The following is a 57,671-nucleotide window of genomic DNA, read 5'->3' on the forward strand; positions in this document are numbered from 1 at the left end:
GACGGGGTGAGGGAACCCAGCGACAGGGGCGGGAGATCGGAAATCCCCGTGGCGACCGCATCGGGGGTCGCCTGCGCCTCCCGAGCGGCCGTGCCCGCGAGCTGATCGGCCTGCTCGTTGAAGTAGTTGCCGACATGCCCGCGTACCCAGCGGAAGCGCACGGGCCCGGGTCGAGTGGCGATGGCGCGATCGATATGCCGCACGAGCTCGACATTCTTCACCGCGCCGCCGGTGGAGGTGCGCCAGCCGTTCAGGCGCCACCCCGCATTCCATTCCGATGCGCACTTGATCGCGTAGAGCGAGTCGCTCTCGATGAACAGCGGCTCCGATCCCGGATGCGCGAGGATCGCCTCGAACACCGCGCGTAGCTCGGCCACCTGGTTGGTGCCCGACGCCGCACCCCCGCTGGCCGAGTTTCCCTGATGGTTGACCCAGGCCCAGCCGATGGCGCCACCGGGATTGCGAAGGCAGGATCCGTCGGTGCTCACGATGATCATGGTCGGTACCCTACGCAATCCGGCCGACAAGATCCGTCCCGTGGAATTCCTCTATTGCTCTTCGCAATTGCGATTCACTACGCCGCACGAGCCATTGCAGGGCAGCGTGCACCATCGTGGCGCACAGGCGGCCCGGCAGGCGCCGGGCGGAGCGGTAGTCGACCTCGGAGGTCAGCACCGCCCGGCCGTAACCGAGCGGATCGAAACTCAGGGTCAGGGTGCCCAGCGCAGGCGTCACCTTCCCCGGGCGACGCCTGCGCAGCGTGTATCCGATGACCGCGTTGGGCCGGTACTGCGTGATCTCACATTCGACCGTGGGACGCCAGACCCCGAGGCCCAGAATCGCGGCGTACACGGCGCCCGCACCGTGCCCGTCCGTGCCGACCGGCTCGAATGCTGTGATGCCGGCCATCCACTCCGGGACGAACGCGGGGTTATCGGTGTAGATGAACGCGGTCTCCACCGGTGCACCGACGTCGCTCGCGTACTTGATGTGGCCCATAAGGTCTGACTTCCTGTTCCACGGCTGCCGATAAAAGTACTACAGCAATCCTCTTTATTGCAGCCGTATCCGCAAAACGGAACGTCGGCCCAGGTCGGAGCCGGATCGAGACCGATCGGGAGCGGGTGTCAGTCCTCGAGAAGTTGGCTGACGATGTGCTCGGCGATCGGGAGCGCGGAGGTCGCGGCAGGGGACGGTGCGTTGAGCACGTGCACCGAGCGCTCGGTGCGCTCGATCAGGAAATCGTGGACCAGGGTGCCGTCGGGTAGCACGGCCTGTGCCCGGATGCCGCACTCGCGGGGGCGCAGGTCCGCCAGGGTCAGCTCCGGACAGTATCTGCGGCACTGCGCCAGATAGCCGCGCGTGAACAGCGAATCGCGCAGCTCGCGCAGCCCCGTACGCACATTGGCCGCCGCGACTCGATGAAATCCCCGGTAGCCCAGTATCTCTCGGGCATCGCGCAGGTCCAGGCTGCCCTTGCGGTAGCCCTCGCGGGACAGCCCGAGCACCGCGTTCGGGCCGACCGTCAGCCCGCCCGCGATGGTCGGGCTCAGATGCACACCGAGGAAGGGCAATTCCGGATCCGGGATCGGATAGATGAGCGTGTGCACCAAATCGGTACGCGTGTCGGGCAATTCGTAGTACTCACCGCGAAAGGGCACGATACGCAAGGCGATCGACAGTCCGGCCAGGCGGGCCAGCCGATCGGCCTGCAATCCGCCGCAGACCACCAGCCGCCGGGCTCGCCATGTGCGGTCCGCGGCGGAAACCGTGACGGCGTCCGAGCTTTCGTCGATCGCGGTGATCTCCGTGCCGAGCACGATCTCGCCGCCACCGGCCCGCACCCGCTCGGCCAGCACCTCGGTGACCCGGGTGTAGTCGATGATGCCGGTACTCGGGACGAACAGCGCGCCCGTACCGCGCACGTGTGGCTCGCGCCGCCTCAGCTCGGCCGCGTCGATCAGCTCCACCTCGACGTCGTTGGTCACCGAACGTTCGTACAGATCGAGCATGCGGGCGTGTTCGGCGGAGTCGGTAGCCACCAACAGCTTTCCGCACACTCGATACGGAATGTCGTGTGCCGCCGCGAATTCCTTGGTCCACTGTGCGCCCCGGCGGCACAGCGTGGCTTTGAGACTGCCCGGGGCGTAATAGATTCCGGAGTGGATCACGCCGCTGTTGTGCCCGGTCTGGTGAGCGGCCAGCCGTTCGGCCTTGTCCACCAGCAACAGGCGGGCACCCGGCCGCTGTTCGAGGATCCGGTACGCGGTCGCCACTCCGACGATGCCGCCGCCGATCACGCAGTAGTCGTACACCTACGCAGTCTCACATCCCGGCGCCGAGATATCCGCCCGGAAACGCGCCGGGGCGCAATCCGCCCGGGCGCGTCCGATGCCTAGTTGCCCGGTGCGCCGGGTGTGGCGGGGGCACCGGGGGCGGGCGCCTGCGCACCGGGCGCGGGCGCGCTGTCCTGCAGGTCGTTGGTCATCGGCGACTGGAAGTTGCCGACCAGCCACTTGCCGTCCTTCTTCTGCAACGACGCCACCACGCCGATGGTCAGATGCTGCGGCTGCGGCGTCGCGGCCTTCGACTGGTTCTGGGTGATCAGCATGACCACCGACGCGTTGTCGTTGTTCGGATCTCCGGACTCCCACGCGCAGTGGATCTCGCTGACCGTCGAACGGGCCTGGGCCTGCTGGGTGATCTGCTTCAGCGCGCTGGACGCACCCTCGAACTGGGTCAGCCAGTCGCCGGTGGAGCGCTGCTTCACCCGGTTGACGTAGTCGTCGAAATTCGCCGCGTCGTAAGTGCCCACCTGATGGCCGAAGTCGCAGGCGGCGGCCACCGCGCTGTCCCGGGCGGACAGATCGTTGCCCCGGTCGTGGTCCTGCTTCCAGAACACGGCCACCGCGGCGACCGCGGCCACCACCACGACGCCCGCGGCGAACGCGCCGATGATCGGCGTCCAGTTGCGCGACGCGGGACCCAGCGCGGGGGGGCGAGCCGACTCGGCGTAGGCGGGCGTCGCCTCCGCCGCGGGCATCTTCACGGTCTTCTCCTCGGTGGCCTCACCCTTCGAGCTGGGCTCGGCCTTCGAGGCGGTGTCCTGCTTCGGAGCGTCCTTGGAGGTGTCCGTGCCGGCCTCGGCCGTCACGTCCGCGTCCGCCGATGTCCGATCGGCCTTCGTGGTGGGGTCGTCAGCGGAATCGGCATTCGTGGAGTCGGTGGCAGCGTCGTCATCGGACATGAGTGAATATGTCACTTTCCCGGTGCGCGGCCGCGCACCGTATCGCCGGATCGGACCAGGCTACCTGCCCGGACCAGACGGATTCGTAGGCGAGTATGCCCGCACGACGGATTGCCGCCGAACCGGATGCACTCACTTCACCGGGGGCAGGGTCCGAGCGTTCGGATCGGCTCCTGTGGGCATCTGCGCCCCGTTGTTGGGGATGTTGGGCCGCGGTGCGTTCGCCGAACCGCGAATCTGCTGGTCCGGCGGGGGGTTGGTGCAGTAGTTGTACCTCGACACGGTACCGTCGCTCACCCGCCACGGCGCGAGGGCCGGGTGGTTGTACTGGCAGTACGGCCGCGGCCAGATGTCGAGGATGGTGTGGAACTCGCCGTCGTGGGCCGGGACGCCGATCGCGGAACTGCCGGTCACCAGCGCCGGGAACAGCGCACGCAGCGCCGGCGCGCGCAACTCCGCGGCCCGGGAGATCGCCTCGAAGTTGGTGGCGAGGCGGGTGATCGGGTCCGCGGTCTTGTCCAGCACCGCGCCCAGTTCCTGCATCTGCCCGGGCGCCTTGTCCAGAATCCTGGTCAACTCGTCGTTGGCATTGTTGAACTGGTTGAACAGCGTGGCCGAATTCCGTGTCAGTGTGCCCAGGTCGGGCTGCGCGTCGGAGGTCGTGGACGCGATCGTGCGCAGATTCACCAGCAGATTGGTGGTCTGCGGCAGCAGGTTGTCCAGGCCAGCGGTGGCCAGGCTCAGCGCGTCGATCATATTGCGCAGCTGATCCGGACCGCCGCTGAGCGCGATGTCCAGCTCGTTCAGGATGGTGCTGTACCGGCTCGGGTCGATCTGGGAGAAGAAGCCGGTCGAATTGTCCAGCACCGCCCACACCGGCGTCGGGGTCGTCACCTTCTTCGGATCGAAGGTGATCACCGAGCCGTTGCCCAGATACGGCGACTGATCGGTGTTGGGGCGAAAGTCGATGTACTGCTCGCCCGCACCGGACAGGGCCTGCACGGCGACCTGCGTGTCACGCGGAATGTGGTACTGCGAGTCGATCGACAGGTCGGCCCGGATCGCGTCGCCCTGATCGGCCAGGGTGATGTTGTCGACCTTGCCGACCCGGTATCCGCGCAGGGTGACGTCGTTTCCGGGCTGCAACCCGCCGGACTGGTCCAGATCCACGGTGACCGCGTACGTGCTTTGCAGCGGATTCAACCGCATGACGCTCACCGCCAGATAGGACGCGCCCACTACCAGCGCGACCAGCAGCGCCACGTTGGACACCAGCAGCTTGTGCCGCTTCACCCAATTCACCGGTGGCCCCCTTGCAGCCTGCCCTGCACGATTTGCAACACCTGGATCAGGCTGCCCGCGAAGTCGTTCGCATCCCGCAGATCGAAGAATTTGCTGTGTGGCGGGTCGGTGATCAAACCGACGTCGAGCTGGGTCAGAGTCGCACCGACCGCGAGGGCGTCACCCTTGAACGAGGCGTCCGCGCCGGGCCGCACCTCGTGCAGGGCATCGAGCAACGGCCCGAAGGAATGCTGTGTCTGCGACAACGCCGTCATCAACTTGTGCACGTTGTCCAACAGGCTGGACAGCTTGTCGGAGGTGGTGTTGGCGTAGTCGCCCAGCGCGTTGCTCGTCGTGGAAATCTTGGCCAGCAGATCGCCGAGGTTCCTGTTGTTCTCGGCGATGGTGCCGATCATCCCCGGCAGGGTGTTGGCCACCTGGCCGAGCTCGTCGTGATGGGCCTGCAGGGTATCGGCGAGAGTGTCGAAGCCGCCCAGCACGTTGTCGATGCGAGCGCTGTCGGCATGCAGGGTCGTTGTCACGCTGGTCATCTGCTCCAGCAGGCCGGCCAACTGCTGCGGCCGACCGCCCACCACCGAATCCAGCTCCGAGGTCAGCTTGCCCAGCGCCGCCACACCACCGCCGTTGAACAGCATCGAGACCGACAGCAGCAACTCCTCGACGGTGGCGCCCGCGGAAGTACTCTTGATGCCGATCGTGTCACCGTCCTTCAGGGGCGGTTCGTCGGCCGAATTCTGGGGACGGGAAACCGCGACGAACACGTCGCCCAGGGGGGTGGCCTGGCGAAGTTCGGCGGTGGTGTTGTCGGGCAGGTCGATATCCTTGCGGATCGTCATGTCGACGATGGCCTGGAAGTTCTTGGTCGTGATGTGCGAGACCGTGCCGATATCCGAGCCGCCGATCTTGACCTTGGCCTGATCGGGCAGGTTGAGCGCGTTGGCGAAGATCGCGTGCACCGTGTAGGTCTGCCCCTGGGTACCGGGCTTGGGCAGCGGCAGACTCTCCACGGTCAGCCCGCATCCCGACGCGACGGTCAGCACGCCGGTCGCGACGACCGCGGCGAATATGCTGCGGGGCAGCCGGTTACGGATCATTTCGTCAGTCCCAACATGGCCGCTGTCAATCCGAAGTCAGGTCCCAGATCCTGCACCTTGCCGGTTCGACAGCCGTCTTCGCGCATTTGGATCTTCTCGCAGAACGCACTGATCATCTCGCCGGTCAGCGCGGAGCCGATCAGCGCGTGCAGGCGCACGAAGCCGCGGCCCCGATCCATCGAGTTGTCGACGTTCTGCAGCAGCAGCGGCGCCACGTCGACGACCTCGGTGAGCCCGGCGGCGTTGGCGCGCAGCTGATTCGACACGTTGGTCAGCCCGATCAGGCTGGAGGACAACTGATCCTGATACTGACCGAAGACGCCGGAGGTGTTGGACAGGAAGGCGTTCAGCTGGTCGAGGGTGGCCTGCAGGCCCGGGGCCTGCTGGGCCAGCAGCGCCGACATCTGGGTGATCTTGTTGCTGAAACCGCGGACCTGCTGGTCGTTGTCGGCGAGCATGGTGGTCAGCTCGTTCAGCTTGATGATGATCTCCGAGATGGCGTCCTTGTTGTTCACCCCGACCTGCAACGCGCCGGACAGGGCGTTGAGCGTGTCGCGGATCTTGTCACCCTGGCCGTTGACCATCGTGTACAGCAGGCTGCCGTCCAGGGGCCCCTTCGTACTGCCCGGCGCGGGCTTCAGCGCCTGCGTGAACTGATCGATGGTCTTGATCAGCGTGTCCAGTTCGACCGGGGTGCGGGTGGAATCGACGGTGAGGTACGAGTCGTCGGGCAGGGTCGGGCCGCCGGTGTAGACCGGACTCAGCTCGATATGCCGATCGGTCACGATGGACGGCGAGATCAGCGCCGCGATCACGTTCTTGGGCAGCTTCACGTCGCCGTCGATGGTCATGTGGACCTCGGCGTACTCGTCGTGCGGGACGATCTTGTCCACCTTGCCGACCTGCAAGCCGAGTACCGTGACCGGGTTGCCGACGAACATGCCCGCGATGTTGCGGAATTCGGCGGTGATGTGGGTGTCGTCACCGACAGCGTCCCGCACCGACGAGCAACTGCCCAACGCGACGGCGACGACACCGATCACGAAGATCTTCGCCGCGCGGCCGATCGACCGTCCGGACAATCTCATCCCTGGCACCCCTCGAGAACTCGGGCGAAGCACAACCAGTTGTCCGGGAACAGCCACGGCAGGGCGACCTCGCCGTACGGGCCGTTGCCGAACGCGTTGTCCAACTGCCGCACCGCCACCGGCATGATCGACAACAGCCGGTCGAGGTTGTCCTTGTTCTTCTGCAGGCCCGCGGCCATGGTGTTCAGCTGGGTGATGGTCGGGCCGAGCTGGTTGTTGTTCTGCGCACCGATCTGCTGCAGTTGCTTGGTCAGCGTGGCCACGTCGTTCAGCAGCTGACGCAGCAGGGCCTGGCGCTCCATCACCCGGTTGGCGATGGCCTCGCCCTGGGTGATCACCAGCAGCAGGCTGTTGCGGTTGTCGCCGAGGATCTTGGTGACCCGGTCCAGGTTCTTCAGCAGCCCGTCGACCTGGTCCTTGCGATCGTTGATGGTCTTGGCCAGGGCGCCGACGCTGTTCAGGGCATCCGCGGTCAGCTGCGGGGAACCGTCCAGCTGGTTGCCGATGACCTGGAAGGACTGGACCAGCTGCTGGGTGTCGAGCGCCTCGAACTTCGGTGTGCCGATCTGGATCACGTCGTTCAGGTCGTACGGCACGGTGGTGTTGCTCTTGTGAATGCGACCGTCCGGCAGGCCCTTCCCGTCGCCCGGGTCCAGGCTCACGTAGCGCGCGCCCAGCAGCGTGGCCATCTTGATCGCCGCTCGCGCGTCGGTCCCGAGTTTCAGATCGCTGTTGAGCTGGAGGGTGATCAGCACGTGGTCACCCTCCAGCGACTCGCCCGACACCTGGCCCACCGACACACCGGCCACGTCGACCTTGTCGCCGACCCGCACACCGGCGGTCTGCGCGAATTCGGCCTTGATGGCCTGCTTTCCGACGCCGAGCCGGTTGAAGGTGGAGGAGACCACCAGCAGGACCACGATCAGCGCGACGCCGATCATGCCCAGCCAGAAGAAGCGGTTGGAACCGAACCTTTTCTTGATCGAAGTCATCATGGGCGGCACACCGCCGACTGGGAGTGTCCGCCGATCTGCGAGACCAGGCCGCGCGGCAGCAGGATTCCGTACAGCGAGATGTCCAGGCTGCACATATAGGCGCTGGCGTACGCGCCGTCCTGGGTGAACTTCGCCGCGTCGGTCAGGATGCTCGGCAGATCCACCGCGGCCTGATCGAGTTTGGCGCCGTTGCCGATCAGCATGGTCAGCGCGTCCGAGGTGGCGTTCTGCGCGGCCGCTATCTTCGGCTGCACGCCGCCGATCATGGTCACCATCGATTCGGTCGCGTTGGCGATGTCGACCGTCGAGTTCTGCAGCGACTGCCCCTGTTGGTACAGGCCGCTGATCAGTGAGCGGGTCTGGGTCACCAGTGTCTCCAGTTCGTCGCCCCGTTTTGCCAGGCCCTGCATCACGCCGGACAGATTCACGATCACATCGGACAGGATCGCGTCGCGGCGCTGGAAGTCGCCGGCCAGGGCCGCGGCCTGGGTGATGAAGGCGCTCAACGAAACCCCGTCACCCTGCAATGCCTGGATGAAGGTGTTCGACAGCTGGTTCACCTGCGCGGGCTGCAACACCTGGAACAGCGGCTGAAATCCGTTGAGCAGTCCGGAGATGTCGAACGAGGGCTCGGTGTGGGCCAGGGGAATCGAACCGCCGTTGTGCAGCGGCAGCGGATCACCCTGGGTGCCCGGCGCCAGTGACACGTACCGCTGACCGATCAGATTCTGGTACCGCACCAGGGCCTTGGTGGTGCCGAACAGGGTCTGGTCGCGCTCCACGATGAAGGTCACGACCGCGTCGTGGTGCGAGTCCAGGTCGATCTTCTGTACCTTGCCGACCCGCACACCCGCCATCCGGACGTCGTCACCGGTCCGCAGCCCCAGCACATCGCTGAACGTGGCCGAGTAGGTGTTGGTGGAACCAGCCACGCTGCGCGCCAGCGTATTCCAGATCACCACCGTCACCAGCACCGACACGATCGCGAAGACGCCGAAGCCGATCAGGGGTTTGCGAATGCTCATCGACCCGCACCGCCGTTGGTCACTTGCAAAGTTCCACCCCTCAGAATCGAGCTCAGCAGCAGGTATTCGGCAACGGTCGGGCGACGTCCCAACAGGGCGGTGATGGCGGCGTCACCCGTGTAATCCGCGGGTCCGGCGAAGGCGACCGGCCCGCCCGGTTTGGGTGCGGGCGTCTGCGCGGCCGGCGCGCTCGGCGCGGCGGGCGGCAGCAGCCCCGGAATTCCCTGCGGGAAAAGACTTTCCAGGGGGGTTCCGGCGAACGGAGCGGCCGCGTTCGGTGCGTTGCGCTGCGTGGGCAGCGGGCCCGTGGCGCCGGTCAGCGAAGGCAGTCCCAGGATCGCTGGCATCGGGGGCAGTCCCCGCGCCGAATCGAGCGCGCGCGGCTTCAACGACGGGGTCGCCGGTCCGGGATCCGAAACCAGCGGCGCGGTAGCGCAACTCGGACCGGCCATGGCGCCGTAGCGCGGGCAGTCGCTGCGGTCGTAGGGCTTGTACGGGGTGAAGGTCACGCCCAGATTCCAAACCATCTGCTTCTGCGTACCCCAGTGGAATGTGGTGTTCAGCTGGCGAATCGAGGTGTTCAGGTTCGCGATGGCCGCGGGAATGGCCTGCGGCTGTCCGGCCAGGTTGCCGAACAGATCACCCATGCCGACGGTGAGTTGCTCACCCGCGTTGCCGTTGGCGGCGAACAGTGAATTCACCTTGTCCACCGTGCTCTCGGTGCCGGTGATCAGCCCGGCCACCGCGGCGCGTTTGTCGGAGATGGTCTGCGCGGTCTTCACCGAATCCGCCAGGGTCTGCATCAGTGCCGGTGCGGACTGGTTCAGCGCGTGGAAGGAGTCGGAGAAGTCGTTGAGCGTCTGGTCGACGTTCGGCACCGACGCGCGGACCTGGGTCAGCCAGTTGTTCAGCCGCTCCACGGTCGAGCCGGGCACCCGCCCGCCGGCGTTCAGGGCGTAGGACAGCGTGCTCAGCACCCGGCCCAGCTGCACCGGATCGATCTTGTCGAGAATGGTGCGGACCGTGGTGAGTGTGTCCTGCAGCGCGATGGTGCCCTGGCTGTGGTCCTCGGGGATCTGCGAACCCTGGTGCAGCGCCGCCTGATCCGGGCCGTTGTACACCAACTCGACCGAGGTGACGGCGAACAGGTTGCTCGGCACTACTCGCGCGGTGACGTTGGCCGGGATGCCGCCGACGTATTCCGGCTTCATCTCGATGTGCACCTGCTGCAGCGCGCCTTTGTTCGCGACATCGACGTTCTTGACCGAGCCGACCAGAACCCCGCGGAACTTCACGTCGGCATCCGACGGGAGACCGTCGCCGGTGGTGCTCAGATCGGCGGTGACATCAGTCTTCGGATGCATGATGTAGCCCTTGTAGCGGGCCATCAGGAAGGTCAGCACGAGTGCGAATACCACGATGCCCGCCACGCCCGCGACGAGCAGCTGCCGCATGGTCGGACCGCGGCCGCTCGGATCAATGATCATCTGCCGCGCCCTATCCCGAGATCCTGATGCCGGGGTTGACGCCCCAGACGGCGAGAGTGATGAACAGGTCGGCGAATACGACCGCGATGATGCAGTACTTGATCGCCCGGCCCGCCGCCACGCCGACGCCCTCCGGACCGCCGGAGGCGAAGAATCCGTAGTAACACTGGATGAAGGTGGTGATCGCGACGAACACGATCGCCTTCAGCAGCGACCACAGCACGTCGTGCGGGATCAGGAATTCGTAGAAGTAGTGCTGGAAGGTGCCGCTGGCGGTGCCGCCGTAGAACCCGACCGTGATCGCGCAGGAGAGGTAGGCGAACGGCAGCGCCAGGCAGTACAGCGGGACGATCGCGATCATCGCGGCGATCATCCGGGTGCTGACCAGATAGGGCAGCGGGCGGATGGCCTGTGACTCCAGGGCGTCGATCTCCTCGGCGATGCGCATCGAGCCCAGCTGCGCGGTGAACCGGCAGCCGGCCTGCGCCGCGAACGCCAGCGTGGCCAGCATCGGCCCGAGTTCACGAGTGGTCGCGAACGCCGAGATGGCGCCGGTGATCGGGCTCAGGCCCAGCAGATTCAGCGACGTGTAGCCCTGGATGCCGACGGTCATGCCGCCGAAGGCGCTCAGGATGAGCACCACGCCGATCGTGCCGCCGCCGACGATCAGGCTGCCGTTGCCCCAGGTGACGTCCGAGAGGAGCCGCCACACTTCCTTGGGATAGTGCTTGAACGCCAACGGCATCGAGCCGATCGACCGCAGGAAGAAGAACACCTGGTGGCCGATGCGCGCCAGCCAGTCCCGGGGTGCGCCCGCGGACGCCCGGATCCGCTCGAGGGGCCGCAGTAGCGGCGGTACATAGGTTGACGACACAGCTCAGACCATCTGTGGGGGGAACAGTATGTTGTAGACCTGCGTGATGATCAGGTTGACGCCGAACAGCATGACAGTGGACAGCACCACCGCGGTGTTCACCGAGTTCGCCACCCCGCCCGGGCCGCCCCGGGTGTTGAGTCCGGTATCGCAGGCGATGATCGCCGCCAGCAGCCCGAAGATGAGCGACTTGACCAGCGCGACAAGCAGGTCCGTCGTGACCGCGAAGGACGCGAACGTGCCGATGTACGAGCCCGGCGTGCCGCTCTGGGCGAAGATGTTGAAGACGTAGCCGGTCAGGAAACCGACGAAAACCACGAAGCCACACAGCAGAACGGAGACTAACATAGCTGCGCCCAAACGGGGGGCGACAAGACGCCGCATCGGGTCGACGCCCATGACCCGCATCGCGTCGATCTCCTCGCGAATGGTTCGCGAGCCGAGATCGGCGCAGATGGCCGAGCCTACCGCGCCGGCGATCATCAGCGAGGTGACCAGCGGCGCGCCCTGCTGAATGATGCCCAGCCCATTGGCCGCACCGATGAACGACGTCGCGCCGACCTGTCCGGCCACCGAGCCGACCTGAATCGACACGATGACGCCGATGGGGATCGCGACCAACAGTGTGGGCGCGGCGGCGACGCTGGCCATGAACGCGCACTGCCGGATGAATTCGGCGAATGGGAAGCGCCCCCGGACGATGCTGACGAATAGCTCTGCGACCGCTGCGGCGCCCATGGTTATCTGACGGCCGAAGGTCTCGAGCGACCGCTTCGGATGGTCCTGCCAGTAGCCCCTGCTCCAGTCGAGCGCACCACTCATTCGTGACGCTGGGCGGACAGCCTGCGGCCCGCCCGGGCTGTCGGTGGTGAACTGCACTAGCGAACCCTCCTCGGCGTCGGCAAGGAGCGCCGACGACTGTTTTGCTTGACGCACCTTACTACGGAGTTAGGAAAAACACATCACCATCGGTGACCCCGGTCATAGACCGAGGTCACCCCCGTCAAAAGGCTGTGATATCGAACAAATCCGTTGGTAAATGCCACAAATCACGGCGCTGTTACCTGGTACCGACTTCGCAATCCTGAACAAATGTCCAACTTTTCGCGCGTCTCGGAAGATAAACCGGAATCCATTTATCCAAATTATTGATCGGGTCGAATCACGGGTGAGCCTATCGCCCGATCGACCCGCACGCGTGCCGAGAACCGCCCGTGTCGAGAGGCGACGCGCCGGGTCGCGGCACGGCCCGGCATCCGGCTACATCCCCGATCATCGGCATCGGATCGGCAAACTCCGCAGCCGCGCACGAGGAGTCGGCACGCGAATACTGACAGGATGTAGTAGGACAAGGGTTGATATCGTGCGGGCTTCCGACGTCTCTGGAGGGACATGTTCACCACACTCGCCAAGGCGGCGCGTTCCGCCTTCGCCGTGGCCATCGGCGCGGCGTTGATCGGGATGGGCGCGGGAGTCGCGCAGGCAGCCGCCGGGCCACCGGTCATCGGCGGCGGTTCCGGAATCATCATCGACAATCAATTCGAGTGCACGGTCACCACCATCGGGCACGACCGAGCCGGTCGGCTGGTCGGCCTGACCGCCGGACACTGTGGCGAGGCGGGTGCGCAGGTCTGGTCCGAGCAGAACCGGGGCGCCGGAGTGATCGGTCACTTCGTCTACTCCAACCACGATCTGGACTACGCGGTCATCGAATTCGATCCGGGCAAGATCGTCCCGGTGAACCGGGTGGGCAATCTGGCGATCACCCGGGTCGGCGCGCCGGCCCAGTTCCCGGCCATCGTCTGCAAGGAGGGCCGCACCACCGGCAACACCTGCGGCGTCGCCTACGGCGATATCTTCCAGACCGATGAGACGTGGTCGCAGATGTGCGTCGTGGAGGGCGATTCCGGCGCACCGGTGGTCATGGGCACGACGCTGGTCGGCATGGTGAACGCCTATCTCGCCGTGGCCTGCTTCGGTCCCGAGGTCGGCACCAACATGAATGCGATCATGCACGATCTCAACGTGCGCGGCGGCGCGGGCTCGGGCTACCACCCGATCTGATCGCCGTAGGGAAACCGATGCCGCGGGGCGGTGATTCGAGCAGTCGGTCTCGAATCACCGCCCCGCCGCGTTTCCCGGCGACCGCGGCTGCACGGCCGGGCCGGTGACCGCCCCGCAGTTCGGCAGGCAGTCCACATCCGTCGGCCGATGCGTACCGCGATCGCGCGAACCGCCCAGCAGTACGGCCGCCAGCGCCGCACCGACCAGCAGCAGGCCGACACAGATCCACATGGCCACGGCGAAGCCGTGATCGATGACGGCCGCGTCCCTGATCGAACCCGATATTCCGGCCAGTCCGGGCAGCGCGGCGACCGCGAGCAACTGCGCGGTGCGGGCGACCGCGTTGTTGACCCCGGACGCGATGCCGGCCTCGGTACTGGGCACCGCGCCGAGCACCGCCCCGGTCAGCGGGGCGACCAGTGCCGACAGACCCAGCCCGAACACCAGCACGCCGGGCAGCACATCGCGCAGATAGCCGCCCACGGTCCCCGAGCCGGGGCCGATCCGCAGCAGCAACATCAGCCCGGCCGCACCCAGCAGCGGACCGATCGTCATCGGCAGCCGCGGCCCGTGCCGCTGCGCCCAGCGCCCGGCCCTCGCCGAGAGCGCCAGCATGAGCACGGTCATCGGCAACGTCGCCACGCCGGACAGCAGCGGTGAGAAGTGCGCGACCTGCTGCAGCTGCAGCACCAGCAGGAAGAAGACCCCACCCAGGGCGGCATAGACCGCGAGGGTCACCAGGTTGGCCGCGGTGAAGACCCGGGAGGCGAACAGCGCGGGCGGTACCAGCGGATGGTCGCTGCGCATCTCGACCGCCACGAACACACCGAGCAGCACCAGACCCACGACCACCGCCACCCACAGCGATTCGATCAGCCCGAAGGTCAGCGCGCCCAGCGCCAACGCCACCACCAGCGCACCGGGCACATCCAGGCGCGCGGGCGCTCGCGGATCCCGGCTCTCCGGCACGTGCCGCAGCGAGACGGCCACCACCACCGCGGCGAGCGGGATATTGATCAGGAAGATCGAGCGCCAGGTGGCCACCTCGATCAGCCAGCCGCCCAGGAACGGCCCTGCGGCCCCGGCGATTCCGCCGAAGCCGGACCACAGGCCGATCGCCGACCCCTGATCGCGCTCGTCGATGGACGAGGAGATCAGCGCCAGGCTGCCGGGTGTGAGCAGCGCACCGGCCACGCCCTGCACGATGCGGGCGGCCACCAGCATCTCGATGTTCACCGCCGCACCGCAGACCACCGAGGAGATGGCGAAACAGATTGTGCCCCAGATGAATATCCGGCGGCGGCCGAGCCGGTCGCCGAGCGACCCGCCGAGCAGGATGAACGAGGCCAGGGTCAGGGTGTACCCGCTCACCGTCCACTGCAGTCCGGACACCCCGGTGTGCAGGGCGGCGCCGATGCGGGGCAGCGCGATGTTGACGACCGTGGCGTCCAGCCCGACCACCGAGGACCCCAGGACGGTGGCCACCACGATCCACCGCCCGGTCGCCGAACGCAGCCTCGGCAACTCCGTTGTACCCATTGACCTCACGCTACGGTCCGCCGGACCGTCCCGGTGGGAAACTGCCGCGCCGCGGTCGGGGATTCGGGAGACGCCGCCGGGACACTGGCAGGCAGACTTGCCGTTACGCTGATCCACAGGCAACGTCGCGGCGACAGCAGACCCGGCCGCGACGACGTCCAGTGGAACCGACCGCCATACGGCGACAGGGAGGTCCGGAGATGGCCGCGGCAACATGAACGTGTCGGCGGGTGCGCACGGGAAGCCCTTGCGGGCGCCGCGCCCGGCGCTGGCGCACGCCCTGGCCGCGAGTGTCGACTTCCAACGGTATTTCCACTGGCGACGCGCTCGCGACGGTGATCCGTTCCTGGTGGGGTTCCCCGGATTCGGCGGCGGGCTGTTCACCGGGAGCCCGGCCGGGGCGCGCGAGTTGCTGCGCGCGCCGCTCGAACTCATGGTGCCACCGCTGCCGAATCCGATCGAGCCGCTGGTGGGCCCGGCCTCGCTGATCCTCGCGCGCGATCAGCGCCATCGTCGCGATCGCGCGCTGCTGGCTCCTGCGTTTCACCGGGCGCGAATGACGCAGTACGCCGAGGCGATCCGCGATTCGGTGCGCGAGGAGATGGACGGACGGGGAGCGGGTCCGCCGTGGCGGCCGGGAGCCCGAATCGATGCGCGGACGGCAGCCCGGGCGATCACCCTCCGCGTCATCCTGGGTGCGGTTCTCGGTATCGAAAGCCCCTCCCGCCGCGCCGAATACATCGCCGCCGTGATGCGGTTCCTGAGCACCTTCTCCGAGCCGTTGATGCTGGTTCCGAGTCTGCGGCGCAGCGCATTCGGACATTCGCCGTGGGATCGGTTCCTGGCCGCCCGGGACCACCTCGACACGCTGTTGCGCGCGGAGATCGAAACCAGGCGCGCGGCATGCACATCCGGGACGGATATCCTCGCGATGCTGCTGGCCGCCCGCTACGACGACGGCGCCGCACTCACCGACGACGAGTTGCTCGACCAACTGCGCACCCTGGTGGTCGCCGGGCACGAGACGACCGCGACCGTTCTGGTCTGGGCGCTGTACCGGCTGCACCGGCACCCGCACGCACTGCACCGGCTACGCGCCGAGCTGGATCCCGACGCCGAACCGCTCGCCGCGCTAGAGCTGCCGTATCTGGACGCGGTCTGTTCCGAGACGCTGCGGCTGCACCCCCCGGTGCCGATCGTGCTGCGCCGCCTCACCGGGCCGTTCACGCTGTGCGGCGTCGAACTCGGTGCGGGGGACACGATGGGAATCGCGGTGCCGCTGCTGCATTCGGATCCCGCGGTCTGGCCGGATGCGGCGAGCTTCAGGCCCGAACGCTTCCTCGAGCGCCACTACGGCCCGTTCGAATTCGCTCCGTACGGTGGCGGACACCGGCGTTGCCTGGGGGCCGCGCTGGCGGACTACGAACTGCATATCGCGCTGGCCACCATACTGTCCCGGTCCGAGCTGGCGCTGACGCCGCGCTACGCGCGCGGACCGAGGCCGCTGTCGGTGCCGCACAACATCGCTACTGGGCCGCGCGCCGGAATTACCTTCAACGTTCTGTCCCGCCCCGGTCAAAACCGTGATTTGCCTCACAGCAGCTTCTGACCATGATTTGTTTCTCTTGTCCGATTGCTGCGCATGCGCTCGCTCCGTACCGCCGGGAACGGCGGATACCCCCGGATTCATGCCGCCACCCGGCATGGGTGACGCAAGACACCATCACGGACCCGAGTCCATAACTCGCATTGGGCGATTGGCTGCCGGCGGCGAGAGATGTAGTAATGGAAACCGGGCTGGGGGCGATACAGATTTCGTTGTGATCGCGAGCAAGATCTTCCGCGCATACGCGCGTGTGATGAAGGATTGAGAGGACGAACGGCCTTGCGCAACACCACCTGTCGGAAACCCGTGCGAGACAAGGCATCCCGGGCAATGCGAATCGGGGCCCTATCGCTCGCGGTGGTCGCCGCAGGTGGGCTGGCCACCGCGACCGCCTCGGCCGCGCCACTGTGGCCCGGCGGCCCCGACGTCGGCACCTCCCCGATCGTGCAGGCTCCGCAGCCCGCGCCCGGCGCCGCACCTGTGCAGAGCCCGCCGCCGCTGCCGAAGGCCAACTTCGCCGCGCCGGTACTCAGCCCCGGTGACGGCGATGTCGTCGGCGTCGCGGAGCCGGTCTTCATCAACTTCAAGGAGCCGGTGAGCGACCACGCCACCGCCGAGAAGGCCGTTCGGATCACCTCCACGAGCCCGGTGAAGGGTCACTTCTACTGGTACGGCGACAAACAGCTGCGCTGGCGCCCGGAGAGCTTCTGGCCCGCGCACGACAAGATCACCGTCGAGGCGGGCGGTACCAAGGTCGCCTACTCGATCGGCGACGCGTTCGTCACCACCGCCGACGACGCCAACCACCTGATCACCATCACCAAGAACGGCCAGGTCATCAAGACCATGCCGACATCGATGGGCAAGTCCGCCCACCCGACGCCCAACGGCACCTACTACGTCGGCGAGAAGAATCGCAAGATGATCATGGATTCGGCCACCTTCGGTGTGCCGGATACCTCCCCGGAGGGCTACAAGCTCGAAGTCGAATATGCCAGTCGGCTGGCGAACAACGGCATTTTCCTGCATGCCGCGCCATGGTCCGTGACCCAGCAGGGCAACTCGGATGTCAGCCACGGCTGCCTGAACGTCAGCACCGCCGACGCCGAATGGTTCTTCGACAACTCCCAGAAGGGTGATCCGGTCATCGTGAAGAACACCGACGGCGGCACCGCCAGCCACAGCGACGGCATGGGCGACTGGATGTAACCCCCACCCTCGCCTGCCGATCCCCGTCATACCGGCATGCTTTTGGCTGGAATCCATCGAAATCAGCTCGATACCAGTGGATCCCGCCAGAAGCGCGCCGGGATGACGCGCAGGCTCTTGTTGTCGTGATCTCCGACTGAAGTTCATCCGCGATTCGCTCCTGCGATCAGTCGGCTGCCCTTACGATTCGGCGCATGTCCGGTGTGCCCGAGGAGGGGACGGTTACGACCGATCCACCGCGCGAACAGTTCAGCGGGTGGGCGGCGACGGTTAACCGATCATTGGCCCGAAACCGCGACACTGCCGCGGTGCGACCGCGACCCGAACGTGTACTGCCACACAGCCGCGCTCGCGGCCTGCGCGGGCGGCCCTGGAGCGACTACGGGCTGTTCCTCGTGCTCGTCCTGCCCAATCTGGTGTTGCTCGGCCTGTTCGTCTACCGGCCGCTGATCGACGATATCCGGCTGTCGTTCACCGACTGGAATCTGGCCGATCCGATCGCACACTTCATCGGACTGTCCAACTACCGAGAATGGCTGGGCCGCAGCGATTCCTGGCAGATCGTCGGCAATACGGTGATCTTCACCGTGGCCGCGGTCGCGGGCAGTATGATCCTCGGCCTGGCGCTGGCGCTGCTGCTGGACCGGAAGCTGTTCGGGCGCAATGTGGTCCGCTCGGTGATCTTCGCGCCGTTCGTCATCTCCGGCGCCGCGATCGGCGTGGCCTTCCAGTTCATCTTCGACCCCAGCTTCGGCCTGGTGCAGGATCTGCTACATCGACTCGGCGTGGCCGATGCGCCGGACTTCTACCAGAATTCGCACTGGGCGCTGTTCATGGTGACCATCACCTATATCTGGAAGAACCTGGGCTACAGCTTCGTCATCTATCTGGCCGCGCTGCAAGGGGTTCGGCCGGAACTGAGCGAGGCGGCCCAGATCGACGGCGCGGGAACCTGGAGCAGGTTCTGGCACGTGGTGCTCCCGCAGTTGCGGCCGACCACCTTCTTCCTGTCGATCACGGTGATGCTCAACTCCCTGCAGGTGTTCGACATCATCAACGTGATGACCCGCGGCGGCCCCCTGGGCACCGGCACCACCACCATGGTCTACCAGGTCTATCTGGAATCCTTCCGCAACTTCCGGGCCGGCTACGGCGCGACGGTCGCGACGATCATGTTCGTGGTGCTGCTGATCATCACGCTCGTGCAGGTCCGCGTCATGGATCGGGAGGACCGGTGAGCTACCAGCGCCGCAAGTTCGCGGCCACCCTGCTCGGCTACGCCGCGATGGTGTGCGTGCTGATCATCGTCGGGGTGCCGCTGTTCTGGATCGTGATCACCTCGTTCAAAGCGCGCCCGGACATCTACACCCAACCGGCGACGTACTGGCCGCACACCTGGCATCCGGGGAACTACCGCGAGGCCACCACGACACTGCCGTTCTGGCGGTTCCTGCGCAACTCGCTGATCGTCACGGCGATCGTGGCCGGTGTGAAGTTCGTGCTGGGCATCATCAGCGCGTACGGCCTGGTGTTCCTTCGGTTCCCGGGCAAGAACCTGGTGTTCCTGGTGATCATCGCGGCGCTGATGGTGCCCAACCAGATCACCGTGATCTCCAATTACGCCATCATCGCCGAACTCGGCTGGCGAAATACCTTCCAAGGCATCATCATCCCACTGTGCGGAGTGGCCTTCGGAACCTTCCTGATGCGCAACCACTTCCTGTCGCTGCCCGCCGAGGTGATCGAGGCGGCGCGCATCGACGGCGCCGGCTGGTGGCGGCTGCTCACCCGGATCGTACTGCCGATGTCGGGGCCGACGATGGTGGCATTCGCCGTCGTCACGCTGGTCAACGAGTGGAACGAGTACCTCTGGCCGTTCCTGATGGCGGACGACTCGCGGGTGGCGACGCTGCCCGTCGGCCTGACGCTGTTGCAGAACACCGAGAATCCCAGCGTCACCAACTGGGGTCCGGTCATGGCGGGCACCCTGCTCACCATGGTGCCGATCCTGGTGGTGTTCCTCATCCTGCAGCGCCACATGATCAAGGGCCTGACCTCCGGTGCCATCAAAGGCTGACCCCGACAAGAAAAGCACGGTGATTGCGGTGACGAACAATGCTGTGTCGCGGCGCCGGTTCCTGGGCGCGGCCACCGCCGCGACGGGTCTGGCCGCCGCGGCCTGTGCCGGCATGGGCGGCAACGGTATTCAGGGCGGCGACCCGAACACGATCACCTTCTGGTCCAATCATCCCGGCACCTCCAAACCGCAGGAACTGGAGATGATCAAGCGTTTCGAGGAGGCGCATCCCGGGCTGCGGGTGCAGTTGATCGATGCGGGCAAGGGCTACGAGGAAGTGGCCGAGAAGTTCAACGCGGCGCTGGTAGGCGGTCAACTGCCCGATATCGTCATCCTGTCCGATGTCTGGTGGTTCAATTTCGCGATCAACCAGGCGATCACGCCACTGGACCCCTACTTCGTCGCGGCCGGGGTGCGGCTGGACGACTACGTCGACACCTTCGCCGGCGACTACGAGTTCCAGGGCAAGCACTACGCGCTGCCGTACTGCCGGTCCACCCAGATCTTCGTCTACAACCAGGACGTCTGGTCCAAGGCCGGTCTGCCGCAACGCGGTCCGCAGAGCTGGCAGGAGTTCGCCGAGTGGGGCCCGAAGATTCAGAGCGTGCTCGGCCCGCGCAAATGGGCGCACGGCTGGTACAACGCCGCGAACTATCTGGCCTGGACATTCGAGGGACCGATCTGGACCTTCGGCGGCGGATACTCCGACGACTGGACCCTGAAATTCACCGAGCCGGCCACGATCGCCGCGGGAAACGCCCTGCGCGAGATGACCAACGGGAATAAGTATGCCAGCATCCGCCCCCAAGCGGCCACCGACTTCGGTACCGGCGTGGTCGCCTCGGCGGTCCTGTCCACCGGTGATCTCGCGGGTGTCGACGCCAACGCCAAGGGCAAACTCTCCTACGCCACGGACTTCCTGCCGCATCCGCACGGCCCCGGCTGCACCACCGGCGGCGCGGGCCTGGCCATCCCGGCCCGCATCTCGGACGCCCGGAAAATCAACGCGCTCAAATTCATCGAGTTCGTCACCAACACCACCAATACCGTCTACTTCACCCAGGCCACCGGCTACATCCCGGTTCGCAAGTCGGCCCAGCAGAACCCGTCGGAAATGGCGTTCCTGGCCAGGAACCCCAACTACCAAACGGCCATCAACCAACTCCCACTGACCAAATCCCAGGACTACGGCCGAGTCTTCCTCCCCGGCGCCGACCAGATCATCGGCACCGGCCTGGAACAGATCGGCCTGCAGAACAAGAACCCCGCCACCGTCTTCGCCGACGTCCAGAACCAACTCCACAGCATCTACACCCGCCAGATCAAACCGAAACTGCCGAAGTAGAGCAATCTGCGGCCTGGTGTCGCATTGACGTAATGATTAAATCATCTTAACCTGAAGGGGTGCTATTTCCGACTCCACCACTGACGGCAGACGATGCCCGCGTCCTGACAGACGTCGATCGGATGCGCGATGAGCTGCGCCATCAGCTTCAGGCGCAGCCGGGGAAGTGGGCCGGTGGTCTACGCAAATTTCTGACGGCGGATGCCGTGGCAGCTTCCAACTCGATCGAGGGCTTCAAGGTCTCGACGATCGACGTGGAGGATCTGATGGCCGGCGAGCGCGACGTCGACGTATCCGATGAGAACCGCGCCGAGACCCTCGCCTACGAGCAGATGATGACCTATATCCAGACATTGCACGATGTGGACGACTTCGCCTACAGCGCAGGGCAACTCAATGCGATGCACTGGATGTTGCAGGGACACAGGCATTCCCCGCGCAAGCCCGCAGGACAGTGGCGGCGCGGGCCTGTGTACGTGACCGATCCTCGCGATCCGAGCATTGCCGCCTACACCGCGCCCGAAGTCGGCCGAGTACCAGGTTTGATGACCGAACTCACCGAGTGGCTCAACACCCCCGACGACACCCATCCACTGATCCGTGCCGCGATGGCGCATCTGCACCTGGTGTCGATCCATCCGTGGGCTGATGGCAACGGCCGGATGTCACGCTCACTGCAAACGCTGCTGATCGCCCGGGAAGGTGTACTCGCACCGGAATTCTCGTCCATCGAGGCATGGCTGGGACGCCCCGGCAATACATGGGAGTACTACCAGGTGCTCGGTAGGCGCGGCAACATCTATCGACCGAGCCAGGACGTTTCGGAATGGATTCGGTTCAGTCTGGTTGCCTACCACCAACAGGCACAGACCGTGCACGCTCGGTGGGCTAGATCCGGGAAGGTATGGACACTGCTGGACGAATTCGCCGCGACCAGCGCACTCGACGAACGGGTCGTCGCAGCCCTGCACGACGTGGCAATGTCGGGCCGGGTGCGACGCACCCGCTATGAACAGTCGGAGGGGCTGAGTTTGCAGCAGGCACAACGCGATCTGCGCGACCTGGTCACCGTCGGTGTACTCGAATCGGTCGGCCGCACTCGCGCGCGGTATTACGTCGCCGGACCCCGCTTCCCCGACGCCGCGCTCGAAGTCGCACGCACGCCCAATCCGCTCACCGATCCCTACTCGCACTAAGTGCCGACAGCGTGCGGGCCTCAGCCGTCTTCGGCCAAGACCCGCGATCCACCGATCTACCAGATGCGTACGCGCTCAGCTGGTTCCAGGTACAGGTCATCGCCCGGATTCACGTCGAACGCTTCATGGAAGGTGTCCAAGTTACGCACGACGCCGTTGCAGCGGAACTCCGGCGGGGAGTGCGGGTCGACGGCCAGGCGGCGGATGGCTTCCTCCTGGCGAGCCTTGGTGCGCCACACCTGGGCCCAGCCGTAGAAGACGCGCTGCAGGCCGGAAAGGCCGTCGATGACCGGGGGCTCGGCGTCGCCGAGGGCGATCTTGTACGCCACCAGGGCGATCGACAGGCCGCCTAGGTCGCCGATGTTCTCGCCGATCGTGAACTCGCCGTTGACCTTGTGGTTGTCGGCCAGGCCCTTGGGGGAGAAGGCGCTGTACTGGTCGATCAACGCCTTGGTGCGCTTGCCGAATTCGGTGCGGTCCTCGTCGGTCCACCAGTCGATCATGTTGCCGTCGCCGTCGTACTTGGCGCCCTGATCGTCGAAGCCGTGGCCGATCTCGTGGCCGATCACCGCGCCGATACCGCCGTAGTTGGCGGCGTCGTCGGCGTTCATATCGAAGAACGGCGGCTGCAGGATCGCGGCGGGGAAGACGATCTCGTTCATGCCCGGGTTGTAGTAGGCGTTGACCGTCTGCGGGGTCATGAACCACTCGTCGCGATCGACCGGGCCGCCCAGCTTGTTCAGATCGCGGTCGTGGTCGGCGGCATAACCGTTGCGGTAGTTGCCGACCAGATCCGTCGGATCGACCGGCACCTGCGAATAGTCGCGCCAGCGGTCCGGGTAGCCGATCTTCGGGGTGAACTTATCCAGCTTGGCCAGCGCCGCCTCACGCGTCGCGGGGCTCATCCACTCCAGCTCGGAGATGTTACGGCGGTAGGCCTCGGTCAGATTGGCCACCAGCACCTGCATGCGCTGCTTGGCCTCCGGCGGGAAGTGCTGCTGCACATACAGTTTGCCGACCGCCTCGCCGAGCAGATCCTGTACCAGCGCCACGCCGCGCTTCCAGCGCTCCCGGTTCTCCTGGGCGCCGGTCAGCGTGCGGCCGTTGAAATCGAAGCTCTCCTCGACGATCTCGTCGGTGAGGTACGGGGCGCGCGCCCGCACGATGCGCCAGCTGGCCCACGCCTGCCAGTCCGCCAGGGGCTCGGCGGCCCACAGCCGGGCGAAGGTGCGCAGGTAATCCGGCTGGCGCACGACCACCTCGGCGAACAGCTCCGTGCCCGGCCGGTCCACGCCCTCGGACAGGGCCTCGGTCCATGCGGCCCAGTCGAATTCGGGACTCTCGGCGGTGAGCTCGGCGAATGTGGTAAGGTTGTAGCTCAATTCGGCGTCGCGGCGGCGCACCACATCCCAATGCGCCGCGGCCAGCTTGGTTTCCAGCTCGAAGACGCGCTGCGCGTCGAGGTCGAGGCCGGCCAGGGCGAACATGCGCCCGATGTGCGCGACGTATTTGGTCCGAATCTCGGCGTAATCGTCACTGCGGTAGTAGGACTCGTCGGGCAGGCCGATACCCGCCTGGCTCGCCTGCACCACGTAGCGCTCGGAATTCTTGTCGTCGGTGTCGACGTAGTAGAAGAATCCGCCGCCCACACCGGTGCGCTGCAACCGGCCCAGCAGCGCCGCGAACTCACCGCGATCGGTGACACCCGCCACCGCGGCCAGTTCGCCGGCGATCGGGGTCAGACCCGCGGCGCGCACGGCGGCCTCGTCCATGAAGCTGTTGTACAGATCGCCGATCTTGCGCTCCTCGGACCCCGGGGCGGCATCGGATGCGGCGGCGGCCTTGATGATCTCCTGCACGTCCAGCTCGGCCCGGTCGTACAACGTCCGGAAGGCGCCGTCGACCGCACGGTCGGCCGGAATCTCGTACGCGTCCAGCCAATGGCCGTTGACGTGCGCGAACAGGTCGTCCTGCACCCGCACGGCGTCGTCACGGTAGGTCAGATCTATGCCGGAGGAACTCGTCACGTCTGCAGTCACGACGTCCAGTATGCCGATCCACGCCGATCCGCGCCGTGGCCGAATCCGATAGTGGCCTCCTTCACGCCGGGGCGGGCGCCCGGTCGAACTCCCCGTCCCGCGCCCCGGCCAGGAACGCGGCCCATTCACCGGGGGTGTACGTCAACTCCACCGCACCGTGCCGGACCTTCATCCGGCCACCGCCCGCCGGCTCGGCGCCGAGTTGGCCGTCCGCACCGGCCCCGGCGAGCACGGCGGCCAGGAACCGCATCCATTCCCGGGCGTCGACGGTGATGACGGGCTCCTCGGCCGGGCGGTGCGCCGGATCGCGTCGGAATTTGCTGTCCCGGATGTGCACCGCAGCGCCGTCGAACCGAACCTCGACGCACTGATTCCCGTTGTTGGTACGGGTCGAGGTGAACCAGCCGGTGGCCGCGGGCCGATACCTGGCGATGCTGGGCATGAGCAGAATTTTACACGCGCGAATACTTGCGAATCAGCGCCAATGAGTCAGTGCGACTGAGGGATTGGTCGAGTGCGCGGACATAGGCGAACGCCAGGTCACGGACCTGATCCGGGTTGTCGACCGCACCGCCGAATACCGCGCTCTCGACCCATCCGAAGGTCGGCAGCGTCTGACCCGCGAAGTCCAGCAGATGAAAACTCGCCCCACCCAGGATCGCCCCGGCGCTGGCGTCGAACGGGATCACCCGCATCTCGATCGTGTCCAGCTCCTCCAGCAGATCCGCCAGGTACTCCAGTTGCCCGCGTAGCACCTTGGGGCCGCCGATCTGCTGCAACAGCGTCGCCTCGCCGACCACCGCGGTCAGATCCGCCCGCTCCGGGCCGCGCAGGCGCTGCTGGCGCCGCATCCGCACCGCGACCAGCTGCTCCACCTGCACCGGCCGGATCATCACATCCGCGCTGATCAGCGCCCGCGCGTAGTCCTGTGTCTGCAGCAGACCCGGAATCACCAGGCTGTCGTAGCTGCGGATGCTGTCCGCGCCGTATTCCATACCGTAGTAACGCTGCAGCTCCGGCCCGGTCAGCGCCGAATTCTTGGCCCACCAGCCGCGTTCCTTGCTGGTCTGCAACAGCGCGAGCAACTCCTCGTGCTCCTCCTCGGAAACATCCAGCAACTCCAGCACCGGGCCGATGGTATTCACGGTGAGCACCCGCCGGCCCTTCTCGACGTGCGACCAGTTCGCGGGGGTGAAGCCGACCCGCCGGGCGAAGGTGGCCGAATCGAATCCGCGCTGTTCTCGCAGCTCACGCAGGCGCAGAACCAATTCCCACCGGGCCACCGTGGGGGACACAGGTGCCATGGTCGCCGATGGTACGCCGGGAGAATCCCTATCGTGTGACTATTGTCATTTTGATTGCCTAGGATTACCGTCGAGTAAACGGTGTGACTGCACTCACAAAATGAGAGGCTCACCATGGATACCCCGGGATCGTTCGCCACCGCACAGGAAGCGCTGGAACGCTGTCGCAGGTATCGCAAGGAGAACGGTCTCTACGGCGTGGTCGACCAAGCTCTGGGCCGGATCATGGTGGAGATCGGCGTGGTCGGGGCGATCACCGTACCCGCGCCACTGGGTGCGCTGACGCGCGAACGGCTGCGCGCCACCGAACGGCCGGAAACGCCCGGGCAATCCCGTTGCGGCCCGATCATCGGACATCCCCGCTCACACCGCTGGACCTTCCTGACCGAGCACGCCGACGTCTCCACCCCGGATACGGCGGTCCTGACGGCCCTGATCGGGCAATACTCCGCGCTGGCACAGCCGGGCACCTGGATCGTGCTGCCCTCCCCGGCCGACGAGCGCACCGGCTACCGGGTGTGGATCGACTCACCCGACGGACACTTCCGACCCGATCTGGCCGAGGTCATCGAGGCGATCCGCAGTTGCGGCTCACCGGTGCGGTGAGCGGATCTCAGGGCGTCGTGGGAGGCACGTTCTGCAGACTCGACTTCAGGTCGTCGGAGCACTTCTGCAGCTTCGCCTGATCGTTGTTCGCCTGCTGCACACATGTCTTGTAGTCGGTGCCGCCGTGGTTCATGACCCAGTTGCCCGCCACGACGCCGATCGCGATCGCACCGATCAGGCCCAGCAGCGCGAGCACCGTGCCGGTGATCGCCATCCCGCCACCCGCGGCGGTGCCCCGGCGGGCCTTGACGATGGCGATGAGGCCGAAGATCAGACCGAGGACTCCGAACACGACGCCGCCGAACACCGTCCAGCAGCTGAGCAGGGCCAGCAGGCCCAGCACCAGGGCGGTGACGGCCAGACCCCGGCCGCCCCGCGGCCGATATTCCCCCGGCGGGGTCGGATAGCCGCCCGGAGGCGGCGGATAACCGCCCGGCTGCGGATAGTTCCCGGACGACGGATAGTTGCCGTATTGCCCGGCCGGATCCTCACCCGGCCGCGGCGACGGATAGGGCGGGGGATACTCCGTCATGGCAGTCCTCTCGTTCACCCTACGATATGCCGGGTTCGTATCGAGTGCCGATGTTATTGCCGGGCCGTCCTACCGCCGCTGCTTCGCGTCGGCGTGTTGGCCGGCGGCGTGTCCGGAATGGCGCGGACTATTGCCCGCCCAGCCGCGCGTGCATCTCCCACACGATGATCTCCGAGGGCACATGCGCGGTGATCCGCTGGCCGCCACTGCGGGTCAGGCGTACCGCGTCCCCGGCGTAGAGCATGCCGAGGCCCTCCATCTCCACTTCGCCCTCGGCCACGAACAGGTGCAGGTACGGCGCCTCGGGAAGCTCGACCACGGCCGGGCGACCGGGCAGCCCCACATTCGCCACATGCATGGCCGAGTGGCTGCTGTTGATGGCGATCGCCGTGCGGTCCCGATAGCGCGGCAGGCCGGAGGCCACCGTCACCAGAGCACCGGCGGCGAGTTCGTCATCGATGTCGAGTTGCTGGTAGCCGGGTTCCAGGCCGGGCTCATCGGGCACCACCCACATCTGCACGAAATGCACCGGATCGCTGTGCTCGGCCGTGCCGCCCTGTGCGGCGGGCAGCTGCCACGAATCGTTCTTCTCCGAGTGCATGATTCCGGTGCCGGCGCTCATCCGCTGCGCGAGTCCGGGATAGATGATGCCGTTGTGCCCCAGCGAATCCTGGTGTACCAGAGAGCCACTGAGCACCCAGGTGACGATTTCCATATCCCGATGCGGATGCGTCTCGAAACCCTCACCGGGACGGACGATGTCCTCGTTGTTCACCAATAACAGTCCGTGATGGGTGTTTTCGGGGTCGTAATGCTCGCCGAACGAGAACGAATGCTTGGAATCCAGCCACGCCACACGGGTTTTCATGCGGTCGCCACCGCGATGAACGTCGATGTGAGGGGTCGTGAGTGTGGACACCGCGGTCCTCCTCTCGGGCCGAGCACCGATCACTGTTCAGGCCGGGGGACGACACGAGCCGTGGTACGAGCCCCAGACCTCGAATTCCTCTTAAATCCTAGCTTGCCACACCATCGCCCATGTCGCCGTATCAGGCGCAGCAACCATTCGGCATCCGCGGCACGGAATCGGCCCCGGTACGGTTCACGAAAAGGGCGAGAACGCGTATCCGTTACACCCTCGCGCCGAGCGAGCCGGGTCACCGACGCCCGAGCGATGCGGAGGACGATCATTCACAGCCGAGGTGACGACATGACCGCGCGCGAGGACATGCCCGCGCGCGGATGGGCCGCACGGCGAGCTGCGCTGCGCGGGTTGCGGCGCTCGGGCCCTGAACTTCCGCGGCTGGCGCTGGTCCGCTTCGCGGGGCAGTTCGGGGACGGGATGTTCCAGGCGGCCCTGTCCGGAGCCATCCTGTTCAACCCCGAGCGGCAGACCGATCCGCTCGCGATCGCCGCCGGATTCACCGTATTGCTGCTGCCGTATTCGGTGATCGGCCCCTATGCCGGTGCGCTGCTGGACCGTTGGGACCGCCGTTCGGTGCTGCTGACAGCGAATGTTCTGCGTGCCTTGCTGATCGGTGCGACGGCCGTCGCGCTGGGCACGGGCGTGCGGGAGACACCGCTGCTACTCCTCGCGCTGTCGGTGGTCGGGGTCAGCCGGTTCGTGCTGTCGGGGGTGTCCGCGGCGCTGCCGCGCGTCCTGGACCGGCGCTGGCTGGTCCCGACGAATTCGGTACTGGCGACCGTCGCATCGGGGTGCGCCGGGGCCGGCGCCGCCGCCGCGGTGGGGATCATCGGCGTCATCGGCGCCGGGAATCTGTCCGGCGCGGTCGCGGTGGGCGCCAGTGCGGGCGGATCCATCGTCGGTGCGGTGTGCGCGGCCCGGTTCCGTCCCCGGGCGCTGGGGCCGGATGCGGGGGAGTCGGGTAGCACGGTGAGCTCGGTCCGGGCCATTCTGACCGGACTGCGGACGGGCGCCGGTGCGGTGTGGGAATCGGTGGAATGCACCACCGCGATGATCGGGATCGGCGTGCATCGCATCGTGTTCGGCGCGGACACCCTGCTCATGGTGCTGGTTCTGCGCAGCGCGGCGGGCGGCGCGGGCTCGCTCGGCGGCGGCCTGGTCGGATTCGGTGTCGCGATCGCCGCCACCGCCATCGGGATGCTGGTCGCGGCGGTGGTCGCACCGCTGACGATCCCTCGCCTGGGCCGCTCGCGCACCGTCGTCGCGGGCCTGTGCACGGCCCTGGTGGTGCAGTTGACGCTGGTCACGCCGATCACCCTGGCGACCGGCACGGGCCGTGGCGCGGCCGGCCACCTGTTGCTGGCCGGGGCGTTCCTGCTGGGCCTGGCCGGGCAGATGATCAAGCTCACCGGCGACGCCGCGATGCAGATCGATATCGACGACACGCGGCGCGGCCAGGTGTTCGCGCTACAGGACACCGTCTTCAACATCGCCTTCGTGCTCGCACTCGGCGTGGCGGCGCTGCTCATCCCGGCCGACGGGCGCTCGTTCGGCGTGGTGCTGGCGGGCGCCGGATGCTATGCGCTGGGGATCGTCGCTGTCACGGTCAGGTCGCTATCGGCCAGATCTGATGGTTCCAGGTGCCCAGTCCGCTGGGATCGGTGAAGTAGTGGTCCAAGACGCCGTCACCGTCCAGATCCAGCGCGGCGATATCGGCGACGCCGTCGCCGTCCGAATCCCACAGCGCGTCGTCGGCACGCCCCGAGCCGTCGAAATCCAGGCGCACCGCATCGCACACTCCTGTGCCGGACAGGTCCAGATCCGCGGGAGAGGACCAGGTGTGTGTGATGCCGTCACCGGTGCCGAACACGTAATCGATGTCGGTCATACCGATTTCGACGCAGCGGTTTGCTCGCGGGTTCCCGGGGAACCCCGCCGATTTCCCGCCACGCCGACGTTCAACCCTCCTACCACCGATAGGTCGGCTAGATTGAACGGGCTGTGCCCGGCCCATCCACCCGAACGTGCGATGTATCACCGTGGCTCGGCGTATTCCGGAGCGGAACTTCAGAGAGGCCGAGAGCTTGCTGGCGAAGTATCGGGGCGAGGCGCAAGTCGGTGAAATCCGCGTCCAGGCCGGGAAGTAGCGGTTCGAACGTGTCCTCTCGCCTCGAAAAGGCCTGTGCGCCCGCATTCTTCGGTGTAGTGCTGATCGGTGTGCTGCTCGTGCCGTCTCCGGTGCGGGCCGAGCCGCTGCCCTGGGCGCCGCCACCGGTGAACGCCTGCGGTGAAACCGGTTTCGATCCGCGAGCCCGCGAGCCCGATCCGAACGCGCCGCCACCGCCGCTGCTGCCGCCGACCATCAACATTCCGGTTCCGGTACCGCAGATCACCCCGGTGCCGGTGCCCGGACCGCCACCGAACAAGACTCGCATCGATCCCCGGGCGCTGCCGAAGGATCCGTGCCGGAACCCGTGCCCGGATATCCGCAACGACCGGACCATATCGGTACTGCCCGATCCGAAGGACTCCGAAATTCCCTCGACGCCGGCCCAGCCCGGTAACTCCGGACCGGCGGGTGGTTCAGCAAGCGGATCGGGCAACGGCTCCAGCGGCGGATCCGGGCGGTTGAACATTCCGAACGTCCAGATCACGCCCGATATCGAGCCGATACCGATTCCGATCCCCGGCGGGCCGCCCCTGCCGCCGGAAACGCCGCCGCCCCCGGTGGTGCATCCGGCCCAGCCCGGACCGGTCGACGCGGCGCCGTCGCCGCGCACCGTCACCTCGGTGGACCTGGTCAACCAGGTCACCGGCCACGGCTCGGTCAACCGCACCGATATGCGCTGGTCACTCGACGGCACCGATCTGGGGATCATGTGGCAGACCAAGCCCGGTCAGGTCGCGGTCCTGTTCGGCGACACCTTCGGCAAGGGCTGGAACGGCAGCGGTGCGGGCGGGGTGAACCAGGACTGGCGCAGTAACGTGCTCGCGTACAGCTCCCAGCACGACCTGTCCAAGGGCCTGACGATCGACACTATGGTCCAGAACAGCCGCTGCCACGCCACCGAACTGCTGAACAGCCGCAAGATCAAGAACTTCGAGACGACCGTCATCCCGACCTCCGGCTTCGCCCTCGGCTCGCGGCAGTACATCAGCTATATGTCGGTGCGCCGCTGGGGCGAGATCCCGGGGACGTGGTGGACCAACGACGGCGGCCTGGCCTACTCCGACGACGACGGCAGGACCTGGGTCGAGGATCAGTACGCCAAGTGGGACAACATGTTCGGCCTCGACCGCTTCCAGGTCACCACGATGGTGCCGCACGGCGACTACGTGTATATGTTCGGCACACCCAACGGACGCATCGGGGTCATCGGACTGGCCCGGGTGCCCACCACCCAGCTGCTGAACAAATCCGCCTATCAGTACTGGGTCCACGGCACCTGGGCCCCGGCGCGGGAGAACGACGCCACCCCGCTGTTCCCCGGACTCGCGGGCGAACTGTCGGCCCGCTACGACGATTCCACCCAGCAGTGGCAGATGGTGTACCTGGACTCCGTCCGGGGAGCCATCGTGCTGCGCACGGCCCACGCACCGCAGGGCGCCTGGACCGATGAGGTGCCGCTGGTGAATACGAGCGACTATCCCACGGCCTACGGCGGCTTCATCCACCCGTGGTCGACGGGCAAAGATCTGTACTTCACGATCTCGGCCTGGAACAGCTACAACGTGTACCTCATGCATGCGACGCTGAACGACCCGCAGAAGCAGGGACCCAAGAAGTAGGGGTCGCCGATCTGGGAGAGCCGAAGATCATCGCGGCAAGTACGCTCGACTCAGTCATGGTCACCAATTTCGATCCCAGATCCTGGCGACCCGGGTCACGTGCCCTCGGCCTCGGCAGGCGTCTGCTGGATCTGGACCAGTGGAGCAGCTTCACCACCGCGTGGCTCGACCCGGTGGCGGATCTCGGCTCGGGCACCGTCACCGCGCTGGTGCCCGATGTGCTGATGACGCTGCTGAGCGGGGGAATCCTGAGCCGATTCGGCGGCCAGGAGGTCACCGCCGCCATACTCGGCCACGAGATGAGGGGCGCCCTGCGGACGCTGACCGCCCGTCGCCGCGGCGCGAACTTCGAGGTCGAGGCGGTGCTCGAGGAACTGCACTGGGACCGGTATCCCATCGATGAGCTGACCGTCGTCGCGCACGGTGTGCGGCTGATTCCGGGCGTCCCGACCAAGGTGCGCGCCAGCATGATCGATATCACCGGCACCGTGAGTACGGCGGCGCTGCTCGACTGGCTCAACACCTGGGAGTTCGATTGGGAGCTGGGGGCGGACCCGAGCGGCCTGCTCGTCGGCCGGCATCGACGGCAGCGCACGCGCGCCCTGATCGATGCGTCGGTCATCGACGACCTGCTCACGATCGTCGTGCATCGGGTGAGCCGGTGTGGCGTCCGGATTCCGCGCAGGTGGGCCCGCGTGGCGCCGATACCGCTGACCGACCTGCCGAAGGACATCCGCGTGCGCAGTACCCGGCGCGAGGGCGATCGCGTGCGATTCCAGCTCGAAATCCCCGAACTCACCGCATCGTTCGATCTGGCTCAGATCCGCTCGGCGATCGTCGCGGGAACGACGCTGGTCATCTTCTAGAGACGGATCCCGCCGGGAAGTACGCGCGGTTTCCCGTGAAACCCGGGATCACGGTTTCCCGTGAAACTATTGCCCGCCCGCGTTCCACCACTCGCGCAGGGCCTGCTCGGCCTCCTCGCGCGTCATGGGCCCGCGATCCAGGCGTAGTTCCTTCAGGTAGCGCCAGGCCCGGCCCACCTGCGGCCCCGGTTCCAGACCCAGCAGCTCCATGATGGCGTTGCCGTCCAGGTCCGGGCGCACCCGCTCCAGGTCCTCCTGCTGCTGTAGGCGCTCGATACGCGTCTCGAGGTCGTCGTAGGTGGCGCGCAGCGCGGCGGCGCGGCGTTTATTGCGGGTGGTGCAGTCGGCGCGCACCAGCTTGTGCAGGCGCGGCAGCAGCTCACCCCCGTCGGTGACGTAACGACGCACCGCGGAATCGGTCCACTGTCCCTTGCCGTACCCGTGGAAGCGCAGGTGCAGATACACCAGCCGGGCCACATCCTCGGTGAACTGCTTCGGATACTTCAGCGCCCGCATGCGCTTGCGCACCATTTTCGCGCCGACCACCTCGTGATGATGGAAGCTCACCCCGCCGCCGGACTCGTTGCGCTTGGTCGGCGGCTTGCCGATATCGTGCAGTAGCGCCGCCCAGCGCAGGATCAGATCGGGATCGCCGTGCTCCTGATCGATGGCCTGACGCAGCACCGTCAGCGAATGCTGGTAGACGTCCTTGTGCTGGTGGTGCTCGTCGATCTCCAGCTTCATCGCCGGCACCTCGGGCAGCACCCGCTCGGCCAGCCCCGTCTCGCACATGATGTCGATGCCCTCGGTCGGATATGCACCGCCGATCATCTTGTCCAGTTCGGTGCGCACCCGTTCGGCGGTGATCCGGTCGATCTCCGGAGCCATCGCGACGATTGCCTCTCCCACCCGCGGCGCGAGCTCGAACCCCAGCTGCGAGACGAACCGGGCGGCACGCAGCATGCGCAGCGGATCGTCGTTGAACGAATCCTCCGGCGCGGCAGGAGTGTCCAGCACACCCGCCAGCAGCGCGGACATTCCGTCCAGCGGATCCACGAACTCGAGCGACCCGTCCGCCCCGACCCGCACCGCCATCGCGTTCACGGTGAAGTCGCGCCGGACCAGATCGGCCTCGAGCGTATCGCCGAACGTCACGACGGGATTGCGCGAAACCCGGTCGTAGTTGTCACTGCGGAACGTGGTGATCTCCAGCTGCCACCCCGCCTTCGACGCGCTCACCGTCCCGAACGCCAGACCTCCGGTGTCCCAGAGATTGTCGGCCCACCCGCGCAGAATGCTCTGCACGGTCTCGGGCCTGGCATCGGTGGTGAAGTCCAGATCGGTCCCCAACCGCCCGAGCACCGCATCGCGCACACTGCCACCCACCAGGTACAACTCATGCCCGTGCGCCGCGAACATCTCACCCAGCGGAGTCAGCACATTCGACAACCGCCCCAGCGTGATCGCCGCCGCCGCGAGCAATCTCGTACGCCGATCCTCCGGGGGCAGGGAGACCGGCACTGCTATGTCCTCGGACTTCGGCGAAACCACAGACACGCAGCTTACGCGTCAACCACCGCGGCCAACCCAGGCACACAGCCTCCGAGTCGACCTGACCGACTGTGTCGCGACCACGTGAACACTGCACGGCCACGCCGGAGTGAAGCGGAGACCATACCCACAGCGCCGCTAGACTATGGCGGTGTCTCCGGCCGATCGCGCGAACAGTCGACGCCGCCAGCCCCGGCGCCGCGGTTCGGCCGGTAATGCGGCCAAACCTAGGATGCGCACTGTCCGGGAAACCTCGGCGGGCGGGTTGGTCGTGGACGGGCTGGACGGACCGCGCGAGCAGCGGTCCGCGGCTCTGATCGGCCGCACAGATCGGCGCGGGCGCCTGCTGTGGTCGCTGCCGAAGGGGCATATCGAGGAGGGCGAGACCGCCGAGCAGACCGCCGTGCGCGAGGTGGCCGAGGAGACCGGTATCAACGGCGTGGTTGTCGCCGAACTCGGCAGCATCGACTATTGGTTCGTCACCGAGGGGCGCCGGGTACACAAGACCGTGCATCATTATCTGATGCGCTCGGTGGGCGGTGAGTTGTCCGACGCCGACGTCGAGGTCACCCAGGTTGCCTGGGTGCCGCTCACCGACCTGGAGTCTCGGCTCGCATATGCCGACGAGCGCCGACTGGCGGAGGTCGCCACCCGCCTGATCGACCGGATGGAGAACGGCAAACAATGACGTATGCGGGTCGCCAGACCGCGGCCACGGCACTCATCGTCCTGCTCCTGGCCCTGCTGGGCCTGCCGCTGAGTGGCACGGCCGCGGCGGATCCCGGCGGATCGGCCACGACGACACCGAAGTTCCTCAAGCTCACCCTCGATTCGGTGACCCCGAATTCGGTCACCACCAACAGCGATTCGGTTCTGACCATCTCCGGCACGGTGACCAACATCGGCGACCGGGAGGTATCCGATATCGCGGTGCGCACCCAGCGCACGGCCGCGATCGGCGATGCCCGGGGGCTGCGCTCGTCGCTGCGACTGGACCAGGTCGACTACACCGTTACCACGCCGTTCCAGGACGTCGCCGACACTCTGGGACCGGGACAGCGCCAACAGTTCACGCTGCACGTCGGTGTGCGCGCGGGCAGTAAGGGCACCGCTGGCAGCGCGCCGGTCACCTCGTCCCTGGACATCACCGAGCCCGGCGTCTATCCGTTGCTGCTGAACGTCAACGGCACCCCCGCCTACGGCGGCCAGGCCCGCCTGGACGACGCCCGCTTCCTGCTCCCGGTGCTCGGCCTGCCCTCCCTGCCGAACGACGCGGACCAGAAATCCGGCGGTGTGCAACCGATTCCGGCGCCCACCGACGCCCCGGTGGCGACCACCATGCTGTGGCCCCTGGCCGACCGGCCGCGACTGGTCGCCGGAATTCCCGGCTCGGTCGCCGGCAAGGCGTTGCTGACCGACGACGAGCTGGCCGGCGAGCTGGCCGCGGGCGGGCGGCTGGACCAGTTACTGGGCGCGGTGGAACAGGCCGTCCGCCCCGATTCCGCCCGGACCGGGCCCAATGTCGCAGGCGCGCTGTGCCTGGCCATCGATCCGGATCTGCTGCTCACCGTGTCGGATATGACCAATGGCTACCGCGTTCTGGCCAGCCCGTCCGATCCGGACGGCCCGACCCGCGACGGCACCGGGGCAGCCGCCGCGAAGGCCTGGCTGGATCGGCTGCGCGCACTGGCCCCCGCGATGTGCACCGTGGCCCTGCCGTTCGCACAGGTCGATCTGCCCGCCTTGGCCGCGACCCACGATGCCGCGCTGGCCGAGCGCGCGATCTCCTCGCCCGCCGACATCGTCGATCGGATCCTGTCGGTCAAATCGCTGCGCGGGGTGAGCCTGCCCGATACCGGCACCATCGACGCGAACGCCGCGACGATGCTCACCGGACACGACTTCACCACCGCGGTCCTGGCCGACAACGCGGTCGACGTCGGCGATTCCGCGACGGCGCGCAATGCCGTGGCGGTGTCGGCCACTACCTCCGGCGCCCCGGCCATGACGCGCCTGCACGGACGGACAGCCTCGACCACGGGCACCGCGAGCACCGCATCGGCGCCCGACCCCGGACTGAAGGTCGCCACCTTCGATGTCTGGTCGGCCACCGCACTGGCCGCGGTCGGCTCCAATCCACCGACGCCCACCTTCACCCCGGAACGGGTGCGCTATGAGGTGGCCAAGGATTCCCGGGCGGCGCGACTGCAGGACGCCCTCGGCGCGATGTCCTGGGCGGCGCTCAATCCGCGACCGGGCCAGGCGCGTTCGCTGCTGCTGATGCCGCCGCAGCAGTGGAGCGCCAATCGGGACGAAGCCAGCGCCCTGCTCGAGCAGCTGGACGCGATGCTCCGCAACGGCCTGGCCACGCCGCGGTCGTTTCAGGATCTGCTGGCCCTGCAGCCGGATCCACGCCCGTTCGAGCTGAACTATCTGTCCAACGCGGCCGATACCGCCGTGCCGAGAGGGTTCATCGCGCCCGTGCAGCAGCTGTCCGCGCGGATCGCCAACCTGTCCGGCGCGCTGGTCGAGGTTCCGCAGCAGGAGCCGACGCCGCAGACCTTCCTGTCCCCGCTGCGCGATGATCTGGTGCGGGTGCTGTCCTCGTCGGACCGGTCCAGTCCGGTCGAACAGGCCGACATCGCCGCACAACGCCGGCTCGACCAGAGCACGGTGGACCTGAACGCGATGTATCACTCGGTGACGGTTCTCCCGCCCGGCGGGGTGTACACGCTGGCCTCGGAGCAGAGCCCCCTGCTGCTGGTGGCGCGCAACGACCTGCCCGTAGCGGTGCGGATCCGGCTGCGGATCGGTGCGCCCGAGGGCGCCGACATCACCGATATCGGCGAACAGACGCTGCCCGCGGAGGGCACGCGATCCTTCCAAATCCCGACGAAGGTCAGCGATACCCGTAATCTGACAATTCCGATCTCCATTACCACACCCGATGGGATACCGCTCGGCGACGCCGTATCGGTCAAGGTTCGGTCCAACGCCTACGGTTCTGCGTTGGCGATAATTACCGCATGTGCCGGAGCACTGCTGTTCCTGTTGGCCGGTCGTCGCCTGTGGCGCCGCTTCCGGGGACAGCCGGATCCGGCCGATGAGGGTTTGGACCCCGGCAAACGGCGCAGGCTGAACAGATACCTGCGGGCGCGCACGCGGGTGCTGCAGCGACAGGAGACACCATGAGCCAGCACGGTGAGCGGGCGAGTTCGGCCGAGTGCGGCACGTCGGTCCGGGGTGACCTGCCGCGTATCGCCGGTGGCTCCCGCGCCATCGCCTCGGCGCCTGTCCGGCCGGCGCGGTGCGCCCGATGACCGGGTACGAGGACCCACGCCGCGCCGAACCCGCCGAGGACGATCCGGCCCGGCGGCGGCATCCGGCCGCGCCGTGGGAGCGTGCGGCGGATCGTGAGCAGAACCACCCGGGTCCGCCGATGCGGGTGCCGCTGACCGGACCGATTCCCCACGTTCCTCCCGCCGACCAGCAGTATCCGAGTCCGCCGAGCGCCGCGGCGCCACAGCTGCCGAGCAGACCGGTCCCGCCGCCGAACGGAGCGCCTCGCCAGCCCCCGCCGAACCCGGCGGATCGACGCATGCCGCCCGGCGGCCCAGCCCGGCCGGACCAGATGCCGCCCGGCGCGGACCGGCGCCGAATGCCGCCCAACGGCCCGGACCGGCGCCTGCCGCCGGAGCAGCGGCCGCCGAGCGGAGCGGTGCGCCGAGTGCCGCCCAACGGCGCCGACCGGCGCCCGCCACCGGACCAGATGCCGCCCGGCGCGCCCCCGCGCCGCAGGCCACCGGACCAGGCGCCCCCGAGCGGAGCCATGCGCCGAGCGGCCCCGGACAATATGCCGCCGAGCGGTGCGATGCGGCAGCAGGCGCCGCCGTCCGGTGACATGCGCCGGGTGCCGCCGGGTCCGCCGAGCGGGCCGATGCGGCGGGTGCCGCCGGACGGTCGGCAGCCCAGGCAGCCGAGACCCGACGACGACAAACCCCGCGGCCGCAGGCCCGGGCCGGACGCGCCCCATCCCGGCCGACGGTCCTATCCGGCAGATCCGCCCAGCGGTCAGCAGCGGCGGGTGCCCCGCCCGTCGGCACAGTCCGAGGCCCGGCCGAGGCCGCAGCGCATACCCGCCGGGACCGCCCGCGCCGAGCGGCCCGCGCCCGCGCAGACCGGTCAGCAGACCGCGGTCAGGCCCGAGAATTCCAATTCGCGGCTGCTGAGCGCCACCGGTTCGATCGCGATCGCGACGCTGATGAGCCGGATCACCGGTTTCGCCAAGCAGGCACTGGTACTGATGGCGCTGGGCCCCGCGGTCGCCAGTGCGTTCACCGTCTCCAGCCAGATCCCGACGATGATCGAGCAGTTGGTGCTGGGCGCCGTGCTCACCGCCTTCGTGGTCCCGACACTGGTCCGCGCGCAGAAAGAGGACCACGACCAGGGCGAGGCGTTCATCCGGCGGCTGTTCACCGTGGCGGTCGTGGTGCTGTGCGGTGTCGCGCTGATATGTACCGCCGCCGCCCCGGCCCTGACCAAGTACCTGTTCCTGACCCACGACGGCAAGGTCAGCGTCGGACTGACCACCGCACTGGCCTATCTGCTGATTCCCGCAGTGCTGTTCTACGGCATGTCCTCACTGCTGATGGCGGTGCTCAACACCCACGAGATCTTCAAGCCGGGCGCATGGGCGCCGGTGCTGAACAACCTCACGATGCTCGTCGTGCTCGGCCTGTACCTGGTATTGCCGGGCGGAATCACCCTCGACCCGTTCCGGATGGGCCAGCCGAAGGTGCTGCTGCTGGGCTGCGGCATCACCTTCGGTGTCTTCGTCCAGGTGGTGAGCATGATCCCGGCCATCCGGCGGGCCGGGATCAGCCTGCGCCCGCTGTGGGGCTTCGACGACCGGCTCAAGCAGTTCGGCGGCATGGCCAGTGCGGTCGTGCTGTACGTGCTGATCAGCCAGGCCGGATTCATCTTCGCCACCCGGGTGTCCTCGCACTGGGATGTGGCCGGTCCGGCCATCGTCAACCAGGCTTGGAACCTGCTGCAGCTGCCCTACGGCGTGCTGGGCGTCACCGTGCTCACCGCGATCATGCCGCGGCTGAGCCGCAATGCCGCCAACGACGACACGCCCGCCGTGGTCGACGACCTCGGTACCGCCACCCGGTTGACCATGATCGCCCTGGTCCCGGTGGTGCTGTTCCTGACCGTCGCGGGCCCGCAGGTCGGCGACGTGCTGTTCGGTTACGGCCACTTCGGCCACGACAACGCGCACCGGCTGGGTGAGGCGGTCAGCTGGTCGGCCTTCGCCCTTATTCCGTATGCGCTGGTGCTGATCCACCTGCGCGTGTTCTACGCCCGGGAACAGGCATGGACGCCGACCTGGATCATCCTGGGCATCACGGCGGTCAAGATCCTGGTGTGCGCGATCGCCCCGATGATCGTCCCCCCGGATCAGATCGTGATGGCGCTGAGCATGGCCACCGGGCTCGGCTTCCTCACCGGTGCGATCGTCGGCGGCTGGCTGCTGCATCGCAGCCTGGGCGATCTGCGCATGTCGAACGTCGGCCGGACGGTGACCAGGGTGGTCCTGGCCTCGGTCGCGGGTGCGGCGGTCACGCTGATCGTGGACCAGCTACTCGGCCTGCCGCGCCTGCACCACGGCCTCGGCGCGCTGCTGCGGGTCTGCATCGACGGTATCGTGATGTTCGGCGTCGCGTTCGGCCTGATGCGCCTGATCGGCATTCCGGAGATCGTCGCCATCACTGTCGCGATCTCCCGCAGGCTGGGTCTCACCCCGCCGGCGCCGGATCTGGACCTCGGAGGCGGGATCGATGGCAGTCAGGACACCATGCTGTTGCCGCGGCCCGAACCGGCCTCGCCGTACTACTACCGGTACGACCCGTATACCGATGCGCAGACCATGGTTCTGCCGGTTATCCGCCCTGGCGCGGTTGACCGTACCGGCCGGGGTGAGTTCCCGTACCCTGTTCCGCAGAGAAACGCAAATGCCGACCCCGGTGACGTCGCCTACAACGCGGAGCCGGCTGCCGGCAGGGTCGGCGACGGGCCGGATGCGCCGCCGGCGTATCGGACTTCGGCACATCAGGGTGAAGGAGGAACGAGGGTGAGCGACGACGCGGCGGGCGGCGTCCCTGCCGCTGATACTGCCGGTACCGAGGCAGGAACGGTGCGCATCGACGAACCCGAGATCAGGGATGTGCCACCGGCCGAGGCCGAGCAGCACACCGAGGGACCCGAATACGGCGAGGATCCGCCTCCGCGCGATCCCACCTACGACACCGGCATGCTGCCGGTCGGATCCCCGGAGATGCCGCCGATGCGGGTCGAATCGCCGTCCCGGCGTACCCCGCGCGGTCCCAAGCTGATTCCGGGCGCGTCGGTGGCGGGCGGCCGCTACCGGCTGCTGGCCGACTGCGGCGGCTCGCGCGGGCTGCGGTTCTGGCAGGCCCTGGATGTGAAGCTGGATCGCGAGGTCGCGCTGACCTTCGTGGACGCCGATCAGGCGTCCGCGGACAACTCCGGTCACGACGGTCCGCAGGCGATCCTGTCGCGCACCCTGCGCCTGGGGCGCATCAACTCCCCGGGTCTGGCTCGCGTGCTGGACGTGGTCCGCGGCAGCTCCGGCGGCATCGTGGTGGCCGAGTGGACTCCGGGACGCTCGCTACGCGAGATGGCCGACACCATGCCCTCGCCGATCGGCGCCGCCCGCGCGGTGCGGGCGCTGGCCGCCGCGGCCGAGCTCGCCCATCGCGGCGGTGGCTCACTGTCCATCGACCATCCCGACCGGGTGCGTATCAGCGCATCGGGCGATGCGGTCCTGGCATTCCCCGGCACCCTGTCCGACGCCGACGCCCAGGGCGACGTGCGCGGGCTCGGCGCCATGCTCTACGCGCTGATCACCGCCCGGTGGCCGATTCGCTCCGGCGGTGCCGTCAGCGGGGCGGCGGTGACCGTGGGCGGGCTGCCGCTGGCTGATTTCGGTCCCGACGGCACGCCCGTCGAGCCGCGGCAGATCCGGCCCGAGACGCCCTTCGAGATCTCCGCGGTCGCGGTGCGGTCGCTGGAGTCGAACAAGGGCGTGCGCACCGCCGCGACGGTGCAGCACGTGCTCGAGCAGGCCTCTGTGGTCGACCAGAAGACCGACTTCATCCCGGTCCTGCGGCTGGGCCAGCGCGCGCAGTCGACGATGGCCGAGGAATCCCTGGCCGATCCGGAACTGCTCGCGGCGGAAAAGGAACGCTCGCAGCGGATGCTGTGGATCCTGGTCGGGCTCGGCGTGCTGGCGGCGCTGGTCGTCGGCGTGATCATCTGGTGGCTGCTGAGCGTGTTCGCGCCGTCGAGTTCGAACGCGCCGCTGGACGACCAGCGCCAGCTCGGGCTCACCACGGCCGCGGTGGCGCCGCCCAGCCCGAACGCCGTGACGTCGGCCTCCGTGCCTTCCATGGCGACCAAACCGGGCGCCGGGGTGCCCGTGCCGATCACCGGCGCCACGGTGTTCTCACCGGAGGGCACCCCCGACGATCCCACCCACGTCGCCGCGGTGCTGGACGGCAATCCGACCACCATGTGGCGCACCGACCAGTATTTCCAGCAGTTTCCCGCGCTGAAGAAGGGCGTGGGCATCATGACCACGCTCGGCAGCCCGAGCAAGCTGACCAAGGTGGTCATCGACTCGCCGAGTGCGGGCACGGTGGTGGAGATCCGCACCTCGCCGACCGCCTCGCCCACCCTCGACCAGACCCAGCAGATCGGTCAGGTCACGCTCGGCAACGGCACCACCACGATCCCGGTGAGCACTGACCAGCCGGTCAGCTACGTACTCATCTGGATCACCGCGCTGGCCAACCAGGGCGGCCAGTACCAATCCCAGATCGGCGAGATCCACTACGAGGCCGCGCCCTGATCACCTCGCCGGCCGACCCGGCACGTAGCGCGACACGCCGCGCCTGACTCGGTGGTCACCGCGCTCTGGTTGCCTGCCCTTCAACCCTGCCGATATGATTCGCAGCGCGCTCTCGGCAGGGGAGCTTCCCAGGATCTGTCGTCTCGGTCCTGGATGAGCGAAGTTATGTGGCATGCGTCCGATCCGCTGACGCGATGCCGTCTCCAGCGCTGGGCCAAGGGGTAAGTGTTGTCGTTTGAAGCGATCGAGCGATCCACCGGGGGGACGTCGGAGTCGTCCACACACCGCAGACGCCCGATCGACTTGGACGCCGCGACCGACGTAGAACTACTCGATGCCCACGTCGCCGGTGACCGCGATGCCTTCGGCGCGCTGTTCCGCCGCCATTACAATCACCTGTGGCAACTCGCCGTGCGGACCTGCCGGGTCCAGGAGGACGCCGCCGATTCACTGCAGGATGCGCTGTGGTCCGCGCACCGCAGCGCCGCCCGGTTCCGCGGCGACGCGGAGGTGCGCAGCTGGCTGCACCGGATCGTGCTGAACGCCTGCCTGGATCGGATCCGGCGCAATCGGTCCAGGTACAGCGTGTCGCTGTCGGACGAGACCATCGCCGAACCGGCCGTCGAGCGCGACGATATCGCCCGGCTCGAGGTGTCACTGCTGGTCGACGGTGCACTGATGCGACTGCCCGACGATCAGCGCGCGGCTTTGATTGCGATCGACATGCAGGGGTATACCGTGGCAGAAGCGGCGCAGTTGCTGGGCGTCGCCGAGGGGACCATCAAGAGCCGCTGTGCCCGTGGGCGCAAGCGGTTGCAGCAGGAGTTGGAATTCCTGCGCAATCCGGGGAACCGGATGTAGTTGCGATGCGTCATTACTAGTGACGAACAAATTCGTCATACGCGCACCCCATCCGCGATGGGAGTGCGCGTACCCAACGCACACGGGCCGACCCGGAGGGGGCGATGGACGACAAGGGCGAAGCCGCCGCGCGTCGAGCCCACACCGGGGCGGGTGGTGAAAACGAACAGGCGGGAGGAGCTTCGATGGCCCGCTCGGCTCCGCAGCCTCCCTTCTCCACCGATTTGCTGGCCGATCTGCACGCCGACAATGTCGCACCCGATCTGTCCGAGCAGCTGTGGCCGCAGGTCCGCCGCGATCCGGAGGCATTGCGATTCCTGCGCTCGCTCGATGACGTCACCGCCGAACTGCGGACGCTGGGCCAGGATTCGGCCGTGCTGCATCCGATGCCCGCACAGGTCACCGAGCGCCTGGACAGGTTGCTGGACCAGCTCGCCTGCGGCGATCCGCCACTCGACGGCGAGTCGGGGTGGGTGAACGCCGAGCACGTCGCGACGGTGCATCATCTGCCGTTCGCCCAGTCCGTCGACGATCGGCCGACGACGCAGCCCATTCCCACGCTCCCCATGCCCGCGGTGGGGGCCGAGCTCGCGACCGATAGCCCGGCGGCCCCGGTCGTCCGGCTCGATCGGCGACGCTGGCGCTGGCTCGCCGCGGCGGCCGCCGCCATCGCGGTCGTGGCGGGTTCGCTGGTCGCGGTCGATACGTTCCGAGATCATCCGGCGGCGCCCGACGCCTCGACGACCACGCAGTCCGACGATGTGCAGCTGTCCACCGATCTGCCGGTCTCCCAGCTGCTCGGCGCCATGGGCCGCCGCGACCTCAGCGGCCCGCTCGCCGATCCGGGAGCACTGGCCGGCTGCCTGGCCGGCGCCGGGCTCGACCGGACCATCCTGGGCGCCATGAACGCCACGTACCGCAGCCGGCCCGCGGTGCTCGTCCTGCTCACCGGGCCGAACCCGCCGAAGATCACCGCGGTCGTCCTGGGGAAGGACTGCCGTCCCAGCGCTCCGCACATTCTGGTGACGCAGGACATCGGCTGAGCGTCCCGAGCCTGGTCACCGCGGGTTGCCCCGCGCCACGAGAGGCCAGGGCGTGCGGGCCGGGGAACAACAGCGTTTACCCTGTTGTTGACCGACACGCCTGTTGAAACATCTTTCGGAAGGGCCTCATGAGTACGCCAGTTCGCGATCTGATCATCGTCGGCTCCGGCCCCGCCGGCTACACCGCCGCGGTCTACGCCGCGCGCGCGGAACTCGAACCACTGCTGTTCGAGGGCACCCAGTTCGGCGGCGCGCTGATGACGACGACCGAGGTAGAGAACTTCCCCGGATTCCGCGAGGGCATCATGGGTCCGGATCTGATGGACCAGATGCGCGAGCAGGCAAAGCGTTTCGGCGCCGACATCCGAACCCAGGATGTGGAGGAGCTCGACCTGTCCGGCCCGATCAAGAAGGTCACCGTCGACGGCGAGACCTACGAGTCCTACGCGGTGATTCTGGCCATGGGCTCCGCGGCCCGGTACCTGAACGTTCCGGGGGAGCAGCGGCTGCTGGGCCACGGTGTCAGCGCCTGCGCCACGTGTGACGGATTCTTCTTCAAGGGCCAGGACATCGTCGTGATCGGCGGCGGCGATTCGGCGATGGAGGAGGCGACGTTCCTGACGAAGTTCGCCGCCAGCGTCACCATCGTGCACCGCCGTGAGGAGTTCCGTGCCTCGCGCATCATGCTGGAGCGGGCCAAGGCGAACGACAAGATTCGCTTCCAGCTCAACTCCGAGGTCGTCGAGGTGCACGGCGAGAACAGCGTCACCAGCCTGACCCTTCGCGACACCAAGACCGGCGAGACGTCCGAACTGACCGCGACGGGTCTGTTCGTGGCGATCGGCCACGATCCGCGCAGCGAATTGGTGCGTGGGCAGGTCGATCTCGACGCCGAAGGCTATGTGCGGGTCACCGAGCCCGGCACCGCGACGTCCGTCACAGGCGTATTCGCCGCGGGGGATCTGGTCGACCACACCTACCGCCAGGCGATCACCGCCGCCGGAACCGGTTGCCGCGCGGCCATCGACGCCGAGCACTGGCTCGCCGACCAGGGCGATATCACCACCATGACACTGAACCACGCCGGCGCGCCGGTCGAAGTCAACTGATCCGCAGCTCGAGGAGTTCGAAAGCCATGTCCGACAACACGAAGACAGTCACCGATGCCAGCTTCGCGCAGGATGTCCTGAACAGCGACAAGCCTGTGCTCGTCGACTTCTGGGCGGATTGGTGCGGCCCGTGCAAGATGGTCGCCCCGGTGCTGGACGAGATCGCCGCCGCGCACGCCGACAAGCTGACCATCGCCAAGCTCGACGCGGATGCCAATCCGACCACCTCGCGCGACTACGGTGTGATGGCGCTGCCCACGATGATCCTGTTCTCCGGTGGTAAGGAGACCAAGCGGATCGTCGGCGCCAAGGGCAAGGCCGCGCTGCTGCGCGAGCTCGAAGGTGTTATCTAACCGGCTCATTCGACCGGCCTCATTAAATGCCACAGCGGAGACGGCGCGAGGTACTATTTCGGCGCCATCCGCTGGTGGTGGATCGTCACTCGGCCACCTGCGGGGTCTTCGTGGTTGCGCAAAGGGGCGTCGACCTCGGGGTATGATCCTCTGCACTCGCCAGAATTGCCGAAATTCGGTCCGGGTCTTCAGAGAATCGACCGGCGCTGTGCGCCTATCGAGAAGGTAAGACCCCTCGCGCGCCCCCGAAAGTGCTTCGGGAGTGAGCGGACCCAGAAGTGGGTACCCGGGTTGGCGGAAGGAAAGGGCTCTCACGCATGCACCGACTTCGTCACGGCGATACCGGTCCAGCCGTAGCAGAGGTTCGGAGCACCCTGGCAAGTCTGGGTTTCCTACACAGGCATCCGCACGGTGGCGATCGGCCGGAGATCCACGGCGAGTATTGGATGGACTCCGACGCGGTCTTCGACCATGAACTCGATTCCGCCGTGCGCGCATTCCAGCAGCATCGTGGGCTCTTGGTCGACGGGGTCGTCGGCCCCGCCACCTATCGCGCGCTGAAGGAGGCCTCGTACCGCCTGGGCGCACGCACACTGATCTATCAGCTGTCCGCACCGCTGTACGGCGACGATGTGGCCACTCTGCAACGGCGCCTACAGGATCTGGGCTTCTATGTCCACCGCATCGACGGGTACTTCGGCCCGCAGACCCACGACGCGCTGACCGCGTTCCAGCGAGAGATCGGCCTGTCCGCCGACGGCATCTGCGGTCCGGACACGCTGCGCTCGCTGGATCTGCTCGGCGCCCGCGTCACCGGCGGCAATCCGCACCGCATCGCGGAGGAAGAGGTCGTGCACCGGGCCGGGCCGCAGCTGACCGGTAAGCGCATCGTCATCGACCCGGGCATGGGCGGTCCCGACAAGGGTGTCGCCGTGCCCACCGAATACGGCGACGTCTACGAGTCGGAGATCCTGTGGGATCTGGCCAGCCGGCTCGAGGGGCGGATGGCCGCGACCGGGATGGAGACCTTCCTGTCCCGTCCCTGGGGCGCCAATCCGTCCGATGCCGAGCGCGCCGAGATCTCCAACACCTTCGACGCGGATCTGATGATCTCGTTGCGCTGCGCGACCAATCCCAGCTCGCTGGCCAGCGGCGTGGCCAGCTTCCACTTCGGCAACTCGCACGGCTCGGTATCGATGATCGGCCAGGTGCTGGCCGGATTCATCCAGCGCGAGATCGTCGCCCGCACATCACTGCAGGACTGCCGCACGCATTCGCGCACCTGGGATCTGCTGCGACTGACCAAGATGCCGACCGTCCAGGTCGATATCGGCTATCTGACAAACGATTACGACGCGACGGTGCTGACCAACCCGCGCATGCGCGACGTCGTCGCCGAGGCCATCCTGGTCTCGGTCAAGCGGCTGTACCTACTGGGCCAGGACGACCAGCCCACCGGCACATACACATTCGCCGAGTTGCTCGCCGAGGAACTGGCCGCGGCCGACAGTTCCGGCTAGGCTCATCCGCCTCCCCGCGCCTCAGGCCGGACTCATCTGCCACACCAGTTGCGTTGGCGACCAGGGGCAGGGTGAGTGAGCCCGTCCCCGGTAAGTTACCCGACCGTCGCGAAATCAGTTGTCGCGCGGGCATCCCGCAGAGGTGAGTGCCGCGAGATCTGGGTTGCGGGCCGCTGGTCGGCGACCTGCAACGGTTTCAGCGACAACCGACTCGGCTAGGGGTGGGTGTCAGCGCAGCGGCGGCCAGCAGTTGGTCGAGCGCGTGCTCCACGTCTTCCTTCCAGAGGTGGTCGCTGTCGAGTTCGAGGCGCAGGCGCGGGAACCGGTGATGCGGCGCGATGACCGAGAAGCCCACATCCTCCAGGAAATCCGCATCGATCATGCAGCCCTCGGGAGTGCAGGCGCCGTTGGCGCGCGAGGCCGACGGCGTTCCGGTCGACGCACTGCCGGACGGCGGCGTGTCGATCCGTTCCATGAGCAGCATCGAACTGATCGCTCGGGCGGACATCAGCGTTGCCGACGGATCCTTGCGGATGCCGAAGGACTCGATCGCCCGAACGCCGCGACGCATCAGATCGGCCACCACGGCCTGCATCAGGTAATCGGCCACCCCGGTGTCCTGATAGGGAAAATCGGCGCTCAGCGTGGTCAGCAGGACCGCGTCCGGGCTCACCGGGGACGTGGGGAACAGACCCGCGCGAGGTACCACGCTCGGTGGTGAGTACAGCGCACACCCGGCGGGCTGGTCGTTGACGAGTGCGACCTGCCCGCAGGAGCCCCAATCGAGCATGACCGTGGACAGCCATGCTTCCTTTTCGAAGACCGGATCACTGAATTCGCGAGAGTCCGCGGCCACGGCGGGGTCGATCTCCCAGAACACGCATCGGCGCGCGTGCGCGGGGAGCTTGTCCAGTCCGCCGAGGGTCAGTGCAGTCACGCTGGTCGACACCGCTGCGTTCAGCCTCCAGCCATCGGATTCGTCCACACTCACGTCACATCAATATCTTCTCGCCAGCAAGAATAAGCGATCAAAGCCAACCGCCTCATTTCCGTTTTTGCCGCATCTCTCACCTCAACGCTGTCACAGTGACGTTTCAGCGCCGAGGCTTTGTATATCGGCTGTTCACGGGCCTGCACACGTTAGTCGTGGGCAGGCGCACGCAGGTTTACGGTGTCAGGACTAGCGCTGGCTTTCCATCAGCGCCACGATACGTTCGAGATCGGCGAGATCGCCGAATTCGACGGTGATCTTGCCCTTCTTCTTACCCATACTCACGGTCACGCGAGTGTCGAACGAATCGGCCAGACGCTCCGCCAGACGATCCAGCCCGGGGGCGTAGACGGGCTTGCGCTCGGGGGCGGGGCGGGGCTCCTGTTCCGGATACCGGTTCGCTAGGGTGACCGCCTCCTCCGTGGCGCGAACCGACAGGCCCTCCGCGACAATCTTTTCCGCAAGCTTTTCCTGCGCCTCGGCACCGGCGTCCAGACCAAGCAGGGCGCGGGCATGTCCGGCCGACAGCACGCCGGCCGCGACTCGCCGCTGTACCGGAATCGGCAGCTTCAGCAGCCGGATCATATTCGTGACAACGGGCCGGGATCGGCCGAGCCGGTTCGCCAGCTCCTCATGGGTAACGTCGAATTCCTCCAGCAGCTGCTGATAGGCGGCCGCCTCCTCCAGGGGGTTCAGCTGAACCCGGTGGATGTTCTCCAGCAGCGCATCGCGGAGCATCGCATCATCGGCGGTCTCCCGCACGATGGCCGGCACCGTCGCGATCCCTGCCTCCTGGCAGGCCCGCCAGCGCCGCTCACCCATGACGATCTGATAGCGGATCGGGGACGACGCAGGAGAGTCGGTGGCGCTCTGCTCACCGGAGGGGCTGAGCTCCCGCACCACGATCGGCTGCATCAAGCCGAATTCACGGATCGAGTGGATCAGCTCGTCCAACGCCTCCTGCTCGAAGACCTGGCGTGGCTGTTTGGGGTTGGCCTGTATCTGCTCCGGCGGGATCTCCCGATAGACCGCCCCGGCATCCGCATCGGGGACCGGATCCGGAACCCGGTGCAGATACGCCTCGGCCGGATGCGGGCCGATCGGATCGAGACCGATGACCGCGTTCGCCGCGGCACTTCCGAGTCCCTGCACCTCCGCGGGCCCGGTCGGGATCAACGCGGCAAGCCCGCGTCCTAGTCCACCCTTTTTCGCCTGACTCATCGGCTTATCGGCCCCTTTCCTCATTCACCTCGTCACCCTCCGTGGCAATAGGCACCGCGGCAACCAAACCTGTCTCAGGGGCGGCGCCGACGGTCCGGGCCGCCATCTCACGCCCCGCGTCGAGATAGCTCATCGCACCGCGCGAACCGGGGTCGTAGTCGAGAACCGTCATACCGTAGCCAGGCGCCTCGGACACCTTGACACTGCGGGGGATCACCGCCTTCAACACCACATCGCCGAAGTGCCCGCGGACCTCCTCGGCGACCTGGTCGGCCAGCTTGGTACGTCCGTCGTACATCGTGAGAATCACGGTCGAGACATGCAGGTGCGGGTTCAGGTGCGACTGCACCAGGCCGATATTGCGCAACAGCTGCCCCACACCCTCCAGGGCGTAGTACTCGCACTGAATCGGGATCAGCACCTCCTTGGCGGCGACCAAGGCGTTGACCGTCAGCAGGCCGAGCGAGGGCGGGCAGTCGATCATCACATAGTCGATGTCATAGCCGGCCAGATTCGCTTGCTCGATCGAGGACTTGAGTCGCCCCTCGCGGGCGACCATGGAGACCAATTCGATCTCGGCGCCGGCCAGGTCGATGGTCGCGGGAATGCACAGCAGACGCTCGTTGTGCGGGCTCTGCTGGATCGTGTCCTTAACCGGAATCTCGCCGAGGAGTAATTCATAGCTCGACGGCACACCGGAGTGATGCTCGACGCCGAGCGCGGTGCTGGCATTGCCCTGGGGATCGAGGTCGATGACGAGCACCGTCATACCCTGCACCGCTAGCGCGGCAGCAAGGTTGACGGCCGTGGTCGTCTTACCGACTCCACCCTTCTGATTGGCGATGGTGATGATGCGTTGCTCGCGAGGTCTCGGGATGTTCATCGCGGCTGGATGCAGTACCTGACTCGCCCGCTGCGCCTCGGCCGCGATCGGAGTATCGGCGGAGATGCTCCCGAATGGCGTGCGGCCGAAATCCTCCGCATCGAAGGGACTACCGTCCAACATCCCGGGCACCCGTGACGATGTTTCCCGTGAAACGTTCGTCGGACCGTTCGACATACAGGCTCCTAACCCGAGAACTTCTTCACACGTGCCGGAGCGGCTTCGGCGCCGCATGGATCGAGCAAGCGGAACACGGCACCAACCGCGAAACCGATACCCTCCGGCGAGCCTGACGGGCATCGAGATTTTGCGCTCATACTCAACGACACCTAGCTTGCCAGCACCGGACGCAATACGGAAGTTGAACCGCTGCAATCCCTCCAAGACGCGCCGAGAAAAACTTGATTTGCCGCAACAGAACTCATCGCGCGCAGAGTTTCGCGATGTTTCACATGAAACCTCGCCGGAAATTGCGGGTTGAATCGCGCTGCGGGGGACGTACTTCCACCCCGAGTGGACTTCGTCACGGTGACGGTAGATTTGGCGAACACCGCCGCTGTTTCACATGAAACATCGCACCCGAGTTCAGCGCCCCCGCTGCTTCCGTGTCGCATTCCGCCCCGGCCGCTCGGAACGGGGGAGACGCTCGACGCTCAGAACAACTGTTGGCGGCGAGACGATTCCGGCCCCGCACTCGAGCACCGTCGCGTTGCCGCCGCCGACCCGCGTCAACTCTTCGCGGTCGCGCTCCAACTCCTCCACAACGCTCGCCCCCTTCAGCGCGAGCATTCGACCGTGGTCATGCACCAGGGGCAGCGACCACTGCGCCAGCTTGGCCAGAGGCGCCACGGCACGAGAGGTCACCACATCCGCGCCGCCGGCCTCCTTCCGCACGCCGGGCTGCTCTGCCCGACCGCGCACCACCGTGACATTCAATCCCGCCGACTCGATGAACTCCGCCAGAAAGATCGTCCGCCGAAGCAGAGGTTCGACGAGAGTCACCCGGAGATCCGGCCGAGCGATCGCGAGAGGAATTCCGGGAAGCCCGGCGCCGCTTCCGACATCGACCACCGCGGCCCCCTCGGGGATGAGCTCACCGAGCACAGCGCAGTTGAGGATGTGACGGTCCCAGAGTCGCGGAACCTCGCGGGGGCCGATCAGCCCCCGATCGACACCATCGGATGCCAACGCGGCGTGATACTGCCGTGCGATCGGAAGCCGATCGCCGAATACCTGCAACGCCTCGGCGGGCGGCGCCCCTGCGTCCATACCGGGGGAGGGGGTCGAATCGGTGGCGCCCGTGCCTGGTTCCACGTGAAACTTCCTTCCAGATCACATCTAGACCAATGGATCGCATGGACCGGGCGCGGCGACGAATCAAGTGCGCGAATCGATCCGCCGTGCGACTGTCCCGTACAAGAGTAGGGCCCCCGGTTCGAATGAACCGGGGGCCCTACCACCATTCGATCCTTCTCAGGACGGCACGACCACCACGTGCCGGTTCGGCTCCACGCCCTCGCTCTCGCTCTCGACGCCATCCACGACCGATACGGCATCGTGGACGATCTTGCGCTCGAACGGAGTCATCGGCGCGAGCGGTTCCGGCTTGCCCGAGGAAAGCACCCGCTGCGCCGCCGCCGCACCCAGCGCGCTCAGTTCCTCGCGACGCTTGGCCCGCCACCCGGCGACATCCAGCATCAGGCGGCTGCGCTCCCCGGTGGCCTGTTGCACGGCCAGCCGGGTCAGCTCCTGCAACGCGTCGAGCACCTCGCCGCGACGCCCCACCAGCTTGGACAGATCGCGACCGCCATCGATGCTCACCACTGCCCGATCGCCCTCGACATCCAGGTCGATATCACCATCGAAGTCCAGCACATCCAGCAACTGTTCGAGGTAGTCGCCGGCGATCTCGCCCTCCTCGATCAGATCTTCCTCGGAATCACGCGGATCGTCGTCCTCGGCGGCGGTGGCAGGGGAGTCGGATCCGTCGCTCGCCTCGGTGTCGGCCTGGTCGGCATCTGTACCCGCGGGGGAGGGCGCCTGCGACTCGTCCGTCGCCGCGCTTGTCCGAGGGGCATCCTCCATCGTGTCGTTCGCGCTCAGCGCCACAGTGGCGTCCCCTCCGTCGGTCTCAACAGTCATGTTGTCGTTTCCTTCACTCCGGCCGCGAGTTCTCAGCGACGTCGCTTCTGATTCGGGCGGCCACGATTACCGGATCGCTTGCGGTTGCCCTGCCCCGTCGATTTCCCGGACGAAGCCGCGGCCTTACCGGGCTTGGCCGTGCCGTTCTTCGACTGCGTGGAATCGGCGTTACCGACGACGGGTGCATCCACCGGCGCATCGACGACATCGTCCACGGTGGCTTCCTCCACCGCGTCGGTCGCACCCGAACGCTTACGGCGGGCCTCCGGCTTGGCGCCGGGCTTCGGCGCGTTCGCCGCGCGGCGGTCCAGCGCCTCCTGCTTCTTGTGTGCCTCTTCCTTATCGATCTGCTTGAACACCACGTGCTGCTGACCGAAGGTCCAGATGTTGTTCGACACCCAGTAGATCAGGATGGCGACCGGCAGGAACGGACCACCGACGATCACGCCCAGGGGGAAGACGTACAGCGCGAGCTTGTTCATCATCTCGGCCTGGTTCGGCCCCATCGGGCTGGGCGAACCACCGCCGCCCATCCCTGTCGGATCCACCGACATACCCGTTGCCCGCTGCCGGGCGACCGAGGCCCGCGCGTTGAGGTGGGTCGCCAGACCCGCGATGAGCATCAGCGGAACCGCGACCGCGACCATATTCGCGACGTGCGGTATGCCGCCGAAATCGGCGAAGGCCGCGAGCTGTGATTTGGGAGTGGTGATAGCCGCGGAGATCGGTGCACCGAAGATTCGCGCCGACAGGAACGATTGCACGTCTCCGACGCCGAACGCGTAGTTCGGAGTGTGCGCGTTCGCATAGACGCTCATACCGCCGCCGTGCCCGAACCCGGCGATACCGCTCGTCACGCCCACCCGGTTGAACGAACGGAGCACGTGATACAGGCCGATGAAGACCGGGACCTGGGCGAGTACGGGCAGGCAGCCCATGAGCGGATTGAAACCGTGTTCCCGCTGCAGCTTCTGCATCTCGGTCGCCATCTTCTGGCGATCGTTCTTGTACTTGCGCTGCAGCTCCTTGATCTTCGGCTGCAACTGCTGCATCTGCCGGGTAGTGCGCACCTGCTTGACGAAGGGCCAGTACAGCACCATGCGGAGGGTGAACACCAGGAACACCACGGCCAGCGCCCAGGCGAAGCCGTTGTTGTCACCCAGCGCGAAGCCGAAGACACGGTGCCAGAACCATAAGATCCAGGACACCGGATAGTAGATGAAATCGAGCACGGCTCTATGTACTCCCGTCGGTCGTGCCACGGGCCGACGGCAAGTGCGCCGGCCCCTTCAAAGGCCTGTGTTCGGCTGCCGTACCGGTCGCCGGGGTCTGCTCGGATGCAGCGCTCTCGGGCGATGCCGGATCGGCACTCGCTGTGCCTACCCACCCCGGCGGCTCCGCAAGCTCCGCAGCCTTGCCGTCCCCTTTTCGCTTCGGTTCCGGAACGGGGTCCCACCCACCAGGGTGCCAGGGCGCACATTTGGCCAGACGAACGGCCGTCAGTCCGAGGCCGATGAACAGCCCTCGGGTGCGCAACGCCGTCACCGCGTACTCACTACAGGTGGGGGTGAACCGGCACACCGGCATGCGGGTCGGGGAGACATAGGTGCGATAGAGCTCGATGAGAAATATCAGGATTTTGGCCGGCATACGCGCCGAGGACCGCAACCAATTCATGAGGACCTACCGGACTCCGCGACGGGCCGGGCAGCGTCGAGATGCGGTGTGGGAGGGAACAGTTTGTGCAGCGCGGATCGCAGCTGCCGGTCCAACTCGGCCGAGGACACCGAGGCCGCACCGGGCAGCGCCCGGATCACGACATCCACCGAGTCCGGGAGATCGTCGGCCACACCGGCGCAGATATGACGCAGGCGGCGGGCCACGCGATGACGTATCACCGCGGTGCCCACCGCCTTGCTGACAATCAATCCGAATCGCGGTCCGCCGCTGCGAATGGTCGGCTGCCCCTGTGCATCCAGGCCCGACTGCGTCAGGAACCCGTGCACAACAAGATCATGCCTCCCGACTCGCCGGCCATGCCGCACCGTCCGGGAGAAATCGGCACGATGGTGCAGCCGATACGGCTCAGGCAACACCTGGGTGTCCGAGCACGTAACGGATACAGGGATACGGACCGAACGGCGAACAGTACATGACGCCGATACCGGTACCGATGGATCAGGCCGTGAGCTTGGCGCGGCCCTTGCCGCGACGCGACGACACGACGGCGCGGCCCGCACGGGTCCGCATCCGGAGACGGAAGCCGTGGACCCGCGCCCGACGACGGTTGTTCGGCTGGAACGTCCGCTTGCCCTTGGCCACGGTCAACACTCCTCGAGTTGGTGGGCGCCACACGGCGCCCGAAGCTGATCGACAAAACTTTTCTGCGTTGGAGACGAGAACAACCTCGCCGCCGACGCGCCCATCGGGATACTGTGACCTCGCCGTTTTCAGGCAGCAGGCACTCAGCACCACGTCAATGGGTGACTGTACGAGGGTACTGATCAGCTCGGAGAGGGTCAAACCCGGGTCCCCTGTTGCGACCAGCGCCACTATTGTGATCCAACATACGCGACACGCGCGGACGCGCCGATGACGTCGACGGCGTGGCCGATCATCGGCCTTTGCCGACGGTCACGACAACATATAGGGTGCGTAGCTACAGGATTGCTAGAGAACCCCTGATCCCAGCGCTGAGTGGGGGATATGAACAGCGCGACTCACACGACTGTGGTTTTCCACATCTGTGGATAATTGTGTGGAAAGACGGCCGGGGTGGCATATTCTTATGGCCCCCAGCCGACCGAGACGGCCATGCCAGCAACTGATGCTGCCCCTGCCTGCTGGGGCTGTGGGCGATGCCGACCGTCTGCTCCAGCGACCTGTTTCCGGGGAGGAAGTCTACGTGGACGACGAGCAGAACGTGTTGAACGACGTGTGGCCGGAGGTGGTCGCCGAGCTCACCACCGGCTCCGCAGATGGTGCGATATCGCCGGTGAGCAACGCCCAGAAGGCGTGGTTGGGCCTGGTCAAACCGCTGACGGTGGCACAGGGATTCGCGCTGCTCTCGGTACCCTCCTCCCTGGCTCAGGAGGCGATCGAACGCGATCTGCGCGAACCGATCCTGCGCTCGCTGGCCCGCCGGCTCGGCCCACAGGTGGAGGGTCTGGGCGTACGCATCGCCGCACCGGCCACGCCGTCGGCCGATCGTCCCGGCGGCCCGCCCAAACACGCCCGGCTGACCTCACGCCCGGATCGGCTGCGCGAGCATCCCCGCACTCCCCGGGAGCCTGTGAATTACCCCGCACCGCCGGAGTATCAGACCCCGCCGGACTACGCGCCGCCGCGGTATCACGCCCCGCCCGAGTACCCCTCGCACGGTGACTATCCCCAGCCCGAGTACGTAACCGCATCGATGGCCGGAGAGTTGCCGAATACCTCTCCCCATCTCCCGCCGCCCGCGGCCCGGCGCGAGGTCGACCTACCCCCGGCTCGGACGCCCCCGAGCCCGCCGGGGCAGGAGTCGTTGTTCGGCCCGGAGTCCGAATCCGCACCGGGGCGCCGCCCGCAGGCAGACGAACAGTCCGACGACGAACCGGTCGTCACCGCGCACAATTCGTGGCCGACCTATTTCGCCAAGCCGTCCGAGCCGGCTCCGGCGGTGCCCTCCTCCTCGTCGTCGGCGAGCCTCAACGCCAAGTACACCTTCGACACGTTCGTCATCGGTGCGTCCAACCGTTTCGCCCACGCGGCCGCGGTGGCGATCGCCGAGGCGCCCGCGCGCGCGTACAACCCGTTATTCGTATGGGGCGCTTCAGGTTTGGGCAAGACACACCTCTTACACGCGGCCGGCCACTACGCGCAGCGGCTGTTTCCCGGCATGCGGGTGAAGTACGTATCGACCGAGGAATTCACCAACGACTTCATCAACAGCCTGCGCGACGACCGCAAGGTGGCCTTCAAGCGCCGCTATCGCGAGACCGACATCCTGCTGGTGGACGACATCCAATTCATCGAGGGTAAGGAAGGCATCCAGGAAGAGTTCTTCCACACCTTCAACACCCTGCACAACGCCAACAAACAGATCGTCGTATCGTCCGACCGGCCGCCCAAGCAGCTCGCCACACTCGAGGAGCGGCTGCGCACCCGGTTCGAATGGGGACTGATCACCGACGTCCAGCCGCCGGAACTCGAGACCCGCATCGCCATCCTGCGCAAGAAGGCGCGGATGGATCGGCTCGACGTGCCGCACGATGTGCTCGAGCTCATCGCCAGCCGGGTCGAGCGCAATATCCGCGAGCTGGAGGGCGCGCTGATCCGCGTGACGGCGTTCGCCTCGCTCAACGGGCAGCCGCTGGACCTGTCGCTGGCCGAAGTGGTGCTGCGCGATTTGATGCCCGACACCACCACGCTGGAGATCACCGCGTCCACGATCATGGCCGTGACCGCGGAGTACTTCAACACCACGCTGGAGGAGCTGACCGGGCCGGGTAAGGCGCGGCCCCTGGCGCAGGCGCGTCAGATCGCGATGTACCTGAGCCGCGAACTGACCGATCTGTCGCTGCCGAAGATCGGTCAGGCCTTCGGCAGGGACCATACGACGGTCATGTACGCCGAGAAGAAGGTTCGCAAGGAGATCACCGAGCGCCGCCGGGTGTACGACCAAGTTCAAGAACTAACAGCCCGAATTAAACAGCGCTCCCGCTGATCCGCGTCCACAGGCCGCTTCACCCTCTTGACCAGGGCGAAGCGGCCTTTTTCGTATGTGGATTCCTCGAGGAATTCTTGTGGACTCCTCGAGGAATCCCCCGGTAGTCCACCGAGTTGCCCACAGGTCTGGGGACGAATCTGTGCATCGCCCACTAACAGCCGGTAGTCCACAGATTGCACAGGCAGATTCATGCACGGGGCCTGAACAGCCTCGATGCCCGATACAGGGTGTGGATTCCTCGAGGAGTCCTTGTCAGCTCCTCGAGGAATCCCCTTGTTATGCACCGGTTTCTGCACACGTGTGTACAACAGGGTGATCATCATGGAAGAACTCGAGGATGGATTGCGGATGAACCTGGGACAGATTCGCGGGCTCCACAGCGACTCGTTGTTCATCCTCGAGTCACCCTCCCGACATCCCCATGCCGCCACGCCGCTCTAGCAGGCGATTCGCCGGGACTCCACAGAATCCACAGCGCCTACTACTACTTCAGTTCTTCTCCTAGAGAGATCTCTTTTAAAACAGGGGATGTGGAAACTCGGCTCGGGATGAATCGAGACGACGGGCTGCATCCCCAACACCCCGATCGATCGCAAGGACGAGATTCGCGGGATCCGCACCGGCGGAACTTTCGCCTGACGCACCGGAGTCCGTGGCAGGGGTGGTTGTAGTCATCTCGGTCGTTCGCGAGTACGGTTTGGTGTCGGTCGCCTGTGCCACACTGCGGTGGGGACAGATTCGGGAGACCGATCCAGCACTTCTGTACGACCCGTACGCATGAGCCGCACACAGATCACGACCGATCCGAGACTGGGAGAGGAAGCACCAGGCGATGGAGCTTGCAGGCATGAAGTTTCGGGTCGCTCGTGAGGATTTCGCGGAATCCGTCGCCTGGGTGGCCCGGAGTCTGCCCTCACGTCCGCCGGTGCCGGTACTCGGCGGCGTCCTGCTCGTAGCGGACGAGGACGGTCTGACGGTGTCCGGCTTCGACTACGAGGTCTCCGCCCAGATGCGGGTGGCCGCCGAGGTCGCGGGTCCGGGCCAGGTTCTGGTCTCCGGTCGCCTGCTGGCCGACATCACCAAGGCGCTGTCCAACAAGCCGGTGGATGTCTCGGTGGATGGCACTCGCGTCCTGATCGCCTGT

Annotated in this window: 50 protein-coding genes (1 of these 50 running past the window's edge); 21 read left to right on the plus strand and 29 right to left on the minus strand. The window is 66.9% G+C overall.

What is annotated here, in order from left to right:
* The 12 genes from JZ791_RS00005 to JZ791_RS00060 all read right to left on the minus strand — a co-directional run.
* On the minus strand, positions 1–497 hold a 497-nt coding region (locus JZ791_RS00005), incomplete at its 3' end, for a ribonuclease H family protein (protein ID WP_216891985.1).
* Positions 498–507: 10 nt separating this feature from the next.
* Complete coding sequence (locus tag JZ791_RS00010) at positions 508–999, minus strand: SRPBCC family protein (protein ID WP_216891986.1); 492 nt, start codon at positions 997–999, stop codon at positions 508–510.
* A gap of 128 nt (positions 1,000–1,127) precedes the next feature.
* Positions 1,128–2,315, minus strand: coding sequence for an L-2-hydroxyglutarate dehydrogenase (gene lhgD / locus JZ791_RS00015; protein ID WP_216891987.1), 1,188 nt, complete (start codon positions 2,313–2,315; stop codon positions 1,128–1,130).
* Between the two features lie 80 nt (positions 2,316–2,395).
* Positions 2,396–3,247 (minus strand): hypothetical protein, encoded by an 852-nt coding sequence (locus tag JZ791_RS00020; RefSeq protein ID WP_216891988.1) that lies wholly within the window; start codon positions 3,245–3,247, stop codon positions 2,396–2,398.
* 132 nt (positions 3,248–3,379) lie between these two features.
* Positions 3,380–4,549: an MlaD family protein gene (locus JZ791_RS00025; protein WP_308162666.1), complete on the minus strand. Its 1,170-nt coding sequence runs from the start codon at positions 4,547–4,549 to the stop codon at positions 3,380–3,382.
* Complete coding sequence (locus JZ791_RS00030; RefSeq protein ID WP_216891989.1) at positions 4,546–5,643, minus strand: MCE family protein; 1,098 nt, start codon at positions 5,641–5,643, stop codon at positions 4,546–4,548. The genes JZ791_RS00025 and JZ791_RS00030 overlap by 4 nt, the downstream gene beginning before the upstream one ends.
* Positions 5,640–6,731 carry an MCE family protein gene (locus JZ791_RS00035; RefSeq protein WP_216891990.1) on the minus strand — a complete coding sequence of 364 codons (1,092 nt, stop codon included), beginning with the start codon at positions 6,729–6,731 and terminating at the stop codon, positions 5,640–5,642. The genes JZ791_RS00030 and JZ791_RS00035 overlap by 4 nt, the downstream gene beginning before the upstream one ends.
* Entirely contained in the window at positions 6,728–7,723 is a 996-nt protein-coding gene (locus JZ791_RS00040) for an MCE family protein (protein WP_216892165.1), read from the minus strand. Before JZ791_RS00040 ends, JZ791_RS00035 begins: the two co-directional genes overlap by 4 nt.
* Positions 7,723–8,751, minus strand: a complete 1,029-nt coding sequence (locus JZ791_RS00045; protein WP_216891991.1) for an MCE family protein — start codon at positions 8,749–8,751, stop codon at positions 7,723–7,725. Before JZ791_RS00045 ends, JZ791_RS00040 begins: the two co-directional genes overlap by 1 nt.
* Entirely contained in the window at positions 8,748–10,238 is a 1,491-nt protein-coding gene (locus JZ791_RS00050) for an MlaD family protein (RefSeq protein ID WP_216891992.1), read from the minus strand. The genes JZ791_RS00045 and JZ791_RS00050 overlap by 4 nt, the downstream gene beginning before the upstream one ends.
* 10 nt (positions 10,239–10,248) lie before the next feature.
* Positions 10,249–11,112, minus strand: coding sequence for an ABC transporter permease (locus JZ791_RS00055; protein ID WP_216891993.1), 864 nt, complete (start codon positions 11,110–11,112; stop codon positions 10,249–10,251).
* Positions 11,113–11,115: 3 nt separating this feature from the next.
* On the minus strand, positions 11,116–11,934 hold the full coding sequence (locus JZ791_RS00060) for an MlaE family ABC transporter permease (protein WP_216892166.1): 819 nt from the start codon (positions 11,932–11,934) through the stop codon (positions 11,116–11,118).
* Positions 11,935–12,504: 570 nt separating this feature from the next.
* On the opposite strand from JZ791_RS00060, the gene JZ791_RS00065 reads away from it, so the two are divergent.
* Positions 12,505–13,176 (plus strand): S1 family peptidase, encoded by a 672-nt coding sequence (locus tag JZ791_RS00065; protein WP_216891994.1) that lies wholly within the window; start codon positions 12,505–12,507, stop codon positions 13,174–13,176.
* A 54-nt stretch (positions 13,177–13,230) separates the two neighbouring features.
* Here JZ791_RS00065 and JZ791_RS00070 read toward each other — a convergent pair whose 3' ends face one another.
* On the minus strand, positions 13,231–14,715 hold the full coding sequence (locus tag JZ791_RS00070; protein WP_216891995.1) for an MFS transporter: 1,485 nt from the start codon (positions 14,713–14,715) through the stop codon (positions 13,231–13,233).
* Between the two features lie 214 nt (positions 14,716–14,929).
* Between JZ791_RS00070 and JZ791_RS00075 the strand changes: the two genes are divergently transcribed.
* From JZ791_RS00075 to JZ791_RS00100, 6 genes are all read left to right on the plus strand, one after another.
* A complete protein-coding gene (locus tag JZ791_RS00075; RefSeq protein WP_216891996.1) occupies positions 14,930–16,324 on the plus strand; it encodes a cytochrome P450 in 1,395 nt (464 codons plus the stop codon).
* Between the two features lie 327 nt (positions 16,325–16,651).
* Positions 16,652–17,530 (plus strand): L,D-transpeptidase, encoded by an 879-nt coding sequence (locus JZ791_RS00080; protein WP_216891997.1) that lies wholly within the window; start codon positions 16,652–16,654, stop codon positions 17,528–17,530.
* A gap of 308 nt (positions 17,531–17,838) precedes the next feature.
* Entirely contained in the window at positions 17,839–18,768 is a 930-nt protein-coding gene (locus tag JZ791_RS00085; RefSeq protein WP_216892168.1) for a carbohydrate ABC transporter permease, read from the plus strand.
* 47 nt (positions 18,769–18,815) lie between these two features.
* The gene (locus JZ791_RS00090) at positions 18,816–19,607 is read left to right on the plus strand and encodes a carbohydrate ABC transporter permease (protein ID WP_216892167.1); all 792 of its coding nucleotides are present in this window, start codon (positions 18,816–18,818) and stop codon (positions 19,605–19,607) included.
* A 28-nt stretch (positions 19,608–19,635) separates the two neighbouring features.
* A complete protein-coding gene (locus JZ791_RS00095; protein ID WP_308162667.1) occupies positions 19,636–20,952 on the plus strand; it encodes an ABC transporter substrate-binding protein in 1,317 nt (438 codons plus the stop codon).
* A 59-nt stretch (positions 20,953–21,011) separates the two neighbouring features.
* The gene (locus JZ791_RS00100) at positions 21,012–22,148 is read left to right on the plus strand and encodes a Fic family protein (protein ID WP_308162668.1); all 1,137 of its coding nucleotides are present in this window, start codon (positions 21,012–21,014) and stop codon (positions 22,146–22,148) included.
* 56 nt (positions 22,149–22,204) lie between these two features.
* Here the strand turns inward: JZ791_RS00100 and JZ791_RS00105 are convergent, their stop codons facing one another.
* The 3 genes from JZ791_RS00105 to JZ791_RS00115 form a co-directional block, all read right to left on the minus strand.
* Entirely contained in the window at positions 22,205–24,187 is a 1,983-nt protein-coding gene (locus tag JZ791_RS00105; protein ID WP_216891998.1) for a M13 family metallopeptidase, read from the minus strand.
* 61 nt (positions 24,188–24,248) lie between these two features.
* Entirely contained in the window at positions 24,249–24,629 is a 381-nt protein-coding gene (locus JZ791_RS00110; protein ID WP_216891999.1) for a DUF397 domain-containing protein, read from the minus strand.
* A 10-nt stretch (positions 24,630–24,639) separates the two neighbouring features.
* On the minus strand, positions 24,640–25,491 hold the full coding sequence (locus JZ791_RS00115) for a Scr1 family TA system antitoxin-like transcriptional regulator (protein ID WP_216892000.1): 852 nt from the start codon (positions 25,489–25,491) through the stop codon (positions 24,640–24,642).
* Positions 25,492–25,605: 114 nt separating this feature from the next.
* Between JZ791_RS00115 and JZ791_RS00120 the strand changes: the two genes are divergently transcribed.
* Complete coding sequence (locus tag JZ791_RS00120; protein WP_216892001.1) at positions 25,606–26,097, plus strand: hypothetical protein; 492 nt, start codon at positions 25,606–25,608, stop codon at positions 26,095–26,097.
* Positions 26,098–26,104: 7 nt separating this feature from the next.
* On the opposite strand, the gene JZ791_RS00125 is transcribed toward JZ791_RS00120, so the two are convergent.
* Both JZ791_RS00125 and JZ791_RS00130 read right to left on the minus strand, forming a co-directional pair.
* Entirely contained in the window at positions 26,105–26,629 is a 525-nt protein-coding gene (locus JZ791_RS00125; protein ID WP_216892002.1) for a DUF4190 domain-containing protein, read from the minus strand.
* Positions 26,630–26,756: 127 nt separating this feature from the next.
* Positions 26,757–27,548, minus strand: coding sequence for a pirin family protein (locus tag JZ791_RS00130; RefSeq protein ID WP_216892003.1), 792 nt, complete (start codon positions 27,546–27,548; stop codon positions 26,757–26,759).
* 309 nt (positions 27,549–27,857) lie between these two features.
* Between JZ791_RS00130 and JZ791_RS00135 the strand changes: the two genes are divergently transcribed.
* Positions 27,858–29,219, plus strand: coding sequence for an MFS transporter (locus JZ791_RS00135; RefSeq protein ID WP_216892171.1), 1,362 nt, complete (start codon positions 27,858–27,860; stop codon positions 29,217–29,219).
* On the opposite strand, the gene JZ791_RS00140 is transcribed toward JZ791_RS00135, so the two are convergent.
* The gene (locus JZ791_RS00140) at positions 29,161–29,442 is read right to left on the minus strand and encodes a hypothetical protein (protein WP_216892004.1); all 282 of its coding nucleotides are present in this window, start codon (positions 29,440–29,442) and stop codon (positions 29,161–29,163) included. The genes JZ791_RS00135 and JZ791_RS00140 overlap by 59 nt on opposite strands.
* A gap of 269 nt (positions 29,443–29,711) precedes the next feature.
* Between JZ791_RS00140 and JZ791_RS00145 the strand changes: the two genes are divergently transcribed.
* Together JZ791_RS00145 and JZ791_RS00150 are read left to right on the plus strand one after the other, a co-directional pair.
* On the plus strand, positions 29,712–31,343 hold the full coding sequence (locus JZ791_RS00145) for a glycoside hydrolase family 183 protein (protein WP_216892005.1): 1,632 nt from the start codon (positions 29,712–29,714) through the stop codon (positions 31,341–31,343).
* A gap of 56 nt (positions 31,344–31,399) precedes the next feature.
* Complete coding sequence (locus JZ791_RS00150) at positions 31,400–32,209, plus strand: hypothetical protein (RefSeq protein ID WP_216892006.1); 810 nt, start codon at positions 31,400–31,402, stop codon at positions 32,207–32,209.
* 66 nt (positions 32,210–32,275) lie between these two features.
* On the opposite strand, the gene JZ791_RS00155 is transcribed toward JZ791_RS00150, so the two are convergent.
* Complete coding sequence (locus tag JZ791_RS00155) at positions 32,276–33,730, minus strand: CCA tRNA nucleotidyltransferase (RefSeq protein ID WP_308162670.1); 1,455 nt, start codon at positions 33,728–33,730, stop codon at positions 32,276–32,278.
* Between the two features lie 181 nt (positions 33,731–33,911).
* Between JZ791_RS00155 and JZ791_RS00160 the strand changes: the two genes are divergently transcribed.
* From JZ791_RS00160 to JZ791_RS00195, 8 genes are all read left to right on the plus strand, one after another.
* Positions 33,912–34,448, plus strand: a complete 537-nt coding sequence (locus tag JZ791_RS00160) for an NUDIX hydrolase (RefSeq protein ID WP_216892007.1) — start codon at positions 33,912–33,914, stop codon at positions 34,446–34,448.
* A complete protein-coding gene (locus JZ791_RS00165; protein ID WP_216892008.1) occupies positions 34,445–36,952 on the plus strand; it encodes a hypothetical protein in 2,508 nt (835 codons plus the stop codon). Before JZ791_RS00160 ends, JZ791_RS00165 begins: the two co-directional genes overlap by 4 nt.
* A gap of 124 nt (positions 36,953–37,076) precedes the next feature.
* Positions 37,077–41,693 carry a murein biosynthesis integral membrane protein MurJ gene (murJ, locus tag JZ791_RS00170; RefSeq protein ID WP_438804469.1) on the plus strand — a complete coding sequence of 1,539 codons (4,617 nt, stop codon included), beginning with the start codon at positions 37,077–37,079 and terminating at the stop codon, positions 41,691–41,693.
* 303 nt (positions 41,694–41,996) lie between these two features.
* Positions 41,997–42,554 (plus strand): RNA polymerase sigma factor SigM, encoded by a 558-nt coding sequence (gene sigM, locus JZ791_RS00175; protein WP_216892174.1) that lies wholly within the window; start codon positions 41,997–41,999, stop codon positions 42,552–42,554.
* 185 nt (positions 42,555–42,739) lie between these two features.
* Complete coding sequence (locus JZ791_RS00180; RefSeq protein WP_216892009.1) at positions 42,740–43,597, plus strand: RsmA family anti-sigma factor; 858 nt, start codon at positions 42,740–42,742, stop codon at positions 43,595–43,597.
* Between the two features lie 128 nt (positions 43,598–43,725).
* Positions 43,726–44,706: a thioredoxin-disulfide reductase gene (gene trxB / locus JZ791_RS00185; protein WP_216892010.1), complete on the plus strand. Its 981-nt coding sequence runs from the start codon at positions 43,726–43,728 to the stop codon at positions 44,704–44,706.
* A gap of 26 nt (positions 44,707–44,732) precedes the next feature.
* Entirely contained in the window at positions 44,733–45,059 is a 327-nt protein-coding gene (gene trxA / locus JZ791_RS00190; protein ID WP_216892011.1) for a thioredoxin, read from the plus strand.
* A 317-nt stretch (positions 45,060–45,376) separates the two neighbouring features.
* On the plus strand, positions 45,377–46,579 hold the full coding sequence (locus JZ791_RS00195; protein WP_216892012.1) for an N-acetylmuramoyl-L-alanine amidase: 1,203 nt from the start codon (positions 45,377–45,379) through the stop codon (positions 46,577–46,579).
* Between the two features lie 196 nt (positions 46,580–46,775).
* On the opposite strand, the gene JZ791_RS00200 is transcribed toward JZ791_RS00195, so the two are convergent.
* From JZ791_RS00200 to rpmH, 9 genes are all read right to left on the minus strand, one after another.
* Positions 46,776–47,528: a GNAT family N-acetyltransferase gene (locus tag JZ791_RS00200; protein ID WP_216892175.1), complete on the minus strand. Its 753-nt coding sequence runs from the start codon at positions 47,526–47,528 to the stop codon at positions 46,776–46,778.
* Between the two features lie 231 nt (positions 47,529–47,759).
* A complete protein-coding gene (locus JZ791_RS00205) occupies positions 47,760–48,791 on the minus strand; it encodes a ParB/RepB/Spo0J family partition protein (protein ID WP_216892013.1) in 1,032 nt (343 codons plus the stop codon).
* 4 nt (positions 48,792–48,795) lie between these two features.
* Complete coding sequence (locus tag JZ791_RS00210; RefSeq protein ID WP_216892014.1) at positions 48,796–49,797, minus strand: ParA family protein; 1,002 nt, start codon at positions 49,795–49,797, stop codon at positions 48,796–48,798.
* 462 nt (positions 49,798–50,259) lie between these two features.
* Positions 50,260–50,943 carry a 16S rRNA (guanine(527)-N(7))-methyltransferase RsmG gene (gene rsmG, locus JZ791_RS00215; protein WP_216892176.1) on the minus strand — a complete coding sequence of 228 codons (684 nt, stop codon included), beginning with the start codon at positions 50,941–50,943 and terminating at the stop codon, positions 50,260–50,262.
* A 204-nt stretch (positions 50,944–51,147) separates the two neighbouring features.
* Complete coding sequence (locus JZ791_RS00220) at positions 51,148–51,816, minus strand: Jag family protein (RefSeq protein ID WP_254204987.1); 669 nt, start codon at positions 51,814–51,816, stop codon at positions 51,148–51,150.
* Positions 51,817–51,848: 32 nt separating this feature from the next.
* Entirely contained in the window at positions 51,849–53,048 is a 1,200-nt protein-coding gene (gene yidC, locus JZ791_RS00225) for a membrane protein insertase YidC (RefSeq protein WP_216892015.1), read from the minus strand.
* A 4-nt stretch (positions 53,049–53,052) separates the two neighbouring features.
* Positions 53,053–53,493, minus strand: a complete 441-nt coding sequence (gene yidD / locus JZ791_RS00230; protein WP_216892016.1) for a membrane protein insertion efficiency factor YidD — start codon at positions 53,491–53,493, stop codon at positions 53,053–53,055.
* Positions 53,490–53,912, minus strand: coding sequence for a ribonuclease P protein component (gene rnpA, locus JZ791_RS00235; protein ID WP_216892017.1), 423 nt, complete (start codon positions 53,910–53,912; stop codon positions 53,490–53,492). Before rnpA ends, yidD begins: the two co-directional genes overlap by 4 nt.
* Before the next feature lie 82 nt (positions 53,913–53,994).
* The gene (gene rpmH / locus JZ791_RS00240; protein ID WP_216892018.1) at positions 53,995–54,138 is read right to left on the minus strand and encodes a 50S ribosomal protein L34; all 144 of its coding nucleotides are present in this window, start codon (positions 54,136–54,138) and stop codon (positions 53,995–53,997) included.
* A gap of 739 nt (positions 54,139–54,877) precedes the next feature.
* Between rpmH and dnaA the strand changes: the two genes are divergently transcribed.
* Together dnaA and dnaN are read left to right on the plus strand one after the other, a co-directional pair.
* Positions 54,878–56,524, plus strand: coding sequence for a chromosomal replication initiator protein DnaA (dnaA, locus tag JZ791_RS00245; RefSeq protein WP_498049395.1), 1,647 nt, complete (start codon positions 54,878–54,880; stop codon positions 56,522–56,524).
* An 835-nt stretch (positions 56,525–57,359) separates the two neighbouring features.
* A protein-coding gene (dnaN, locus tag JZ791_RS00250) for a DNA polymerase III subunit beta (protein WP_216892020.1) crosses the window boundary here: on the plus strand, positions 57,360–57,671 show its beginning. Its footprint extends 858 nt past the window's final position; 312 of the gene's 1,170 nt are visible here — the first part of the coding sequence; it begins with the start codon at positions 57,360–57,362; its stop codon lies beyond the right edge, outside the window.

The sequence above is a fragment of the Nocardia alni genome (assembly GCF_019038435.1).
Lineage (GTDB): Bacteria > Actinomycetota > Actinomycetes > Mycobacteriales > Mycobacteriaceae > Nocardia > Nocardia alni.

Bases quoted from the DNA above. Each gene is read 5' to 3' on its own strand.
- JZ791_RS00135 (WP_216892171.1), top strand. From the start codon at position 27,858: ATGCCCGCGCGCGGATGGGCCGCACGGCGAGCTGCGCTGCGCGGGTTG.
- JZ791_RS00150 (WP_216892006.1), top strand. From the start codon at position 31,400: ATGGTCACCAATTTCGATCCCAGATCCTGGCGACCCGGGTCACGTGCC.
- JZ791_RS00180 (WP_216892009.1), top strand. From the start codon at position 42,740: ATGGCCCGCTCGGCTCCGCAGCCTCCCTTCTCCACCGATTTGCTGGCC.
- JZ791_RS00115 (WP_216892000.1), bottom strand. From the start codon at position 25,491: ATGGCACCTGTGTCCCCCACGGTGGCCCGGTGGGAATTGGTTCTGCGC.
- JZ791_RS00040 (WP_216892165.1), bottom strand. From the start codon at position 7,723: ATGACTTCGATCAAGAAAAGGTTCGGTTCCAACCGCTTCTTCTGGCTG.
- JZ791_RS00045 (WP_216891991.1), bottom strand. From the start codon at position 8,751: ATGAGCATTCGCAAACCCCTGATCGGCTTCGGCGTCTTCGCGATCGTG.
- JZ791_RS00205 (WP_216892013.1), bottom strand. From the start codon at position 48,791: ATGAGTCAGGCGAAAAAGGGTGGACTAGGACGCGGGCTTGCCGCGTTG.
- JZ791_RS00065 (WP_216891994.1), top strand. From the start codon at position 12,505: ATGTTCACCACACTCGCCAAGGCGGCGCGTTCCGCCTTCGCCGTGGCC.
- JZ791_RS00080 (WP_216891997.1), top strand. From the start codon at position 16,652: ATGCGAATCGGGGCCCTATCGCTCGCGGTGGTCGCCGCAGGTGGGCTG.
- JZ791_RS00070 (WP_216891995.1), bottom strand. From the start codon at position 14,715: ATGGGTACAACGGAGTTGCCGAGGCTGCGTTCGGCGACCGGGCGGTGG.
- JZ791_RS00165 (WP_216892008.1), top strand. From the start codon at position 34,445: ATGACGTATGCGGGTCGCCAGACCGCGGCCACGGCACTCATCGTCCTG.
- trxA (WP_216892011.1), top strand. From the start codon at position 44,733: ATGTCCGACAACACGAAGACAGTCACCGATGCCAGCTTCGCGCAGGAT.
- yidD (WP_216892016.1), bottom strand. From the start codon at position 53,493: ATGAATTGGTTGCGGTCCTCGGCGCGTATGCCGGCCAAAATCCTGATA.
- JZ791_RS00035 (WP_216891990.1), bottom strand. From the start codon at position 6,731: ATGAGATTGTCCGGACGGTCGATCGGCCGCGCGGCGAAGATCTTCGTG.
- JZ791_RS00125 (WP_216892002.1), bottom strand. From the start codon at position 26,629: ATGACGGAGTATCCCCCGCCCTATCCGTCGCCGCGGCCGGGTGAGGAT.
- JZ791_RS00060 (WP_216892166.1), bottom strand. From the start codon at position 11,934: ATGAGTGGTGCGCTCGACTGGAGCAGGGGCTACTGGCAGGACCATCCG.
- JZ791_RS00010 (WP_216891986.1), bottom strand. From the start codon at position 999: ATGGGCCACATCAAGTACGCGAGCGACGTCGGTGCACCGGTGGAGACC.
- JZ791_RS00195 (WP_216892012.1), top strand. From the start codon at position 45,377: ATGCACCGACTTCGTCACGGCGATACCGGTCCAGCCGTAGCAGAGGTT.
- JZ791_RS00110 (WP_216891999.1), bottom strand. From the start codon at position 24,629: ATGCCCAGCATCGCCAGGTATCGGCCCGCGGCCACCGGCTGGTTCACC.
- JZ791_RS00075 (WP_216891996.1), top strand. From the start codon at position 14,930: ATGAACGTGTCGGCGGGTGCGCACGGGAAGCCCTTGCGGGCGCCGCGC.
- trxB (WP_216892010.1), top strand. From the start codon at position 43,726: ATGAGTACGCCAGTTCGCGATCTGATCATCGTCGGCTCCGGCCCCGCC.
- JZ791_RS00090 (WP_216892167.1), top strand. From the start codon at position 18,816: ATGGTGTGCGTGCTGATCATCGTCGGGGTGCCGCTGTTCTGGATCGTG.
- JZ791_RS00030 (WP_216891989.1), bottom strand. From the start codon at position 5,643: ATGATCCGTAACCGGCTGCCCCGCAGCATATTCGCCGCGGTCGTCGCG.
- JZ791_RS00120 (WP_216892001.1), top strand. From the start codon at position 25,606: ATGGATACCCCGGGATCGTTCGCCACCGCACAGGAAGCGCTGGAACGC.
- JZ791_RS00050 (WP_216891992.1), bottom strand. From the start codon at position 10,238: ATGATCATTGATCCGAGCGGCCGCGGTCCGACCATGCGGCAGCTGCTC.
- JZ791_RS00140 (WP_216892004.1), bottom strand. From the start codon at position 29,442: ATGACCGACATCGATTACGTGTTCGGCACCGGTGACGGCATCACACAC.
- JZ791_RS00020 (WP_216891988.1), bottom strand. From the start codon at position 3,247: ATGTCCGATGACGACGCTGCCACCGACTCCACGAATGCCGATTCCGCT.
- JZ791_RS00220 (WP_254204987.1), bottom strand. From the start codon at position 51,816: ATGACTGTTGAGACCGACGGAGGGGACGCCACTGTGGCGCTGAGCGCG.
- rsmG (WP_216892176.1), bottom strand. From the start codon at position 50,943: ATGGACGCAGGGGCGCCGCCCGCCGAGGCGTTGCAGGTATTCGGCGAT.
- murJ (WP_438804469.1), top strand. From the start codon at position 37,077: ATGACCGGGTACGAGGACCCACGCCGCGCCGAACCCGCCGAGGACGAT.
- JZ791_RS00210 (WP_216892014.1), bottom strand. From the start codon at position 49,797: ATGTTGGACGGTAGTCCCTTCGATGCGGAGGATTTCGGCCGCACGCCA.